This is a genomic window from Streptomyces sp. NPDC008137, assembly GCF_042957035.1.
In the GTDB taxonomy this organism is placed as follows: domain Bacteria; phylum Actinomycetota; class Actinomycetes; order Streptomycetales; family Streptomycetaceae; genus Streptomyces.
The window spans coordinates 115,344-171,389 of the sequence record NZ_JBIBHN010000007.1 but is presented as its reverse complement, the minus strand read 5'-3'; the positions used below and the strand labels follow the sequence as shown (position 1 = coordinate 171,389).

Below are 56,046 nucleotides of genomic sequence, written 5' to 3'. Positions count from 1 at the left end.
CCAGGAGGTACGGGCGCGGCGGGCGGAGGCCGGGCACATGCTCCAGGCCGTGGCGGAGCGGGGGTGAGTCCCGGGCCTGCGCCACGCAGAGCCTGGCCCACCGCACGCCGGTCCTGTCCTACTCCACGCCGATGAGGAGCAGGGCTCCTTGCCGTCCGCCCCGGTAGACGACCGTGTCGACGGCGAGGTACCCCTCGCGGACCCTGCTCTCCAGGTGCTCGGCGATCGCCTCGGGGGCGTCGTCGCCGAGCACCAGGGTGACCATCTCGCCCCCGGCCGCGAGCATCCGGTCCAGGACGGTCCCGGCGATGGTCGCGATGTCCCTGCCGATCACGGCCACGTCGCCGTCGATCAGGCCGAGGACGTCGCCGGCCTGGCAGATGCCGGCCATCGTCCAGGACTGGCGCTCGGCGACGGTGACCTCGGCGTAGCGGGTCGCGCCGGCCGCCGAGGTCATCGACACCACGTCCTCGTCGAAGCGGCGCTCCGGCTCGTGCACGGCCAGCGCGGCGATGCCCTGGACCGCGGAGCGGGTCGGGATGAGGGCCACGCGGATGCCCTCCGTACGGGCCTGCTCGGCCGCCGCCGCGGCGGTGTGACGCAGCTCGGCGTCGTTGGGCAGCAGCACGACCTCGCGCGCGTGGGCCCGCCTTACGGCCTGTACGAGCTCGCCGCTCGCGGGCGGCTCCCCGGGGCGTGCGAGCACGGTGGTCGCGCCGGCTTCGGCGTACAGCCCGGCCAGGCCCTCGCCGGGCACGACGGCCACGACGGCGCGCTGGGCGGGCTCCCGGGGCGGTCGCTCGGCGCCGGTGGTGTGCACGTCGCCCGCGCCGAAGTGCGTGATGCGGATCCGGTAGGGCCGGCCCGCCTCGATGCCGGCCTCGACGGCGGCGCCCGCGTCGTCGACATGGACATGGACGTTCCACAGCCCTTCGCCGCCGACCACGACGAGGGAGTCCCCGAGGGCGTCGAGCCGCTCCCGCAACCGCGCCACGGCAGCGTCCTCGGCCTCCAGGAGGTAGATCACCTCGAAGGCGGGGCCGTCCTGGTGCGCCGCGGCGGTGCTGTCGGCGCACTCGCCCTGCGCGGGCCCCGGGCCGAGGGGCAGGCCCACCGGCTCCTCAGCGACCACTCCCCCGGACGCCCTGGCCCCCGGCACGCTCACCGCGCCCGCGGCCACCGCCCGGGGCGTCTCCCCCGTGAACGTCTCCACCAGCGCCCCGAGCACCGCCACCAGCCCTCGCCCCCCGGCGTCGACCACCCCGGCGCGTCGCAGGACGGGCAGCTGGCCCGGGGTCGCGGCGAGGGCCGTGCGCGCTCCCTCGTAGGCCGCCCGGGCCACCTTCCCGCAGTCGCCCTCGGCACCGTCGGCGGCGTCGGCGGCGGCCGAGGCGACCGTGAGGACGGTGCCCTCGACGGGGTGGGCCACGGCCCGGCGGGCGGAGTCGGCCGCGTGCCGCAGGGCGAGCCGCAGCCCCTGGCCGTCGGCGTGGGCGGCCTCGTCGTCGGCCAGCACCTGGGCCATGCCGCGCAGCAGCTGGGCGAGGATCGTCCCGGAGTTCCCGCGGGCCCCGATGAGCGCCCCGTGTGCCATCGCCCGGGCGGCATCGGCGAAGGTCGGCCCCCCGGGACCCGAGCCCGCCGCATGGCCCGCGAACACCGCCTCGACCGCCGCGACCGCGGACTCGACGGTCAGGTACAGGTTCGTGCCGGTGTCCCCGTCCGCCACGGGGTAGACATTGATCGCGTCGATCTCCTCACGCGCCCGCCCCAGGGTCTCGAGAGCGAGACCGCACCAGGTGCGCACCGCGAGAGCATCGAACAATGTCTGCGGCACCTGCGCCACCGCGCCTCCCTCAGCTGCTGGACGTGGCACGCAGCGTAGTCTCCGGGACGGTCCGAACCGGAAGCGGGCCAGGTGAGACCAATGCCCGACCATGGTAGTTTCGTCGTCCTGGGGCAGTCGTTGTATGCTGCTCCGGTTGCCCGATCCGCATCGGGCCATTCCCCTGGCAAGCCACTCAGATCCTTGATCCTGATCCCGGCATGCCGGGATCAACCGTAAGTGCATCTGAAGTCTTTGGAGTGACCCGTGGCTGCCAACTGCGACGTCTGCGGCAAGGGGCCGGGCTTCGGCAACAACATCTCGCACTCCCACCGCCGTACGCCCCGTCGCTGGAACCCGAACATCCAGCGTGTGCGTACCGTGGTGGGCGGGACGCCGAAGCGCGTGAACGCTTGCACCTCGTGCATCAAGGCCGGCAAGGTCTCGCGCTGACGCTCAGCTAGCGCGCGGCCACTGCTGGTTCGCTTACAGAGCCGGTCCACCTCAGGTGGACCGGCTCTTTGCCGTGTCCGGGTGTCCGAGAACGGCCGGATACTCAGGAGCCGGCCCGGAACCGCCAGCCGTGGTCCACCGGCCCGATGCCCCCGCCGAGCGCGAAGCCGGCCGCCACGGCCCCGGTGACGTACTCCTTGGCCGCCGTCACCGCCTCCGGCACGGAGCGCCCCTTCGCGAGCTCAGAGGCGATCGCGGAGGCCAGCGTGCAGCCCGTACCGTGTGTGTGCCGGTTGTCATGGCGCGGCGCCCGCAGCCAGTGCTCCTCGGAGCCGTCGGTGAGCAGATCGACGGCGTCCCCGGGCAGATGCCCGCCCTTGATCAGGACCCAGCGCGGCCCGTACGCGAGCACGGCCGCCGCTGCCCGCCGCAGTTCCTCCTCCGACTCGACGCGCACCCCGGTCAGCTGAGCCACCTCGTCGAGGTTCGGGGTGGCGACCGTCGCCACCGGCAGCAGCTTCGTACGGACGGAGTCCAGCGCCGAGGCGGCGAGCAGGGGGTCGCCGTGCTTGGAGACGCCCACCGGGTCGACGACCGCGGGGGCGTCCGTCCCCGCGAGCAAGTCCGCGACCGCCTCCACGAGTTCCGCGGAGGCCAGCATGCCGGTCTTGACCGCGTGGACGCCGATGTCGTCGACGACACTGCGGTACTGGGCCCGCACGGCCTCCACGGGCAGTTCCCAAGCCCCCTGCACGCCGAGGGAGTTCTGCGCGGTCACCGCCGTGACGACGCTCATGCCGTGCACACCGAGCGCGAGCATCGTCTTCAGGTCGGCCTGGATGCCCGCGCCTCCGCCGGAGTCGGAGCCCGCCACCGTGAGGACGTTGGGAATGGCGTCGGGGATCATGACTCTATGTCTCCGAAGTGGTCCCAGCCGCCCTTGCTGGTCCACGGCGCCCCGTCGACCGTGACCTGGGGCAGCGCCGAGGGGTTGAGGACCTCGCCGATGACCTTCCAGCGGGCGGGCAGCTTCGTGTCCGAGGGGAACGTCGCCACGATCGCGTGGTCCTCTCCCCCGGTCAGCACCCACTGCATGGGGTCGACGCCGACGGCCTGACCGATGTCGTTCATCTGGGTCGGGATGTCGATCGCCCCGGAGCGGATGTCGATCCGCACCTTGCTGGCCTCGGCGATGTGGCCGAGGTCGGCGATCAGCCCGTCGCTCACATCGCACATCGCGGTCGCCCCGAGCCCGGCGGCGGCCGGACCCGCGTGATACGGCGGCTCGGGACGCCGATGGGCCTCCACGAACGCGCGTGGCGAGCGGAACCCCCGCGCCAGCACCGCGTACCCGGCCGCCGACCAGCCCAGCCAGCCGGTCACCGCGACGAGGTCGCCGGGCTGCGCGCCCGCCCGCGTCACCGGCTCCTGGTTGCGCAGATCGCCCAGCGCCGTGATCGACACCATGATCGAGTCCCCGCGTACGACGTCACCGCCGACCACGGCGGCGCCCGCCACCTGGCACTCGTCGCGCAGGCCGTCCATCAGCTCGCTCGGCCAGGTCACCGGCAGCTCGGCCGGGACGACCAGACCGAGCAGCAGCGCGGTCGGTACGGCGCCCATGGCGGCGATGTCGGCGAGGTTCTGCGCGGCGGCCTTGCGGCCCACGTCGTAGGCCGTCGACCAGTCCCGGCGGAAGTGCCGGCCCTCCACCAGGATGTCCGTACTGGCCACGACCCTGCGGTCGGGCGCGGCCACCACGGCGGCGTCGTCGCCGGGGCCGACCCGGACCGCCGGGGTGGTGGTCAGACGGGAGGTGAGCTCCCTGATGAGCCCGAACTCACCGAGCTCACCAACAGTGCCCTTCATTGCCCTTCTCCCCTTCTGTCCCTGTCCATGCGCGGTCGCGAGGCGACTCGGGCCTCGCTACGGTCGAGGTGACCGTCATGTTCTGCCGGACCCGCGCCCCGGCGCGCAAGACCCGGGCCCCGCGGGTCTCCCCGTGGTGAGCGGCGACGCGATACCGTGGCGTTCCTTTTCCCCACATGATCCTCGTGGCCGCCCTGGAGGTTCCGTGGTACAGGCGTACATCCTGATCCAGACGGAGGTCGGCAAGGCGTCGACCGTCGCCGAGACGATCAGCAAGATCCCTGGGGTCGTCCAGGCCGAGGACGTGACAGGACCGTACGACGTCATCGTGCGGGCCCAGGCCGACACCGTCGACGATCTCGGTCGCCTGGTGGTCGCCAGAGTCCAGCAGGTGGACGGCATCACCCGCACCCTGACCTGCCCGGTCGTCCATATCTAGCCCCCGTCTACCCTGTGCCGGTGAACTCTTTCCGTCACCGGCACCGTTCTGTCTTCCGCGTGTTCCGCCTGCCCGCTCTCGCGCTGTTGATCACTGTCGCGGGCTGCTCCTCAGCAGACGACAGCGCGTCGGCGGCGGTTCCCAGTCCGGGCGCCAAGACCACGGAACTGTGCCGGAACCTGGACAAGGTACTGCCCGCGAAGGTGGACGGTGAGCGCCGCGAGGATCCCGAGCCCGCGTCGGCGCTGACGGCGGGCTGGGGCAGCCCGGCGATCATACTGCGCTGCGGTGTTCCGCAGCCGCCGAAGATGGTCGATCCGAAGGTGGCGGACGGACGTGATCCGGACGCGGTCGCCGGAGGTGTGAACGGGGTGGACTGGCTGATGGAGGAGCGGGGCGACGGGGAGCACGTCTTCACCACCGCCAACCGGGAGGCGTACGTGGAAGTGCGCGTGCCCGAGGGGCCGGACACCTCCGGGGTGCTGATCGATCTGGCCTCCGCCGTGAAGGAGGCGATCCCCGAGGGGATCGCCTCCTGACACCTCCCGGCGCTTCCCGCGGCCCGCGGTCGATTCAGCGCAGGCCGGTCGAACGGCGCAGTGCCGCCTGCACCAGGCGGTCCACCAGCTCCGGGTAGGACACCCCGCTCGCCTGCCACATCTGCGGGTACATCGAGATGGGCGTGAAGCCGGGCATCGTGTTGATCTCGTTGATCACGAACTCGCCGTCCTCGGTGAGGAAGAAGTCCGCGCGGACCAGGCCCTCGCAGGACGCCGCATCGAAGGCGCCGACTGCCAGGCGCTGGACCTCGGCCGTCTCCTCGGGCGTCAGGGGCGCGGGCACGATCCCCGGCGTCGAGTCGATGTACTTGGCCTCGAAGTCGTAGTACGCGTGCGCCTCGGGAGTGGGGATCTCGGCGGGGGCGGAGGCCCGGGGGCCGTCCTCGAACTCCAGGACGCCGCACTCGATCTCGCGGCCCCGCAGCGCGGCCTCGACCAGGATCTTCGGGTCGTGCCGCTGGGCCTCGGCGATCGCCTCGTCGAGTCCGGAGAGGTCGTCGACCTTGGTGATGCCGATCGACGAACCAGCGCGCGCGGGCTTCACGAACAGCGGCCAGCCGTGCTCGCCGGCGAAGTCGACGATCTTCTTGCGGGCGGCGGTCTCGTCCCGCTCCCACTCACGCGGGCGGACCACCACGTACGGGCCGACCTTGAGCCCGAAGGAGGTGAACACCCGCTTCATGTACTCCTTGTCCTGGCCCACGGCCGAGGCGAGCACACCCGAACCCACGTACGGGACGCCGGAGAGCTCCAAGAGGCCCTGGAGGGTGCCGTCCTCGCCGTAGGGGCCGTGCAGCACCGGGAAGACCACGTCGACCTCGCCGAGCGCCTTGGGAACCGATCCCGGCTCGCTGTAGACGACTTCGCGGTTGGCGGGGTCGACCGGGAGGATCACTCCGCCCTCGTCGGACTCGGCGAGCGCGTCGACGCTCGGCGGGCGCCGGTCGACGATCGCCATCCGCTCCGGTTCGTCCGCCGTGAGCGCCCAACGGCCGTCCTGGGTGATGCCGATCGGCAGGACGTCGTACTTGGTCCGGTCGATGGCCTTGAGGACGGCGCCGGCGGTGACCACGGAGATCCCGTGTTCGGAGCTGCGCCCGCCGAACACGACGGCCACACGCGGCTTGCGAGGCGGCTGCTCGGGGCTCTGGGGGAGGTTCTCGGTGCTCATATCGGCTTGAGAGTACCCGTTGGTAGGACAGGGATACAGCGCCCCCGGCGTCGCGTCGCTCAGCGTCGTTCGGGCTTCGCGCTGCGCGACATCAGCTCCTTGAGGGCCACGACCGGAGGCTTGCCCTCGTGCACGATTTCCACGACCGTCTCGGCGATCGGCATGTCGACTCCGTGCCGCCGGGCCAGATCCAGCACCGACTGGCAGGACTTGACGCCCTCGGCGGTCTGCTTGGTGACCGCGATGGTCTCCTGGAGGGTCATGCCCTTGCCGAGGTTGGTGCCGAACGTGTGGTTGCGGGACAGCGGCGAGGAGCAGGTGGCCACCAGGTCGCCCAGGCCCGCGAGTCCGGAGAAGGTCAGCGGGTCGGCGCCCAGGGCCATGCCGAGCCGGGTCGTCTCGGCGAGACCGCGGGTGATGAGCGAGCCCTTGGCGTTGTCGCCCAGACCCATGCCGTCCGCGATGCCGACGGCCAGGCCGATGACGTTCTTCACCGCGCCGCCGAGTTCACAGCCGACGACGTCGGTGTTGGTGTACGGGCGGAAGTACGGCGTGTGGCAGGCGGCCTGGAGCCGCTGGGCGACGGCCTCGTCGGTACAGGCCACCACGGCGGCGGCCGGCATCCGCGCGGCGATCTCCCGGGCCAGGTTGGGCCCGGTGACCACGGCGATGCGCTCCGGACCGACCTTGGCGACGTCGTCGATGACCTCGCTCATCCGCATCGCGGAGCCGAGTTCGACGCCCTTCATCAGCGACACGAGAACCGTGTTCGGGGCGAGCAGCGGGCTCCACTCTGCGAGGTTGCCGCGCAGGGTCTGCGAGGGGACCGAGAGGACCGTGAAGTCGGCGTCCGCGGCGGCTTCCGCGGGGTCCGTGGTGGCCCGTACGTTCTCCGGCAGCTCGACGCCCGGGAAGTAGTCGGGATTGGTCCGGGTGGAGTTGATCGCTTCCACGAGCTCCGGGCGGCGCCCCCACAGGGTGACCTCGCACCCCGCGTCGGCGAGCACCATGCCGAACGCCGTACCCCACGAACCGGCGCTCAGGACCGCCGCCTTGACCGGCTTGCTCACTTGCCCAGCCCCTCTTCCTGCGCCGGCTGCACCGACTGCACCGATTCCTGCCCGCCCCGCTGCGTCTGCGCCTGGGTGCGGCGCCGCTGCTCGATCCGCTCCCGGCGCGGATCGTAGGGCATGTCGGGCGCCTTCTCCCCGCGGATCTCCTCCAGCTGACAGGTGACGGCGGCCATGATGACCTCGGTGGCTTCCTTCAGGAGATCCGCTGTCATCTCACGGTCGTAGAACCGCGTGAGGTCCACGGGCGGCCCGGCGAGCACCCGGTGCGTCTTGCGCGGCAGGAGGTGCGGCTTCTTCGCGTACGGCGGCAGCAGCTCGTTGCAGCCCCACTGGGCGACGGGGATCACCGGGCACTTGGTCTCCAGGGCGACGCGCGCCGCCCCGGTCTTGCCGGTCATGGGCCAGCCCTCCGGGTCGCGGGTGAGTGTGCCCTCGGGATAGAAGGCGACGCATTCACCGCGGTTCACGGCGTCGATCGCGGCCCGGAAAGCGCTGAGCGCGTCCGTGCTCTCGCGGTAGACGGGGATCTGCCCGGTACCTCGCATCGCGGCCCCGACGAATCCGCTCTTGAAAAGCCCGCTCTTCGCGAGGAATCGCGGGACGCGCCCGGTGTTGTACTGAAAGTGCGCGTAAGCGAAGGGATCGACGTGCGAATTGTGGTTCACCGCGGTGATAAATCCACCATCAGCCGGAATGTGCTCGATTCCGCGCCAGTCCCGCCTGAGCAGAACCACCAGCGGCGGTTTGCAGATCACCGCAGCGAAGCGGTACCAGAAGCCGATTCTGCGGCGGGGCACGCGGACACCTTCCTCTAGGGCCTGAAGCGGGGGCCACCGGGGGGCCGCACAAGTGTCGCCCCAGGCCGCCGGTCTGTCGAGAACACCGTACGCCCCGACCCGCCCGCCGCCCGATGCCCCGGGTGACAATGACCGCGACAAGAGAGGGACGGAACACCTGTGCAGTGGACGTTGGTCGTACCCCTGAAACCCCTGGCCCAGGCCAAGAGCAGGCTTGCGGACACCGCGGACGACGGGCTGCGGCCGGGCCTGGCGCTCGCCTTCGCCCAGGACACCGTGGCGGCGGCGCTGGCCTGTCCCGCGGTACGGGATGTGGCAGTCGTCACGGACGACGCCCGGGCGGGCCGTGAGCTGGCCGTACTCGGCGCGGCGATCATCCCCGACGAGCCGGGAAGCGGCCTCAACGCCGCTCTCGCACACGGGGCGGGGATCATACGGTCCACTCGCCCCGGAAGTCCGGTGGCCGCGCTCAACGCCGATCTGCCCGCACTGCGCCCACCGGAATTGACCCGGGTACTCGACGCGGCCGCTGAATTCCCGCGTGCATTTCTCCCGGACGCCGCCGCAATCGGAACGACCCTGCTGGCCGCCGCCCCGGGCCATGAATTGCTCCCGGCCTTCGGCACCGATTCCCGGGCCCGGCACCGCACGTCCGGGGCCATGGAACTGAGCCTCGCCGGGGTGGATTCCGTACGCCAGGACGTGGACACCGGCGACGACCTGCGCAACGCGCTGGCCCTGGGGGTCGGTCCTCATACGGCCGCGGCCGCCGCGCGGTTGCTGATCCCCGGGCAGTAGGCTGCGGCCATGCAGGCGACCGCGTACACGTACGACCCCGAAAGCCGCAGCGGGCAGGTGCTCCTGGACGACGGCACCCCGGTGCCCTTCGACGCGCCGGCGTTCGACGCGGGGGGTCTCAGGCTGCTGCGTCCGGGGCAGCGCGTGCGTATCGAGGTGGAAGGCGCGCAGGGCGACCTCAGGATCACTCTCGTGACACTGCAGACCCTCTGACCACTGCTTGAACGACTGACCTCTGCTTGAACGATCTCTGCCTGAACACGCCGCGGGCCGGACTCCATGCGGGAGTCCGGCCCGTCGCGTGTGTGACCCGGCGCCCTTACTTCTTGCGGGCGGTGGTCTTCTTGGCGGTGGTCTTGCGCGCCGTCGACTTCTTGGCGGGCGCCTTCTTGGCCGTGGCCTTCTTCGCCGGGGCCTTCTTGGCGGTGGTCTTCTTCGCGGCGGTGCTCTTGGCGGTCGCCGTGGTCTTCTTGGCGGGCGCCTTCTTCGCCGTCGTCTTCTTCGCGGCCGCCGTCTTCGTGGTCGCCTTCTTCGCCGTCGTCTTCTTGGCGGTGGTCTTCTTGGCGGCGGCCTTCTTCGCGGTCGCCTTCTTCGCGGCGGCCTTCTTGACCGTCGCGCCGGCACCGCCGGTCAGGCTGCCCTTCGGGGCCTTCTTGACCGAGACCTCGCCACCGCGCGGCAGCTTCTTCGAGCCGCTGACCAGGTCCTTGAAGCCCTGACCCGCGCGGAAGCGCGGAACGGAGGTCTTCTTGACCCGAACCCGCTCGCCCGTCTGGGGGTTACGGGCGTACCGGGCCGGACGGTCGACCTTCTCGAACGAACCGAAGCCGGTGACGGAAACCCGCTCACCCGAGACGACCGCGCGGACGATGGCGTCCAGTACGTGGTCGACAGCGTCGGCGGCCTGCTGGCGGCCGCCCATCTTGTCGGCAATCGCTTCTACGAGCTGCGCCTTGTTCACGTCTTCCCCTTCGGAGACATCGCCAGAACGAAAGTGTTCAAGCTTTTTCGCACGTTAGGCAGATATATACCGCAAATCAAACACGAAACGGGCTTCTCACCCTTGTGCCGCAACGAACTCGGCGGTGTCGTCCGGTTCAGCGTTCCTCGTCGGGGAGATGTCCCTCGTCGAGGTCCGCGGTGAACCGTTCCAGCCGCCTTGCCGCGTCGGCGAGATCGTGCTTGGCCGCGGCCGTAATGACCAGCAGCTTCCGGGTCAGCGCCATCCGTACGCCCTCCGGGACTTGCAGTGCGCGCACTCTTGCGTGCGCTTCCTTGAGTTGGCCCGCGACTGCCGCATAGAGCTCGAGTTGGCCGTCGTGTTCCATGCACAGATTGTGCCATCTGGGGCGAGTTGTCGCCTGCGCAGGGGACAACTGCCGCCGCAAACGGCCTTCCGGGCACGCGCGGAAGTCGCGGCTGTACACCTCGCGTACCCCGGCAACCACCGGCATAACGCGGGAAGTTGAGCGTCACCTTCCGGGCGGACAGGGCCGTTCGGGTGCAGACACGGCTGTACCCCCGATCGGGCTGATCGGGGGTACAGAGGGGGTGTTGCGGTGGCCGAAAGTCGCCTTGTTCAGAGGCTCCGGATCGTGCTTCGGATCAGAGCTGGATCGTCTGCGGCTTGAAGGCGGGACGCTTCGCCTCGTACGCGGCGATGTCCTCCTCGTTCCGGAGGGTGATCGAGATGTCGTCGAGGCCGTTCAGCAGCCGCCAGCGGGAGTTCTCGTCCAGCTCGAAGTCGGCGGTGATGCCCTCGGCGCGCACCTCGCGGCTCTCCAGGTCGACGGTGATCTCGGCCTGCGGGTCCTTCTCGGCGAGCTCCCACAGCGCGTCCACGATCTTCTGCTCCAGAACGACCGTGAGCAGGCCGTTCTTGAGCGAGTTGCCGCGGAAGATATCGGCGAAGCGGGAGGAGATCACGGCCTTGAAGCCGTAGTTCTGCAGTGCCCAGACGGCGTGCTCACGGGAGGAGCCGGTGCCGAAGTCGGGGCCGGCGACCAGGACGGTCGCGCCCTGCCGCTCGGGCTGGTTGAGCACGAACGTCTCGTCCTTGCGCCAGGCCTCGAACAGCCCGTCCTCGAACCCGTCGCGCGTGACCTTCTTGAGCCAGTGGGCGGGGATGATCTGGTCGGTGTCGACGTTGCTGCGGCGCAGCGGGACGGCCCGGCCGGTGTGGGTGGTGAAGGCTTCCATGGTTCTCAGACTCCAGCGGGCGTACGGTCGTCGGCGGCGGACAGGTCGGCCGGGGAGGCCAGGTGGCCCAGGACGGCGGTCGCGGCCGCGACCTGGGGCGACACCAGGTGCGTACGGCCGCCCTTGCCCTGCCGGCCCTCGAAGTTGCGGTTGGAGGTGGACGCGGAGCGCTCCCCCGGGGCCAGCTGGTCGGGGTTCATGCCCAGACACATCGAGCAGCCCGCGTGCCGCCATTCGGCGCCGGCGTCCTTGAAGACGACGTCCAGACCCTCGGAAACGGCCTGCAGACCGACCCGCGCGGAGCCCGGGACGACCAGCATCCGTACGCCGTCGGCGACTTTGCGGTCCTTGACGATCTCGGCCGCGGCCCGCAGGTCCTCGATACGGCCGTTGGTGCAGGAGCCTACGAAGACGGTGTCCACCTTGATGGAGCGCAGCGGCTGCCCGGCCTCCAACCCCATGTACTCCAGGGCCTTTTCGGCGGCGAAGCGCTCCGATGCGTCTTCGTACGAAGCAGGGTCGGGGACGGACGCCGAAAGGGGTGCGCCCTGGCCGGGGTTGGTGCCCCAGGTGACGAACGGCGCCAGCTGGGTGGCGTCGATGACGACCTCGGCGTCGAACTCGGCGTCCTCGTCCGTCCTGAGCGTCTTCCAGTACGCGACGGCCGCGTCCCAGTCGGCGCCCTCGGGGGCGTGCGGGCGGCCCTGGAGGTACGCGAAGGTGGTCTCGTCCGGGGCGATCATGCCCGCGCGGGCACCGGCCTCGATCGACATGTTGCAGATGGTCATGCGGGCTTCCATCGACAGCTTCTCGATGGCCTCGCCGCGGTACTCCAGGACGTAGCCCTGGCCGCCGCCGGTGCCGATCTTCGCGATGATCGCCAGGATCAGGTCCTTGGCGGTGACGCCGTCGGGCAGTTCGCCGTTGACCGTGATCGCCATGGTCTTGGGGCGGGACATCGGCAGCGTCTGGGTGGCCAGCACGTGCTCCACCTGGGAGGTGCCGATGCCGAACGCCAGCGCGCCGAAGGCGCCGTGCGTGGAGGTGTGCGAGTCGCCGCAGACGACCGTGGTGCCGGGCTGGGTCAGGCCCAGCTGCGGGCCGACGACGTGCACGACGCCCTGCTCGACGTCGCCCAGCGGGTGCAGCCGCACGCCGAAGTCGGCGGCGTTCTTGCGCAGCGTCTCCAGCTGGACCCGGGAGACCGGGTCGGCGATGGGCTTGTCGATGTCGAGGGTGGGGGTGTTGTGGTCCTCGGTGGCGATGGTGAGGTCGAGGCGCCGGACCTTGCGGCCGCTCTTGCGGAGGCCGTCGAAGGCCTGCGGGCTGGTCACCTCGTGCAGCAGGTGCAGATCGATGAAGAGAAGGTCGGGCTCGCCCTCCGCGCGCCGGACGACATGGTCGTCCCAGACTTTCTCCGCGAGTGTCCTACCCATCGCTGTTCCCTCCGGCCGACGACGATCCGCCGGCCCAACTAGAGATCTTGAGGAGGCGGGCCCCTGCCCCGATTCCGGGCATCCGCCGCCAGGCCCGTACGTCACGGGCCGTTGTGACTTCGTGTCTTCAAGAGTGGCGGGTTCCACGGAAAATTGAACTTGCGTTTCACAGAGTGAGACGCGAGTATCGTTTCATGGACAACAGTAGCGGCGTCGGCGTTCTGGACAAGGCGGCCCTCGTCCTGAGCGCTCTGGAGTCCGGTCCGGCCACCCTCGCGGGCCTGGTCGGTGCCACCGGACTGGCACGACCCACGGCCCACCGCCTGGCCGTGGCCCTGGAACACCACCGCATGGTGGCGCGTGACATGCAGGGCCGTTTCATTCTCGGCCCTCGCCTGGCAGAACTCGCCGCGGCCGCGGGTGAGGACCGTCTCCTCGCCACCGCAGGCCCGGTGCTCACCCACGTCCGTGACATCACGGGCGAGAGCGCGCAGCTCTACCGCCGCCAAGGCGACATGCGGATCTGCGTCGCCGCGGCGGAGCGTCTGTCCGGCCTTCGGGACACGGTCCCGGTCGGCTCGACGCTCACGATGAAGGCCGGCTCCTCGGCACAGATCCTGCTGGCCTGGGAGGAGCCGGAGCGGCTGCACCGCGGACTGCAGGGCGCCCGCTTCACGGCGACGGCCCTGTCGGGCGTACGGCGCCGGGGCTGGGCCCAGTCGATCGGTGAGCGCGAGCCGGGTGTGGCGTCGGTCTCCGCTCCGGTGCGGGGGCCGTCGAACCGGGTGGTGGCGGCCGTGTCGGTGTCGGGGCCGATCGAGCGGTTGACGCGTCACCCGGGGCGGATGCATGCGCAGGCTGTGATCGATGCGGCGGGGCGCCTCTCCGAGGCGCTGCGACGGACCGGCTGAACCGACGAGGCGTTCCTCGGGGAAGGCCGGCCTCAACGCCGCGGCAGGCTTTCCCCCCGACCAGGCGCCGTAGCAGGTGCGGATTGGCTGTCGAGTGCCGGTCCGCCGTGGCTGATCGCGCAGTTCCCCGCGCCCCCAAGAAGGTTCGTACGAAGAAGGCCCCCCACCGAAGTGGAGGGCCTTTCTCTGATGTACCCCCGACCGGATTCGAACCGGCGCTACCGCCTTGAGAGGGCGGCGTGCTAGGCCGCTACACAACGGGGGCGTGGAGCCTGCGTTTCCGCAGGTCCGAGCTGGTCTACCTGGACTCGAACCAAGACTAACTGAACCAGAATCAGTCGTGCTGCCAATTACACCATAGACCAATGTGGTTTAGACCAGTCAGTACCCCCGACCGGATTCGAACCGGCGCTACCGCCTTGAGAGGGCGGCGTGCTAGGCCGCTACACAACGGGGGCCCTAGCGGTTCCCGAGATGATCGTCGATCTTCCGGAACCTTGTACCCCCGACCGGATTCGAACCGGCGCTACCGCCTTGAGAGGGCGGCGTGCTAGGCCGCTACACAACGGGGGCCTTGCAGATGAGCTCTGCGAGCTGGCCTACCTGGACTCGAACCAAGACTAACTGAACCAGAATCAGTCGTGCTGCCAATTACACCATAGGCCACTGGAACGCAAGCCCCTGAGGGGGTTCTTGTTCTAGTTGTGCGCCTGGGGTTCCTGCCTTCCGGCCCGGCCCCGCGGCGCAGGAAGAACATTACCTGAAGGTGGACGGGGCTCCAAAACGACTATCCGTGCCGAGCAGGGAAGGCAGTTCGGCGAGGGAGGCGATGCGGTGCGGACCGACGGGCGGCTCGATCGTGGCGTACCTGCTGCCGCGGTCGATCCACACCGACAACAGCCCGGCCTGCGCCGCACCGCGGCCGTCGATCTCCGGGTGGTCGCCGACGTACGCGACTTGGTGCGGGGCGAGGTCGAGGGCGTCGCAGGCGGCATGGAAGGCGCGGGCCTCCGGCTTGGACATGCCGAGCTCGGCGGCGCACAGGATGGCCTCGAACCGGTCGTGCACCCCGAGCACGCGCAGCTTGCGATCCTGGACGTGAAGGCTGGAGTTGGAGAGCACCGCGTGCCGGTGGCTGACCGCGAGCGCGTCCAGGACCGGCAGGACGTCCGGGAAGAGGGCCCAGGCGGTCTCGTAGTGCGAGATGTACCGCTGGAACCAGGCGTCGGCGTCGGCGTCGCTCAATTCCTCGCCCACGAAGACGCGCACCCGGTCCCGGCGCTGCTCTTCGAAGGAGACCTCGCCGACGGCGAACCTCGCCCACTGGACGTCGGTGATCTCTCGCCAGCGCGCGAGGGCCTGCTGGACGCTGTCGTACGCGTCCAGCAGGCCCTCGGTCATCAGGTGCAGCCGCATTCCGGCCCGGTCGGCGCCCGTGTAGTCGAAAAGAGTGTCGTCGACGTCCCAGATCACGGCACGAATGCTCATGACCCGACGGTAGCCTGCGGCACGTGGTTCCGTCCGTCGGGCGCACAGCAGACTAGTTGCCGGCGCAGGCCATGACCCAGGGGCCGTAGGAGCCGCTGACGTAGGCGCCGTTGTCCACGTGACCGACGCGGTAGTAGAAGCAGGCGTTCTCGTTCATGTCGGTGTCGTAGACGTACGCGTTGTTCAGGTCGTAGCCGGTGTAGCCGCCGGTGTAGTCCACGTGGATCTTGGTGTGGCTGGTGGACGGAGTGCCGGTCGTGGGGCTCGTGTACTGCAGACGCACACCCTTGCCGTCGGAGCAGACGTCGAGGAACTTGAAGGTGTCGCCGTTGCCGTAGAAGTACACGGCCCCGCAGCTGTTGCTGGACGAGGCCGTGTGCGTGGCGGCGTGGGACGCGGTGGCCGTCCCCAGGGTGAGGGCCGAGGCCGCGAGGGCTGCGATCGCGAAACGGCGGGCGTGGGGCATGTGACTCCTTGCGGTGGGCGTAGGACTCCGCGTCACCTGACGGAAGGCGCGCGTGGATACGTCGAGTTGGAACTATGCACGACCGATGATCTTCGTACAAGAGTTCGGTAGAAGTTCGCGATCATGCGGCCGACGCCCTCCACCGGCCCCGAGGCACACAGCGGTGAGGGGCGGCAGCCGTCGCTGCCGCCCCTCACCGACGTCAAGGACTAGGCCGCCAGCTTCGCCAGCGCCGCGTCGATCCGGGCCAGGGTCTGCTCCTTGCCCAGGACCTCCAGGGACTCGAAGAGCGGCAGGCCGACCGTGCGGCCGGTGACGGCGACACGGACGGGGGCCTGGGCCTTGCCGAGCTTGAGGCCGTGGGCCTCACCGGCGGCCAGGACGGCCTCCTTCAGCGACTCGGCGGAGGTCCAGTCGGCGGCCCCCAGCTTCTCGCGGGCGGTGCGCAGGAGGGCGTCCGAGCCCTCCTTCATGGCCTTGGCCCAGCTCGCCTCGTCCTCGGCCGGCTCCGGCAGGAACAGGAAGTCGACGTTGTCGGTGATCTCGGAGAGCACCTTGAGGCGGGTCTGCGCGTGCGGCGCGATGGCCTGCCACTTCGCCTCGTCGAAGGCCTCCGGGGCCCAGGGGGCGAACGGGGCCTGGAGCCAGGGGCGGCAGCGCTCGGTGAAGTCCTTCACGTCCAGCAGGCGGATGTGGTCGCTGTTGATGGCCTCGCACTTCTTCAGGTCGAAGCGGGCCGGGTTGGGGTTCACGTCGGAGATCTCGAACGCCGCGATCATCTCGTCGATCGAGAAGACGTCCTGGTCGGCCGAGAGGGACCAGCCGAGCAGGGAGAGGTAGTTGAGCAGGCCCTCCGGGAGGAAGCCGCGCTCCCGGTAGAGGTTGAGGGACGACTGCGGGTCGCGCTTGGAGAGCTTCTTGTTGCCCTCGCCCATGACGTAGGGCAGGTGGCCGAAGGAGGGGATCTCCTTGGCGATGCCCAGCTCGGTCAGCGCCTTGTACAGGGCGATCTGGCGCGGGGTGGAGGAGAGCAGGTCCTCGCCGCGCAGGACGTGGGTGATCTCCATCAGGGCGTCGTCGACCGGGTTGACCAGCGTGTAGAGCGGGGCGCCGTTGGCGCGGACGATGCCGTAGTCCGGGACGTTCTCCGGGGTGAAGGTCAGCTCGCCGCGGACCAGGTCCGTGAAGGTGATCGTCTCGTCGGGCATCCGGAAGCGGACGATGGGCTCCCGACCCTGGGCCTTGTACTCCGCGACCTGGACGTCGGTCAGCTCGCGGCAGTGGCCGTCGTAGCCGGAGGGCTTGCCGGCGGCGCGGGCGGCCTCGCGGCGGGTGTCCAGCTCGTCCTGGGAGCAGTAGCAGCGGTAGGCGTGGCCGGCGTCGAGCAGCTTGGCCGCGACGTCCTTGTACAGGTCCATGCGCTGCGACTGGCGGTACGGCGCGTGCGGGCCGCCGATCTCGGGGCCCTCGTCCCAGTCGAAGCCCAGCCAGCGCATCGAGTCGAGCAGCTGGGTGTACGACTCCTCGGAGTCGCGGGCCGCGTCGGTGTCCTCGATGCGGAAGACCAGAGTGCCCTGATGGTGCTTGGCGAACGCCCAGTTGAACAGGGCGGTGCGCACTAGGCCCACGTGGGGGTTACCGGTGGGCGACGGACAGAAACGGACGCGTACGGGAGTGCCGGGTGCGCTAGCCACGCTTGACAACCTTGTTGGTGAGAGTGCCGATGCCTTCGATGGTGACGGCGACCTCGTCGCCGACGTTCAGGGGGCCGACCCCAGCCGGGGTGCCGGTGAGGATCACGTCGCCGGGGAGCAGCGTCATGGCCTCGGAGATGTTGACGATCAGATCCTCGATGGAGTGGATCATCTCGCTCGTACGGCCCAGCTGGCGCTGCTGGCCGTTGACCGTGAGCTGGATGGTGACGTCCGCCGGGTCCAGGTCCGTCTCCACCCAGGGGCCGAGCGGGCAGGAGGAGTCGAAGCCCTTGGCCCGGGCCCACTGCTTCTCGCGCTTCTGGACGTCGCGGGCGGTGATGTCGTTGGCACAGGTGTACCCGAAGATCACGTCCCGGACGCGCTCGCGCGGGACCTCGCGGCACATCCGGCCGATGACGACGGCCAGCTCGGCCTCGTGGTGCACCTCCTCGGAGAAGGAGGGGTACTGGATGTCGTCGCCGGGGCCGATCACCGAGGTGGAGGGCTTGAAGAAGGCGAAGGGGGCGTCGGGGACCTCGTTGCCCAGTTCCCTGGCGTGCTCGGCGTAGTTGCGGCCGAAGGCCACGACCTTGTTGGGGAGCACCGGGGGCAGCAGCCTGACCTTGCCCACCGGCACCTTCGTACCGGAGAGTTCGAAGTCCGCGAACGGGATGCCCTTGATGATGTCCAGGACGAGCTCGTCCTGCTTTTCGCCCTCGATGGCGCCGAAGGCGACGTTCCCGTCGATGGAGAATCTGGCGATGCGCACGGGATGCTTGGCCCCTTGACTGAAGCGGCTGGAGTCTGACGCTCCAGGCTAACGCGGGCGGGTGTCCGCGCCGTGCTCATGATGATGCTCATGATGAAGGGCGCCCCCCGCTGTCGGAGGGCGCCCTCGATGTTCGTGTCCTGCCGCCTTGAGCAGTCGGCGGCCGGTGCGCGTACTACCTGGTGTCACACCGCGGCCGCGGCGGCCGCGACGGGGACCTCGACGAGGATGGTGCGCTTGGGGTTGGCGGTCTGTGCGGGGAGTTCGACGCTGTGCTCCGGCTGCTCCGGCGTCCGCAGTTCGCCGGCGTCGTCCAGGTGCGCCAGCGTCGTGCGTCGCGGGTTGGCGATCTTGTGGAACATCGTCGTCGTCTTCACTGTTTACTTGACCCTGTCCTGTGACGGCGCCGGGCGGGTCCTTGGACCTCGCGCCGGGCGCGGGTTGTCGGTTTTGCCATCTCTGTAAAGCGTCAGGCTAAACACGGGATTCCCGGCTCAATCGCGGAGGGGCCATGATCGGCATGTGAGTTTCCTCACGAAACAGAGGTCGAATCGGTCAATCCGGACTCACACCCCACCCCCACAAAGCGGACATCAACCCCTTGAAGCCACCATTCCGCTCCTGATCATGGCGACTGGGACACCCGTCAGACCCTGACGACTCGCGGGGGTTACGCCCGAAATGGACGAACTCACTTTCTACGTCCGGTGATCCGGCCCTCACGTGGTGTCACCTATGTCACGGCCTGGCCTACGGGCCTTGTTGGAGATCCTGTGCTGTGCTGGAATCTCACGGACCGCCGCAGGATCGAGCCGGCGCACAGGGGGCGCACCGACGCGCCGAGTGGCGGCGAGAAGGGGGAGCCAGCGCCGGTCACTCACGACCACCACGGGGGCGTACTCAGGGCGTCCCCAGAACGCCGACACCGTGCCCCGCCGCTCACGCGACGGGGTGCCTGGTCCAGAGGTTGCGACGCTAGTGCAGGGACGTTTCAAGAGGGATGGCAGCGCTTCGGCGGAGCCGGAGCCGCACGGCGGGACTGGCGCCATGAAGGGCGGCCCCGCGCCCCAGCACGCCCAGAACCCGGGCTCGGCCGGCGACGGCGGTGAGCGCTCCGGGCGATCCGGTCCGTCGGCCCCCGCGGGGGCCGGGAATCCGTCCCCGGCGCTGAAGCCGCCGACGGGACCCACCGGCCCCGGCTCGCGAATAGCCCTGCGCAACTGGCGCATCTCCACCCGACTGGTCTCGCTGCTCGCGCTCCCGGTGGTCGCGGCCACCTCGCTGGGCGCGCTGCGTATCAACCAGTCCATGGACGACATCCAGCAGCTCGACAACATGAAGCTGCTGACGGACATGACCAAGCGCGCCACCGACCTCGCCGCAGCACTCCAGGAGGAGCGCGACCAGTCGGCCGGGCCGCTGGCGCACGGCGGCAAGGCGACCGACTACACGGTCAAGGGGCTTCGCGACAAGACGGACCGGGCCGCGGAGGGCTTCCGGGAGGCCTCCGAGGAGGTCGACAACAACAGCAAGGACGGCAACCTCAGGGGCGTCCGCGACAACCTCGTTCAGCTCGTCGGTGAACTGAACAACATCGAAAAGATCCGCAGCACCGCCTACGAGGCCACGGACAACTCCACCCAGACGATCGAGGCGTACCACCGTCTGATCGAGAACCTGATCGGCCTCTCCCAGGACATGGCCGAGGCGACCAGCAATCCGGACATGATCCAGCGCACGCGTGCGCTCGCGGCGTTCTCCTCCGCCAAGGAGTACTCCTCGATCCAGCGCGCGGCCCTCGCGGCGGCACTGCCCGCGAGCAACACCACGACCGGCAAGCTTTCGCCGAACGACCGGCTCTACGCCGAATCGGCCCTGGAGAGCCAGAAGTCCGAGCTCCGCAGCCTCAAGAGCATCTACGGCGAGGAAGCGGCAGCCGAGTTGCTGAAGCCCATCGAGGACGGCGGCAACTCCACGATCAAGGCCACCGACACCTACGCCGGCCGTGCCCTGGTCACCGCGAGCGGTCTCGCCCAGCAGGACAAGCGGTCCTACCGCGACTGGCTGGACGACAGCTCCACCAAGATCCAGCAGATGAAGAACATCGAGCACACGCTGCTCGAGGAGATGGAACAGAAGGCCCGCGAACTGCGCAGCGCCACCGAGCGCGACGCGATCATCTCCGGTGCGCTGATCCTGATCGTGCTCGGTGTGTCGCTGGTCGGCGCGTTCGTCGTGGCCCGCTCCATGATCCGCTCCCTGCGCCGCCTGGAGGAGACCGCGACCAAGGTCGCCTCCGACCGGCTGCCCGAGCTGGTCAAGCAGCTCTCCGAGTCCGACCCGCAGGACGTCGACACGTCCGTGGAGTCGGTCGGTGTGCACTCCCGGGACGAGATCGGCCGGGTGGCCGCGGCCTTCGACGACGTGCACCGCGAGGCGGTCCGCCTCGCCGCTGAGCAGGCCCTGCTGCGGGGCAACGTCAACGCGATGTTCACCAACCTCTCGCGCCGCTCCCAGGGCCTCATCCAGCGTCAGCTGTCGCTCATCTCCGAACTGGAGTCCCGCGAGGCCGACCCGGACCAGCTGTCCTCGCTGTTCAAGCTCGACCACCTCGCCACCCGCATGCGCCGTAACGGTGAGAACCTCCTCGTCCTCGCGGGTGAGGAGCCCGGCCGCCGCTGGACCCGCCCGGTCCCGCTGGTCGACGTGCTCCGCGCCGCCGCGTCCGAGGTGGAGCAGTACGAGCGCATCGAGCTGGCCGCCGTGCCGACCACCGAAGTGGCCGGCCGGGTCGTCAACGACCTCGTCCACCTGCTCGCCGAGCTGCTGGAGAACGCGACCTCGTTCTCCTCGCCGCAGACCAAGGTCAAGGTCACCGGTCACGCGCTGCCCGACGGCCGTGTGCTGATCGAGATCCACGACACCGGTATCGGTCTGTCGCCGGAGGACCTGGCCGCGATCAACGAGCGGCTCGCCTCTCCCCCGACGGTGGACGTCTCCGTCTCCCGCCGCATGGGTCTGTTCGTGGTCGGCCGTCTGTCGCAGCGGCACGGCATCCGCATCCAGCTGCGCCCGTCCGACTCCGGTGGTACGACCGCGCTGGTCATGCTGCCCGTCGATGTCGCCCAGGGCGGCAGGAAGCCCCAGCCCAAGCAGCCCGGCCAGCCGCCGCTCGGCGGTGGCGGTCCGGCCGCCGCGCAGGCCGCCGCCGGTGCGGCCGCGGCCCGGCGTGGTGCCGGTGCCGGCCAGGGCGGTGGCGCCCTCGGGGCGGGTTCGTCCGGTGGCGGTGCCTTCGGTGCCGGTGCGTCCGGCGCGGGCCGGCTGGCTCCGGGCCAGAGCCCGCGGGCCGCGCTGCCCGGGCGGGACGCGGACGGTGGCCGTCCGGGAACGCCAAGCGGAGCACACGGGCCCCAGGGTCCCGAGAAGTCCCCGTCGTTGTTCGACCAGGGCGTTCCCTCCGGACCCCCGCAGGGCCGTCCGGCTCCGGCCGGTGCCGGGTTCGGGCAGCAGGCCCCGGGTGCCCCGCAGGGTCTGCAGGCCGCGGGCACGAACGGGCCGCAGGGCCAGGACGCCTTCGGCGGCGGCCGTGGCCAGCAGCGCCCGGGCGGCAACAACGAGCAGGGCCAGGGCCGTAGGCCGCAGCTGCCGCCGCGCGGCGGTCCGCGAGCCGAGCTGCCCGGTGGCGACCAGCAGCCGCGCGTGCCGAGCTGGAGCGACGAGAACGCCCAGCCGCCGGTGCCGCGGGCCTCGCTGGACGCCCCGCGTGGTCATGAGGAGCCGGACGTCTCCCGTACGTCCCAGATGCCGCGGATCGACGACCGCCAGGGTCCGGGCGCCACGGCAGAGATCCCGGCTGTGCCGCAGTCGGACCAGTTCGCCACCGGCACGAACGGATCGCAGGACCCGGGTCAGTTCGTCCGCCCGGACGTCTTCGGCTCCCCGGCCGGCCGCCCCGACCCGTCCTCCACGACGGGCCAGTACCCGGCACCGCAGGCCCCGCAGTCCTACGACAACGGCTCCACGGGCCAGTACCCGGCCCAACGCCAGGACAGCAACGGCAGCCAGTACCCCGCGCCGCGCCAGGACAACGGCTCGACGGGCCAGTACCAGGCCCAGCGCCAGGACAACGGCTCGGGCCGGCCCACTCTCCCGGGCCCGGCCACCCCGGCCGACCCCGGGGGCAGGGGCCAGTTCGACCGGCCGCAGGTCAACGGCGGCCGGGGTCCGGCCGACTTCGGCGCCCCGATGCCGCCCGCCCCGCAGGCCCGGCCCGCCCGGCAGGAGCCCGAGGCCCTGCCGCCGGCATCCGGTCCGGGCGACGGTCGTACGCCGCTGTACGACACACTGGAGACCAACTGGTTCCACGGCCAACACGGCCAGCAGGAGCAGGAGCGGCAGCCGCAGAACAACGGCTCGGCTCCGGCCCCGCAGCAACCGCAGGGACCCACCGGTCCGCAGCGGTCCTCCGCCCCCGCCGGCTGGCGCAGTTCACCGAACGACGACCTCGGCCGCCAGGCCGAGCGCGTGCGCCAGCCCGCCGCGGGCGGTGTCACCACCTCCGGCCTGCCGCGCCGTGTGCCCCGGGCGAACCTCGTCGCGGGCACGGCTCAGCAGCAACCGGCGCAGCAGAGCGGTCCGCAGATCTCCCGGGCGCCCGATGACGTCCGGGGCCGTCTGACCAATCTCCGCCGCGGTATCGCACAGGGTCGTCAGGCCGGGTCCACGCAGACCGGCAGCTTCCCTCGACCCTCTCACCAGCAGGAGCGTTAGTTGAGTCCGATGAGCCAGGCGGCACAGAACCTCAACTGGTTGATCACCAACTTCGTGGACAACACCCCCGGGGTGTCCCACACCGTCGTCGTGTCCGCCGACGGTCTCCTTCTGGCAATGTCGGAGGGCTTCCCGCGTGACCGCGCGGACCAGCTCGCTGCCGTCGCCTCCGGCCTGACGTCGCTGACGGCGGGCGCCTCCCGGATCTTCGAGGGGGGCGACGTCGCGCAGACGGTCGTGGAGATGGAGCGGGGGTTCCTGTTCCTGATGTCCGTCTCGGACGGCTCGTCGCTGGCCGTCCTGGCACACCCTGAATGCGACATCGGCCTCGTCGGCTACGAGATGGCGCTCCTGGTCGACCGCGCGGGCGCGGTCCTCACCCCCGACCTGCGAGCTGAGCTCCAAGGCAGTCTGCTCCACTGAACGGCCCGGCACCACCCGTCTCACCACACCACCGTCCGGCCGCCACACACCCCACACAGGCCCCGTCAGACGGCTCGACTGACCGACTTGCTGTCCCGCCCGGAGGACCCATGACCCCGCCCCCCGCCTCTCATGATCCGTACGCGGAGCCGTACGAGGATGAGGGCGACCAGCCGCTGGTACGGCCTTACGCCATGACCGGCGGCCGGACGCGGCCGCGCTACCAGCTGGCCATCGAGGCTCTGATCAGCACGACCGCGGACCCCGCGGCGCTCATGGGGCTGCTGCCGGAGCACCAGCGCATCTGCCACCTGTGCCGTGAGGTGAAGTCGGTCGCCGAGGTCTCGGCGCTGCTCAACATGCCGCTGGGTGTGGCCAGGATCCTCGTCGCGGACCTCGCGGAGGCCGGTCTCGTCGCGATCCACCAGCCGGGCGGCGACGACGCCACCGGCGCACCGGACGTGACACTGCTCGAAAGGGTGCTCAGTGGACTTCGCAAGCTCTGACGCGGGTCGTTCCACCACGTCCGCGAAGATCGTGGTGGCGGGCGGCTTCGGCGTGGGCAAGACCACGTTCGTCGGCGCCGTCTCGGAGATCAACCCGCTGCGCACGGAGGCCGTCATGACCTCCGCCAGCGCGGGGATCGACGACCTGACCCACACCGGGGACAAGACCACCACCACGGTGGCCATGGACTTCGGCCGTATCACCCTGGACCAGGACCTGATCCTGTACCTGTTCGGTACGCCGGGCCAGGACCGCTTCTGGTTCATGTGGGACGACCTGGTGCGCGGCGCCATCGGCGCGGTGGTCCTGGTGGACACCCGCCGGCTGGCCGACTGCTTCCCGGCCGTCGACTACTTCGAGAACAGCGGCCTGCCCTTCGTGGTCGCGCTGAACGGCTTCGACGGGCAGCAGCCCTACCAGCCCGAGGAGGTGCGTGAGGCGTTGCAGATCGGGCCGGACACCCCGATCATCACGACGGACGCCCGTCACCGGGCCGATGCCAAGAGTGCCCTGATCACGCTGGTCGAGCACGCCTTGATGGCACGGCTGAGGTAGCACCCAATCAGAGCGCGCCATACGGCAGTTGTCGTAGATGCACCGGAGCCGGCTGTGTCCTTTGACACGGTCGGCCAAGGTGTTCATAACGTTTCGGCAGAGGAATCTGGTGGTACGGCCACGCGTCGCGCACATCCGGTCTCGCTGCGCGCACAATCGCCCCGCCTTTTGGCGGGGCTCGCTCTTTATGACCGTTTTATCTGGGGCTTACATCGCTCGGAATCCCTGCCTCGGACTGTTTGGAAGAGCGCAGGTCGTCGTGCTGGAATGCCTGAACTGCCCAATAGTCAATGACGCACTCGTCCGTCGATGGCGTGTTGGGCTCTGAGACACTGCGGCACAACGTTGGTGCCGACCGCCGAGAGGTTGTTGGTCGAGTGAGGCGAAGCAAGAACAGTCCCGAGCCGTCGGCCCGGGGCAACTTCACCCCGCCGCCGCGCACAGCGGCGCCCGCCCCCGTGCCCGGTTCGGAGCCGACGGCCACGCCTGCCGAGAGCAGCGGCCGTCTCTCCCCGCGCAACTGGCGCGTGGCGACCAGGCTCAACGCGATCCTGCTCATACCCGTGCTGGTCGGCCTCGTCATGGGCGGCTTCCAGGTGAAGAGCTCGATCGACACCTGGCAGGAGGCCGAGGACGCGGAGAACACCGCGCGTCTGGTGCGGGCCGCGCTGGCCTACGGCAACGAACTGCTGGTCGAGCGCGACACGACCGCGGCTCCCCTGCTCCAGGGCAAGGGTGCGAAGGACCCGACGGTCGTGAAGGCCCGCGCGAACACCGACAAGGCGGCCGACGCCTTCGACGAGGCCGTCAAGAACATGCCCGACCGGCCCAACCTGGTGCGGCGCCTGGAGCGCTTCCGCGACGCGGAACCGAAGCTGACGCAGCTGCGCGCCGCCGCCTACACCCCTCAGCTCAAGGGCGTGCAGACCGAAGAGGGTTACGTCGAGGTCGAGCACAGGCTGCTGGAGTTCGCGAACGAGCTCGGCCTGGGCACCGGCAACATCACGAGCTACGGTCGTACCGTCTACGCCATCTCGCTGACCAAGGGCGCGCTCTCTCTCCAGCGTTCCATCGGCATGCACATGCTGGTCAAGCCCGGCCCGGACGGCGGCAACCTGGCCAGTCAGCGCATCGCCCTGTCCTCGTACGCCTACCTCGAGCGCATCGCCATCCAGGAGTACGAGAGCGGCGGCACCGAGGCGGACATCGCCAAGCTGACGGCGGCCGAGAAGCAGATCAGGGCCGAGGGCGCCAAGATGGCCGCGGCGGCGAAGACCGACGACCCGGACTACGTGGCGCCGCCCGCCAACCCCACCACGATGATCGCCAGGCTCGCCGCGCTGCCGTCCACGGACCCGAGCGAGCGCGCCGAGCTCGCCCAGGCGGGCATCACCGCGCAGAACTGGTGGGCGGTCAACACGCTGAAGTTCAACGCTTACGACAAGATCGAGAGGGATCTTGCCGGCACTGCGGTGAACGAGGCTTCCGACATCGCCGACGACGCCCAGCGCGACGCCTACATCACCGGTGCCGCCGTCGTGGTCGCCCTGCTCCTGGCCTTCATCCTGGCCGGCGCGGTGGCCCGCCAGATGAGCCGCTCCATGCGCCAGCTGCGCAACGCCGCCTTCGGTATCGCCGAGCAGCGTCTGCCGATGCTGGTCGACCAGCTCTCGCGCACCGACCCCGGCCGCGTCGACACCCGGGTCCAGGCCATCCCGATCACCACCACGGACGAGATCGGCGAGGTCGCCCGCGCCTTCGACCAGGTCCACCGCGAGGCCGTCCGGCTCGCCGCCGAGCAGGCCCTGCTGCGGGGCAACATCAACGCGATCTTCACCAACCTGTCGCGCCGCAACCAGTCGCTGATCGAGGGCCAGCTGACCCTGATCACCGACCTGGAGAACAACGAGGCCGACCCGGACCAGCTGGAGAACCTCTTCCGCCTGGACCACCTCGCGACCCGTATGCGCCGCAACGGCGAGAACCTCCTGGTCCTCGCCGGCGAGGAGCCGGGCCGCCGCTGGGACCAGCCGGTGCCGCTGGTCGACGTGCTGCGCGCCGCCTCCTCCGAGGTGGAGCAGTACGAGCGCATCGAGCTCTCCGGCGTCCCGGAGGCCGAGATCCACGGCCGCGCCGTGACCGACCTCGTGCACCTGCTCGCCGAGCTGCTGGAGAACGCCACGACGTTCTCCTCCCCGCAGACCAAGGTTCGTGTGACCGCCACCCGTCTCCCCGACGGTCGGGTCATGATCGAGATCCACGACAAGGGCATCGGCCTCACCGCCGAGGACTTCGCGGACATCAACCACAAGCTGGCCAACCCGCCGACGGTGGACGCCGCGATCTCGCAGCGCATGGGCCTCTTCGTGGTCGGCCGGCTGTCCGACCGGCACGGCATCCGCGTCCAGCTGCGCCCCTCGGGCGAGCAGGCCGGCACCACCTCGCTGGTCATGCTGCCGGACGCGATCACCCACGGTGGTGGCGGCGAGCAGCACGTGGACCGCGACGAGTTCACCGTCTCGCAGATCATCCCCGAGCAGAGCTTCGGCGGCGAGAACTTCAACCAGCAGCCCATGCGCACGGCCGCGGAGCTCGGCTTCGACGACAGCCGCTACTCCGAGGTCCCCGACGACATACGTGAGCTGGACCCCGTAGGCCGTTCCCTGATGCGCGAGGAGCGCAGGGCGGCCCTGGAGGCCCAGTCCCACGAGGAGCAGCCCGCCCTTCCCGGGCGGAACCCGCAGGACCCCGACGGGGGCCACGCGTACCCCGAGGAGTTCAACGGGCAGCAGGGCTACGACACCGGCCAGGCCTACGACACGGGCCAGACCGGCTACCCTCAGCAGCAGCCCTCCGCGTACGACCGTCAGGCGACCTACGGGGACCAGCAGGCGCAGTACGAGGAGCAGCGGCACACGGCGTACGAGGAGCCGCAGCGCCCCGCGTACGACGAGCAGTACTACGCGCCGAACGGCGGCATGCCGCAGAACGACACCTTCTCGCCGAACGGCGGCTACCCGGACCCCTCCTATGCGGAGCCGGCCCAGCAGGAGCCCCCGGCGCAGGGTGCGGGCGTGCCCGAGAGCTTCCCCGCCTTCGAGCAGCGTCGTCACCAGGACGACTGGCCGCAGCAGGACGGTTACCGGAACGGCTACCCGAGCCAGTACCCTTCTCAGGCCCAGGAAACGGAATCCGCGCAGGCCGCTGACGCAAGTGAGCAGGACCGCGTAGGCTTCGACCGTCCGGGACCGGCCCACTCCGCCGCCCACTCGACGACCGACGCGGGGCTTCCCCGCCGCGGATCGAACGCGAGCGGTGCGAACGGCACGGGCGGCGCGCGGCACGTGAGCCAGGAGCCTCCGGCCTCCACCCCGGAGAGCAACGGCGACAGCGACTGGCGCTCGGCGAACGACGCTCGGTGGCAGCAGGCTTCGCAGCTCAAGAAGCCCAGGGCGGGCGGGGTCACCTCCTCCGGCCTGCCGAGGCGGGTACCCAAGGCCAACCTGATCGAGGGTGCCGCCGAGAGCACCCCCCAGGGAGGCCCCCAGGTCTCCCGCGCCCCGGAGGACGTCCGGGGCAGGCTGAGCAACCTGCGCCGCGGCGTGGAACGCGGACGCAACGCAGGCAGTGAAACGAACGGCCAGGGCTTCGGTCCTGACAGCACCTACAACCAGGAGCGTTAGTGTGAGCCCGATGAGCCAGGCGGCACAGAACCTGAACTGGTTGATCACCAACTTCGTGGACAACACCCCGGGGGTGTCCCACACGGTGGTGGTCTCCGCCGACGGACTCCTTCTGGCGATGTCCGAAGGCTTCCCCCGCGACCGCGCGGACCAGCTCGCGGCCGTCGCTTCCGGTCTGACGTCCCTGACGGCAGGCGCCTCCCGGATCTTCGAGGGAGGCGCCGTGAACCAGACGGTTGTGGAGATGGAGCGGGGATTCCTCTTCATCATGTCCGTATCCGACGGTTCGTCGCTCGCGGTTCTCGCACATCCCGAGGCGGACATCGGTCTCATCGGGTACGAGATGGCACTGCTGGTCGACCGAGCCGGTACGGTCCTGACACCGGACCTTCGTGCGGAGCTCCAGGGGAGCCTGCTCAACTAACGGACGGACGGTGCGTTTTGGCGCCCCGTGGCCGTAAAGTTTCGGGACGCGGCTCCACAGCGATGGGTGCCAGGCACAGTCGGAGGAGGAGAAAGTGGCAACACCCCCAGGCGGTTCGTCTTCGGGCAACTGGTCGTACGGCCCTGCCCAGGGCCAGAACGACGGTGCCCAGAACCCGAACCGTTACAACTTCCCCTCCGCGCCGAGCCACCGGCAGCCGTACGCGCCGCAGGGCCCCGGCCCGTCGCCGTACGACCAGCCGTCGGCCCCGCGTATCCAGCCTGTGCAGCCGCAGCGCCGCACCCCCGAGCCGGCGCCCGCCGGGGCGTCGAACAACCCGCTGGTGCGTCCGTACGCCATGACCGGTGGCCGGACCCGCCCGCGCTACCAGCTCGCCATCGAGGCGCTGGTGCACACCACTGCGCAGCCGCACCAGATGCAGGGGCAGTTGCCCGAGCATCAGCGGATCTGCAACCTCTGCCGGGAGATCAAGTCGGTCGCCGAGATCTCGGCGCTCCTCACGATCCCTCTCGGCGTGGCCAGGATCCTCGTCGCCGACTTGGCGGAGGCGGGACTGGTCGCCATCCATCAGCCCGGCGGCGACGAGAACGCCGGCGGCCAGCCAGACGTGACACTGCTCGAAAGGGTGCTCAGTGGACTTCGCAAGCTCTAGCGGCGGTCCTTCCCGCTCCACCACCTCAGCGAAGATCGTGGTGGCGGGTGGCTTCGGCGTGGGCAAGACCACGTTCGTCGGGGCCGTCTCGGAGATCAACCCGCTGCGTACCGAGGCCGTCATGACGTCAGCTTCGGCCGGCATCGACGACCTCACCCACACCGGGGACAAGACGACCACCACGGTCGCCATGGACTTCGGCCGTATCACCCTGGACCAGGACCTGATCCTGTACCTCTTCGGTACGCCCGGTCAGGACCGCTTCTGGTTCATGTGGGACGACCTGGTGCGGGGCGCCATCGGCGCGATCGTGCTGGTGGACACGCGGCGTCTCGCCGACTGCTTCCCGGCCGTCGACTACTTCGAGAACTCGGGTCTGCCGTTCGTGATCGCGCTGAACGGGTTCGACGGGCAGCAGCCGTACAACCCGGACGAGGTGCGGGAGGCTCTGCAGATCGGGCCTGATACGCCGATCATCACGACGGATGCGCGGCATCGGGCCGATGCGAAGTCTGCGTTGATCACGCTGGTCGAGCATGCGCTGATGGCGCGGCTTCGGTAGTCACTTGCTGTGGGACAGCCCCTGGCGGCCTCTGGGCTGCCGGGGGCTGTTGCGTTGCCGGGTGCGGGTTGTGGGTGGCTGTTCGCGCAGTTCCCCGCGCCCCTGAAAGACGGGCAGTTCCCCACGCCCCGGAAGACGGGCAACCCCCCGAAGAACAAGACAAGAGGCCCCTCCGTGCGGAGGGGCCTCTTGTCTGTGCCGGGGTCAGCGCCAGCTGTGGGGGGCTCGGAAGCCCGGTTCGCGTTCCAGGCGGCGCCAGCCTGCCTTGACGCGGCCTCGGTGCGTCGGGGTGGGGTCGGTGGGGCGGGCGGCGGCGCGGGCCAGGAGGATGGCCGTGATGGCGGCCACTTCCTCGGGCTCGGCGTGGCCCTTCTCGACGCGGATGTCAGGCAAGTCCATGGGTGTCAGTCTCCGTGAGGAAGATGTCCGCAGGGTTACTGCGGCGGGTTGCCGTGCTTGCGGGACGGCAGGTCCGCGTGCTTGGTCTGGAGCATGGCGAGGGACTTGATGAGGACCTCGCGGGTCTCGGCGGGGTCGATGACGTCGTCGACCAGGCCGCGCTCCGCCGCGTAGTACGGGTGCATCAGCTCGGACTTGTACTCCTTGACCATGCGGGCCCGCATGGCCTCGGGGTCCTCGGCCTCCGCGATCTGGCGGCGGAAGATGACGTTGGCCGCACCCTCCGCGCCCATGACGGCGATCTCGTTCGTCGGCCAGGCGTAGGTGAGGTCGGCACCGATGGACTGGCTGTCCATGACGATGTACGCACCTCCGTAGGCCTTGCGCAGGATCAGCGAGATCCTCGGCACGGTCGCGTTGCAGTAGGCGTAGAGCAGCTTCGCGCCGTGGCGGATGATCCCACCGTGCTCCTGGTCGACGCCGGGCAGGAAGCCGGGTACGTCCAGAAGGGTGATGATCGGGATGTTGAAGGCGTCGCACATCTGGACGAAGCGGGCCGCCTTCTCGGAGGCCTCGATGTCCAGGACGCCGGCGAGGGCCTGCGGCTGGTTGGCGACGATGCCGACGACCTGGCCGTCCATCCGGCCCAGCGCGCAGATGATGTTCCGCGCCCAGCGCTCGTGGACCTCCAGGTAGTCGCCGTCGTCGACGATCTCCTCGATGACCTTGGCCATGTCGTACGGCCGGTTGCCGTCCGCCGGGACCAGGTCCAGGAGGACGTCCGAGCGGCGGTCCACCGCGTCCGTGGCCTCCGCGCGGGGCGGGTTCTCACGGTTGTTCTGCGGGAGGAGGGAGAGGAGGTAGCGGACCTCGGCGATGCAGGTCTCTTCGTCGTCGTAGGCGAAGTGGCAGACGCCGCTGGTCTCGGCGTGGACGTCGGCGCCGCCCAGGCCGTTCTGGGTGATCTCCTCGCCGGTGACCGCCTTGACGACGTCCGGGCCGGTGATGAACATCTGCGAGGTCTCGCGGACCATGAACACGAAGTCCGTGAGGGCCGGGCTGTAGGCCGCGCCGCCCGCGCACGGGCCCAGCATGACGCTGATCTGCGGGATCACGCCCGAGGCCTTGGTGTTGCGCTGGAAGATGCCGCCGTAGCCGGCGAGGGCGGAGACGCCCTCCTGAATACGGGCGCCGGCGCCGTCGTTCAGGGAGACCAGAGGAGCCCCGGCCGCGATGGCCATGTCCATGATCTTGTGGATCTTCGTGGCGTGGGCCTCGCCCAGCGCGCCGCCGAAGACGCGGAAGTCATGGGCGTAGACGAAGACCGTCCGGCCCTCCACCGTCCCCCAGCCGGTGATCACACCGTCGGTGTACGGCTTCTTGGCCTCCAGGCCGAAGCCCGTGGCCCGGTGCCGGCGGAGCTGCTCGACCTCGCGGAAGGAATCCGGGTCGAGGAGCAGCTCGATGCGCTCCCGTGCGGTCAGCTTGCCCTTGGCGTGCTGCGCCTTGGTCGCCTTCTCGCTCGGTCCGGCCACCGCCTGCGCACGGATCTCGTGCAGTTCGGCCACGCGTCCGCGCGCGTCGGTCGGCTCACCCGGCGCCTCATCCAAAACGGTCATGTAGCGACCTTACGAAGCCAACCCGGGAAAGCGGGCCGTCGACTCCTCACAGTCTCCGGCGTGTTTTCCTGGTACCCCTGAACAGAACCATGGTGGAGTGCAGCCAATCCGACTGCTCAGAGGGTGTGCGGCTTGTAGGGCTCGCACAAACACCTCAACCGAGAGTCACCTCACATCGGTGTGTCGCGCACTCCTCCCCGGGGGTGACACGCAGCCTCAGTCGAGGGCCGGTCGAGAGCACCTCGACGGTCTCGTCCGCGCGGACGACCCGGCGGACCGGGCGGTCCCAGGTGATCTCCAGCGGCTTGCCCGTTCTGGGCGGCTCGCTCGCACAGAGGGTAGCGGTACGGCCCCGGCGGACGGTCAGCACGCTCGCGCCGGCGGAAGCGGTGAGTGGTCCCGCCGTGCCGGGCTGCCAGAAGTTCGCGGCCTGGCAGCCGAGGGAGGGCACGGTGACCGCCTGGCAGGTCGCGTCGTTGGCGAGGACCGACAGCCAGTGGCGGTCGGCCGCGCGGCGTGCGACGGCGCGGCGGGACGCCCCGGGCATGAGGACGTAGGCGTACGTGGCGGCCTCGGGGTCGGTGCCGTGGTCGAGCCAGAGGGTCTGCCAGCGGCGGGTGCGGCGCTCCGGGGTGCTGCCGGTGTTGATGTCGGCCCAGGCACCGGTGCGGTCCTCGCGTACCGTCTTCGGCTCGCCGTCGAGCAGGACCCAGCCGCCGTGGTCCTCCAGGTGGGCCCAGTTCGGGCCTTCGACGAAGCGCTGGGCGCCCGACTCGCCGAGGTTGCGGTTGTCGACGATGGTCTCCACCGGGACGCCGTCGGCGCAGCTGATCCCGGCGCCCAGGCAGATCACCGCGTCCGCGACGCAGAACCAGGACTTGCGGGCCTGGAGGGTGGAGCCGAGGCCCTTGAGGTGCTGGCCGAGGGCGGCGTACTCGCCGTCGGTGGTGCCGCCGACCCAGTGTGCGTCCGGGCGGGCGGTGCCCCACTCGCCACCTTCACGGTCGGCCAGGCGCTTGGTGGAGACGGTGGTGCCGGGCAGGCGGTACCAGTCCACCGTCGGCCAGAACCAGTCCGTGTACTGGTCGCTCGTACCGGACCACCAGCTGACCATCCCCGCGCCGGTGTGCCAGCCGCGTGGATTCTCGCCGTTGCCGCACTCGTAGTGGGCGATGCGGTCGCTGGCCATGGCGACGTTCACGGTGAAGCCGGGGCGGCGGTGGACGGCACGGTCCATGGCGGCGAAGAGGTGGTGTCCGGTGGGTTCGGGTGCGGCCGGGGCGGGTGAGGCGGCGATGGCGTGCAGCCGGGCCAGGGTGGCGACGCCGAACTGGGGTGCCGTCAGGATCGGGGTGACCGTGTCCCGTTCGATCCAGCCCTTGACGCGGGCGTGCCAGCGGTCGCGTTCGGCGGGGCTCGCGGCGGCGGCGAGGAGTGCGATGGCCGCGATGAGCTGCTGGCCGTGGAAGTGGTCGCTCCGCATGACCTTGCGGTCGTCGGTGGTGAGGTGACCACGGCTGATGGCCCGGCCGTTGACGCTGTCCATGACCAGTCCGTCGTGGATGAGCGGGGCGTAGGCGTGCTCGACGCTGTCGAGGATGATCTGCCGGTTCGGATCGGTGACCGCCCAGTCGGATCCGGCGAGCAGGGCGAAGAGCCGGCCGAGGCCGTCGAGCATGACCTGTCCGTAGGTGCCCGAGTAGGCGACCCAGGTGTGCTGGACGAAGGAGCCGTCGGCGTAGAGGCCGTCGCCCCGGGTGACGTACGGGAAGACCGGGGAGAGCGCGTCCCGGGCGAGGGCGATCTTGCCCGGGTCTCGGCCGAGGATGCCGCGCAGGGCGACGGAGCGGCACAGGTCGACTCGGTTGGCGCCGGTGGAGGTGCCGGTGTAGTCGCCGAGGGCCGAGTCGGGGACGAAGTGGTCGACGGCTGCGCAGGTGGCCCGGACGCGGGACTCGCCCAGCGGCTCGTACAGGGCCGCGGTGATGTCGGTGAGCAGGCGAGGGCTGCCGATCTGCCATTCCCACCAGTTGCCGTAGCGGGTGGTGGAGGGGTTGTAGACGGTCGCGGAGAGATGGTCGAGGCCGCGCAGGACGTCGGCGAGGAGGTCCGGGTCGGCGGTCGAGCCGGTGCCCTGCTGGACGTAGGCCTGGGTCATGGTCCACAGGCGCCCGTAGCTGAGGGTGATGCCGGCCGGCGGGTCGAAGGGGTGCCCGGGCCAGAGGGAGTTCGCCGCCGGGGCCATGGAGGCGCGCAGGCCGCGGGCGAGTTCACCGGTCTCGGCGAGCCGGGAGGCGTACGGTTCCGCGGCCGGGTCGTAGCCGTCGCCGAGGGCGATACCGAGCCAGCGCCGGCGCAGGGTTTCGTACGGGTCCTCGACCGCGGGGGCATCCGTGCCGCCAGGCGTGGGCGGCGCCCCGCCGGTCGCCGCCAGTGCCGCTGCCGCGAGCAGCAGGGCGCGGCGGGTGGGGCGCAGCGGGGTCGGGCGCGGCAGGGTGGCGGCGGCCTTTGCCGTGCGGCGGGGGAAGACACGACGCTGGGGGGTCATGCCCATGCCTTACCACGGGGTGAGGCGCACCTGAACGCGAGGATTCAGCCGGAGTGACCGGGATGGGGGAACCCGGTGGGTGGGGCGTGCGGAGGGGGAAGCGTGAGCGGTCCCCGGGGGGGGCGTCCTGCGGGGCGGTTGCGCGCCGCCGGGGCGTGGGGGCCGGGCCGGGGCTGGGGCCGCCCGGTGTCATGCCGGGCGAGTGGGGGCGGGCGTCCTGCGGGTTCGGTTGCGCGCCGCCGGGCGTGGCGGCCAGGGCTGGGGTTTGGGCTGCGGCTGCGGCTGCGGCTGCGGCTGCGGCTGCGGCTGCGGCTGCGGCTGCGGCTGCGGCTGCGGCTGCGGCTGCGGCTGCGGCTGCGGCTGCCTGACGGTACGCCGGGTGAGTGGTTCGGCGGAGTGCGGGCCGGGAGGCGGGGGTGGGAGGGGCAGTGAGGAGGGCTGCGACGGGGGCGGGGCGGAGGGCCGGGGACGGAGTGGGGAGCCGGGCGCGGGCCGGAGAGCGCGCACGAGCCGGGGAATGCGCACAGGCCGGGGACGGAGTGGGGAGCCGGGCGCGGGCCGGGGAACGCGCACGAACCGGGGAACGCGCACAGGCCGGGGACGGAGTGGGGAGCCGGGCGCGGGCCGGAGAGCGCGCACGAGCCGGGGAACGCGCACAAGCCGGGGAACGCGGAAGGCGCATGGGCCGGGTGGTCAGGCAGGAGCCGGGGCCATCCAGGAGCCAGGCGGTCAGGCAGCGGCCAGGGGGCACCCAGGAGCCAGGCGGTGAGGCAGGAGCCGGGAACTATGCCCGGGCAGGGCTCGGGCACACGGGCGAAGGGCTCGGCACGGGCCCGGGGCTTGGCAGGCTCCGGGGGCTTGGCCGGGCCGCCGCCGTTTCGAGCCGAGGCTCCGCGTGGACACGACCGGGCAGGTGCAGGGCAGGCACGCCCGTGAGGGCTCGGCACGGACTGGGGCCGAGGCCGCGGACGGAGGCCCAGGCGCGGTTCGAGGAATCAGGCATGAGGCTGCCGCAAGCCCCGGGCGGGAGGAGACCACGTGGCGCACGGGCAGGGCCCGGACGCGGGCGCCTGCGCGCACACCTGTCAGCCGAAGCGGTTCAGCAGGCGGCGGTGCAGGCCCGGGGCCAGGGTCCGGATGCGTCGCCAGGCAGAGACATACGTCTCGTCGCGGTCCTGGCGTACGGAGTCGAAGATCTCGCGTGCGACGCCACCGGGCGAGACGGGTCGGGGGGTGGCGTGGCCGTAGGGGCCGCCCCCGCGGGTGGGGCCGGTGCGGCCGGGTACGACGAAGGTCACACCCACGCCCGTGCCGCGCAGTTCCTGGCGCAGGGCCTCGGCGAAGGCGGCGAGGCCGGCCTTGGCCGCGGAGTGCACCGCTTCCTCGCGTACGCCCACACGGCCCGCGGCCGAACCGAGCAGCACCACCCGGCCCCGGCCGGCCGCGATCATGGACGGCAGCACTTCGCGCACGAGGTGGAGCGTGGCGTTGAGGTCCAGGCCCAGGACCCGGTCGATGTCGGTGTGCGGCATGGCGGCGAAGGGGCCCGTCCAGCCGATGCCCGCCCCGGCGACCAGGACGTCGATCCGGCCGGTCGTGTGCAGCGCGGACTGGGCCAGCAGGCGCGGGCCGCCCGGGGCGGCGAGGTCGGCGGGCAGTACAAGGGCGGAGGTGCCGGACGCCGTCCGCTCCAGGCACCGCCGGTCGCGTCCGTTGAGGAGGAGCTGCCAGCCGTCCATGGCGAATCGGCGTGCCGTCGCCGCCCCGATGCTGGAGGAGGCGCCGGTGACGAGGGCCACGCGCCGGTCCAGACGCCGCGCCGGTCCGTGCTCGCGCACGTGCGAGGGGGCGGCGGGGCCGCGTGGGGCGAGGTTCGGTGGGTCGTAGGCCGAGCCGGAGCCGGTGAGTGTCACGAGTCGGTCTCCCCTGCGCTGTACGTCCGCCGCGGACTCGTCTGTCTCCATACGGTCCCTCAAACGGAACCCCGACTTCGTGGCCACCGCCACCCCACGCCGTTCCGGCAGGCCCGGCCTGCCGCCCGGAAGGGCTTGCCCGCAGGGCGAACCGCTCCCCTGCCCACCGCACACCCGAACGGGCGAAGGCGGCCTCACGGGAGCGCCCCGACACACGGCGCGCAATACTGTTGAACGTTGAACGGAATAGGTCTAGGGTGGGCCGCGTTGAAGTAGTTCAACGTTCAACATTAGATCTCGACATCGATCCGCCGCAGGAGGCGTACATCATGAGCATCTTCAGCCGCAGGGACACCGAGACCGCCACCGCCACGTCCGGCGCCGTGCGGCCGGAGCTGGCCGCCCTGACCGGCGACTACACGATCGATCCCGCACACTCGACGATCGGCTTCGTGGCCCGCCACGCCATGGTCACCAACGTCAAGGGCGGTTTCCAGGACTTCACGGGCACGCTTCACCTCGACGGCACCGACCCCTCGCGGTCCTCGGCCTCCCTCGACGTGGTGATGGACAGCATCGACACGGGCAACGCCGACCGGGACGGCCACCTCAAGAGCGCGGACTTCTTCAAGGCGGACGAGTTCCCGGCCATGACGTTCCGCTCCACCAAGGCGGAGTCCCTGGGCGGCGACGACTACCGCATCACCGGCGACCTGACGATCCTCGGCACCACCCGCCTCCTCGCCATCGACCTGGAGTTCAACGGCGCCGCGAAGGACCCCTTCGGCAACGAGCGCGTCGGCTTCGAGGGCAAGGCGGAGATCCTGCGGTCCGAGTGGGGCCTGACCTGGAACGCCGCGCTGGAGACCGGAGGCGTGCTCGTCTCCGACAAGATCAAGCTCAACTTCGACATCTCGGCGATCCGGAACGCCTGAACCTCCAGAACCGCCCGCACCTCCGGCCACGCCGTACGGGATGACTCCGCGCGGCGTGGCCGAATCGGGCCTCTTGTGCGAGGACTCTCGGCGTTCTCATAATCCAGCAGCAGAATTTTGACCGGTCCATGCCAGCACATGGCCGTTCTTTTTGCCCTTACTGCTGACATGCACTCGTCAAAACGGATGCTTCGGTTGCACATCTCCCCAGGTCAACCCCCCACGGAAGGCATCACGTTGAAGAGACTTCTCACGGCCCTCAAGAGATGCGCGGTTCTCGGCGCCGCCGCGCTCGCGATCGCCAGCCTTCAGCCCGTCACCGCCGCGCAGGCCGCGCCGTCGCCCGTCGTCGGCGGAACGCGGGCCGCGCAGGGCGAGTTCCCGTTCATGGTCAGGTTGTCCATGGGCTGCGGCGGCGCGCTCTACACCCAGCAGATCGTGCTCACGGCCGCGCACTGCGTGGGCAGTTCCGGCAACAACACGAGCATCACCGCCACCGCGGGGGTGGTCGACCTGCAGTCCACGAGCGGACGGGTCCAGGTCCGCTCCACCAAGGTGCTCCGTGCGCCCGGCTACAACGGCACCGGCAAGGACTGGGCGCTCATCAAGCTCGCCCAGCCGATCAATCTTCCGACCCTGAAGATCGCCACGACCGCGCAGTACAACACCGGTGACTTCACCGTCGCCGGCTGGGGCGCGAACCGTGAGGGCGGCTCCCAGCAGCGCTACCTCCTGAAGGCGACCGTGCCCTTCGTCAGCGACGCCGCGTGCAAGGCCTACGGCGGTCTGTACAGCGGCCTCGTCGCGAGCGAGGAGATCTGCGCCGGCTTCGACGCGGGCGGCGTCGACACCTGCCAGGGCGACTCCGGCGGCCCCATGTTCCGCAAGGACAACGCCGGCGCCTGGATCCAGGTCGGCATCGTCAGCTGGGGCGAGGGCTGCGCCCGGCCCGAGGCCCCCGGCGTCTACACGGAGGTCTCCACGTTCGCCTCGGCCATAGCCTCGGCGGCGTCCACACTCTGACTCGCCCTCGGCAGTGACGGAACAGCTCGCGGGTCCGGTGCGGTTGGGCGCCGGGCCCGCGGCCGTCCCGTCGACCCGGCCCGCCCAGCCGGGCTCATCACCCGCGCCCGCCTGCCTCCAGTCTCGCGACCGCCGCCGCCACCTGTGCGGCCCGGCTCCGCGGTGTCCGGGCGCGAAGGATGCCGAGCATGGTGAGGTAACGGTCCGTTCGGCCGAGTGCCTCGAAGGCCGCCGCGGCTCGGGGGCTTCGTGCCAGCGCTGCCGTGAGGTCCTCCGGGACCTCGGCCTCCTGTTGGGACGCGTACGCCGCGTTCCAGCGGCCGTCCGCCTTCGCGGAGGTCACCTCGTCGAGCCCGGCGGGGCGCATGCGGCCTGCGGCCGTCAGTTCCTCGACACGTCGGACGTTGACCATGGACCAGAGGCTGCCGGGGCGGCGTGGGGTGATCCTCTGGAGGTAGTGGGAGCCGTCGAGGCCCTTGCGCTGCCCGGTGATCCACCCGTGGCAGAGCGCCACGTCGTTGACGTCGGCGGCGCTGACGGAGGGAATGCCCGAACCCTTCTTGGCGACCTTGACCCAGAGGCCGGGATGCGGGGCGGGGTGCGCGGTCAGCCAGGAGTCCAGGTCGGCCACGGTGGCGAAGGTGAGCGGGGCCGTGCCGTCTGAGGTGGTCATGGCACCACCGTAGGGACCGAGCAGGACAGGTGCCGTCCGCTAGGGGAGCAGTGCGCGTGCCTGTTCGCGGGCGTGCTCGATGGCGTCCGGGAAGATGCCGAGGCCGTGGGCGACGAGCGCGCCCTCGTGCAGCAGCATCAACGCCCGGGCCCGACCTGCCGGTTCGTCCGGAACGATATCGGCCGCGAGGCCGGTGAACAGGGCTAGCATCCACCGCTTCTGACCGGTGATGATCGGGTGGGCCGGGTGGGCGGGGTCGCTGATCTCCGCGTGGGCGTTGACCATGCTGCATCCCTTGGGACTGCTGTCCCGCGCCCATGCGTGTGAGGCGTCGAAGACAGCCAGGACACGCTCCCTCGGGTCCGGTCCGGCCGCGTCCAGGTGCTCGCCGAGGAAGGCGCGCCAGCGCTCGTCGCGGTCGGCGAGGTACTCCACGACGATCTGCTCCTTGGAGCCGAAGCGGTCGTAGAGGGTCTTCTTCGTGACCCCGGCCTCCGCGGCGATGAGGTCGACCCCGACGGCGTGGATACCGCGCTCGTAGAACAGCCGCGCGGCGGCCTCCAGGGCGCGGCGGGCAGCCGGCGTCATCGCGATCCGGCGGGGGTTCTCGGCGGTGGTACCCATGACACCCGAGTATACCGTTCTGTATAGTCGGCGGGGAACGGGTAAACCGATCTGTCTAGTGGTTGTGATGTCGTGAACATCCTGCTCTCCCTCGCCTTCGTCCTGTGCTGGAGCTCCGGGTTCATCGGAGCCAAGCTCGGTGCGGGCAGCGCGTCCGCGCTCACGGTCCTGATGTGGCGGTTCCTGCCGCTGGCCGTCGTCCTGATCGCCGTCGCCGTCCTCACGCGGTCGGCGTGGCGGGGACTCACCGCCCGGGACGTGACCCGGCAGGCCGTGATCGGCGTGCTGTCGCAGAGCGGCTATCTGCTGAGCGTCTACTACGCCATCCAGCTCGGCGTCTCCAGCGGCACGACGGCCCTGATCGACGGCGTCCAGCCTCTCGTCGCCGGGGCCCTCGCGGGACCGCTGCTCGGGAGCCACGTCTCGGGCCGGCAGTGGACCGGTCTGGGCCTCGGACTGAGCGGCGTCGCCGTGGTCACCCTGGCCGACGCCGCCGCCGGGAGGGACGTGGCCTGGTGGGCGTACGCCATCCCGCTGCTCGGCATGCTGTCCCTGGTGGCGGCGACGTTCCTGGAGAGCCGGTCCCGCTCGCGGGTCGCCCCCTCGGTGTCGCTGACCGTCCACTGCGCCACCAGCGCCGTGCTCTTCACCGTCCTGGCCCTGGGGGCCGGAGCGGCCGCACCGCCGGCCGAGGGCGCGTTCTGGGTGGCGGTCGTCTGGCTCGTGGGCCTGTCCACGTTCGGCGGGTACGGGCTCTACTGGCTCATTCTGAAGCGCTCCGGCGTCACCGAGGTCAACACCCTGATGTTCCTCATGGCCCCGGTCACGGCCGTCTGGGGCGCGCTCATGTTCGGTGAGCCCTTCGGCGTGCAGACCGCCCTCGGGCTGGCCGTCTGTCTCGCGGCCGTCGTGATCGTCCACCGCGGTGGGGGCCGGGGGAACGCGGCCTCGACCACCGCCGCCGCCCGGGGAGCGTGCGGGGAAAACCAGTGGACCCGGTCCTCCGAAGCCGCCTAACGTGCCTGTCGTGTCCAGCCCCGAGGCGTCCAGAGTGCGGCCACCGGCTCTCCGGTGGCTGCTTGTGATGCCGGGCCGCTGAGGCCTCTTCTTCGCTCCGCCACCGGATCGCCGACCGACGTGTCGTGTTCGTCGTCGACTTCCGGGTGCGGGGTTTCCTCATGCCGTTCGCTCTTCTTCTGCTGGGCCTTGCCGTGTTCGCGCAAGGGACGTCCGAGTTCATGCTGTCCGGGCTGGTGCCGGACATCGCGCGGGATCTGGGGGTGTCCGTTCCCGCGGCGGGCGCGCTGACCTCCGCATTCGCCGCGGGAATGGTCGTGGGGGCGCCGCTCGTCGCGGGTCTCGCGCGGCGCTGGTCGCGGCGGGGCGCGCTGCTGGCGTTCCTCGTCGTCTTTCTCGCCGTCCATGTCGTCGGTGCTCTCACCGGCAGTTTCGAGGTGCTGCTCGCCACGCGGGTCGTGGGGGCGCTCGCCAACGCCGGGTTCCTCGCGGTCGCCCTCGTGACCGCCGTGGGGATGGTCCCGGCGGACGCGAAGGGCCGGGCGACATCCACGCTGCTGGGCGGGGTGACGCTGGCGTGCGTGGCCGGGGTGCCCGCCGGGGCCCTGCTGGGCGGGCTGTGGGGCTGGCGTACGGCGTTCTGGGCCGTGGCGCTGCTGTCGCTGCCGGCCCTGGTGGCGGTGGCGTGGTCCGTGCCGGGCGGGACGGCCGAGGCCGCGCCGCCCGCCCTGCGCGGCGAACTGCGGTCGCTGCGCAGCCCTCGGCTGGTCGTCACCCTGCTGCTGGGCGCCCTGGTGAACGGCGCGACGTTCTGCACCTTCACCTATCTCGCGCCGCTGGTCACCGAGGTGACGAGGCTGGGCAGCGCATGGGTGCCCGGGGTGCTCGCGCTGTTCGGGGCCGGGTCGTTCGTGGGGGTGACCGCCGCGGGGCGGCTCGCCGACCGGAGTCCGGTGCCGGTCCTCGCCGGCGGGGGCGTCGCGGTCGGAGTGGGCTGGTGCCTGCTCGCCCTCGGGGCCGGGCACCCGGTCCTGGCCCTCGGGCTCGTCTTCGCCCAGGGGGCACTGTCCTTCGGCGTCGGCTCCACGCTGATCGCCCAGGCGCTGTACGCGGCACCGGGCGCGCCCACGCTGGCCGGGGGTTTCGCCACGGCCGCGTTCAACGTCGGGGCAGCACTGGGCCCTTGGGCCGGTGGCGCGGCGATCGGCGCCGGGTTCGGGTACCGGTCGCCGGTGTGGGTGAGCGCGGGGCTGGTCGCGCTCGCGGGCGTCGTGGCCGGGGTGGTGTGGCGGCAGCGAGGGCGGCTCGCGGACCGGGAGGCGCTACGGCGCTGAGCCGATGGGCGGGGCGCCCGGGGCGGCCCGAACCCCCGCGGTCAGAACCGGCTGGGTTCAGAGACCGCCACGGTCGCAGCCGCCTGCGCTCAGAGACCGCCACAGCCACAACCGGACGGGGTCAGCGACCGCGACAGCCACAACCGGACGGGGTCAGCGACCGCCACGGCCGGAACCGCCTGCGGGCGCCCGGGGGCGGCGGGTCAGAATCCGCCCCCGAAGTCCCCTCCACCGCCGAAGCCGCCACCGCCGAAGTCCCCTCCGCCGAAGCCGCCACCGAAGTCGCCGGAGTCGAAGTCGGCGCCGGAGACGTCACCGCCCTCGTACCCGCCGAAGTCGCCGTAGCCGGAGCCGTAGTCGGCCGCGTAGGCGGGGGCGGCCATCATGCTGCCGAGCATGGTGCCGACGAGCAGGCCGGGCAGGATGCCGCCGGCGAAGTAGCCGCCGGCCCAGGGGCCGTACGCCGGGCCGGCCTCCCAGTACGGGCGGCGGCCGTAGTCGGTGTCGACCTCACGGATCACCGGGTCGCGGCCCTCGGCGAGCCGGGCCTGGTCGGCCACGCAGACGGGAACGTCGCGTGTGGTGCCGCCGGAGGGCGTCCAGCTCGTATCGGCGACCGAGGGGCCGTGGCGCGGGTCGAAGAAGCAGGGCGGGCGACGCTCCGGCAGCCGGCTGCCCTCCCGCCGGGCCGCGAGTCGCGCCAGGGAGAAACGGCCGTCCTCCACGGCCTGGGTGACGGGCCGGACGTCCTCCGGCTTCGCAGCGGCCGCCATCAGGGACTTCGCCTGCTCATAGGCGTCCAGGGCACGCTCGTAGTCGGCGCGCATCGCGTCGTCGGCGCCGGGTTCCCCGGGGTGGAAGTCGAGGCGGTCGAGCTCCTCGCCGAAGGCGGTGATGTCCTCGTCGACCACCACCCGCAGCTTCTCCAGGGCGGCCCGCTGCTCCTCCTCGTGGCGGCGCCGGTTGCGCCGGACCACGGCGTAGGTGCCCACGCCGCCGGCCGCGACCAGGGCACCGAAGGTGATCAGGCCGCCGACCGGGACGTCGGTGCCCGAGCCGTCGCTCCAACTGCTCGGCGCCGAGCCGCCCACGCTGCGCAGGGCGCCGTCGACGAAGTCGTTCAGCTGGGCCTTGGTGTCGCCCGCGTCCTGCACGGCCGTGACCAGGTTGGACACCGCCTGCCGGCTCATCACCGCGCTGTCGGCACGGGCGTCGAACTTCTCGCCGACGCGGACCCCGTACAGACCGGTGACGCCGGTCTCGGTGCGGAGGTTCCGGAAGAGGTCCTGCGTGGGGACGTCGGCCGGCAGGACCGCCACGAAGACGGGCTTGTCCGCGTCCTTGATCTTGTCGGCGAGCGCCTCGGCGTCCGACGCCGCCAGCTGGTCGGAGGCGGCCGGGTCGACGTAGACGGGGTTCTCGCGCAGTTCCTCGGCGACTTTCGTGAGGTCGGTGGCCGCGTGCGCACCCGGCGCACCGGCCGTCATCACCACCAGCACCGCCACCAGGGCGGCGACCGGCGCGATCAGCAGTCGTACGACGGTACGCACCAGCGCGGCCTTCATATGTTCGAAGCTACCTGAATCGGGACAGAAAGGGATATCGGTGGGAGCGGGGATTTCGAGACGCCGCTGCGCCTACGATGCCTTCTGGCTCACTGCCGTGGGCCGCGGGCCGGGCCCGGCCGGTCCACCGGTCGCAGCGGAAAGGGCGGATCAGGGGCATGTTCGGAAGACGCAGGGCCGCGGACATGACGGTGTCCGCACTCGCCGAGCTGGACCGTTCGCGTGCGCGGGCGGACCTGTTGTGGGAGCTGTTCCGGCATGCCGAGGCGGAGGTGACGACGGCGATCGACTGGTACCTGGCGCGGCGCCGGGGGCCGTCGCTGTGGTCGCGGTCGCTGCGGGCGCTGGCCGCGCTGCTGGGCATCGTCGGCACGCTCACTCCGCTGGTGCACGCGGCCGCCCCCACGGCCCTGCAGCCCGAGTGGGGGTTCGTGTTCCTCGCCGGCGGGGCGGGCTGTGTCCTCTTCGACCGGATCTTCGGGTTCTCTGCGTCCTGGACGCGCTACATCCGTTCGCAGCAGGCGCTGCAGCAGATCCTCAAGAGGGCTCAGTCCGAGTGGGCGCAGACGTATCTGCGGGCCACGGACTCCCCCAGTGACAAGGAGCAGGCCGCGCTGCTCGGGGTGATCGAGCGGTTGCGGACGGACGCGCAGCGGGTCATCGAGGACGAGGGGTCCGCCTGGGTCGGGTATCTGGCCGACGGTGTGGAGGAGCTGACCCGGTCCACGGGCCATACGCCCGGGCAGCGGCCTCATTCGGCGGGTCTCTTCCGTCTCGACCGCGCGCCGGGGCGGGAGCGGGTGGGCGATGCCCAGGTGCCACGCGCCCGCGACTCGGCCATGTGACTGCCACGTGCTCGGCGTGGGTGCCGGTGCCGGGGCGTTGCGCAGCCCGGCGGAGCGGCGTACCTCCCCCACTCTCGGCTTCGCTCGAGCGGGGGACCCCCACCGCCCACCCGTGCCGCCCCCAGCGGCACGCATGCCCGCAGCGGCGGGCGCCGGACCACGCAAGGGGACGTGTCGGGGGGTGTCCGCCCGCAGTGGTTGGCGCGTCAACGGACAGTGAGCCGGTTCGCAAGTCCATCGCGCCAATCCGAGGACGGACACCCCCCGGCGCGGCCCCGACCCACGACGAACCCGCAGGCGACTACTCCGCCGGAGCAACCCCCGCCCGCAGCAAGCCGTACGTGTACGCGTCCTCAAGGGACTGCCAGCTGGCCGCGATGACGTTCTCGGCGACGCCCACCGTGGACCACTCGCCGGCCCCGTCGGACGTGGAGATCAGGACGCGGGTCGTCGAGTTGGTGCCGTGCTTGCCTTCGAGGATGCGGACCTTGTAGTCGACGAGCTCGAGCTTGGCGAGCTGGGGGTAGATCTTCTCCAGCCCCACCCGCAGCGCCCGGTCCAGGGCGTTCACCGGCCCGTTGCCCTCCGCCGTGGCGACGATGCGCTCGCCCTTGGCCCACAGCTTGACCGTGGCCTCGTTGGCATGGGACCCGTCGGGCCGGTCCTCGACGATGGCGCGCCAGGACTCGACCTCGAAGTAGCGCAGCGGCTTGCCCTGGACCTCGGTGCGCAGCAGCAGTTCGAAGCTCGCGTCGGCCGCCTCGTACGTGTAGCCCTGGAGTTCGCGTTCCTTCACCCGCTCCACGACCCGGCCGACCAGCTCCCGGTCGCCGCCGAGGTCGATGCCGAGTTCCTTGCCCTTGAGCTCGATGGACGCCCGGCCCGCCATGTCGGAGACCAGCATCCGCATCGTGTTGCCGACCAGCTCGGGGTCGATGTGCTGGTACAGGTCCGGGTCGACCTTGATGGCCGAGGCGTGCAGCCCGGCCTTGTGGGCGAAGGCGGAGAGGCCGACGTAGGGCTGGTGCGTGGAGGGGGTGAGGTTGACGACCTCGGCGATCGCGTGCGAGATGCGGGTCATCTCGCGCAGCCGGCCGTCGGGCAGGACCTTCTTGCCGTACTTCAGTTCCAGCGCCGCGACGACCGGGAAGAGGTTCGCGTTGCCCACCCGCTCGCCGTAGCCGTTGGCGGTGCACTGCACATGGGTAGCGCCCGCGTCCACGGCGGCCAGCGTGTTCGCCACCGCGCAGCCCGTGTCGTCTTGGGCGTGGATGCCGAGCCGGGCACCCGTGTCGGCCAGGACCGTGGAGACGACCGCCTGGATCTGCGCCGGGAGCATGCCGCCGTTGGTGTCGCAGAGGATCACCACGTCCGCGCCGGCCTCCGAGGCCGTACGGACGACCGCCTTGGCGTACTCCGGGTTCGCCCGGTAGCCGTCGAAGAAGTGCTCGCAGTCGACGAAGACCCGGCGGCCCTGCTCCTTCAGGAACGACACCGTGTCGCGGATCATCTCCAGGTTCTCGTCCAAGGTGGTGCGCAGGGCGAGCTCGACATGGCGGTCGTGGGACTTCGCGACCAGCGTGATCACCTCGGCGCCCGACTCCAACAGCGCCTTGACCTGCGGATCCTCCGCCGCCTTCGCTCCGGCGCGCCGGGTCGCGCCGAACGCCACCAGCTGGGCGTGCCGGAAGTCGATCTCCTGTCGGGCGCGGGCGAAGAACTCGGTGTCCCGGGGGTTCGCGCCCGGCCAGCCGCCCTCGATGAAGCCCACGCCGAAGTCGTCCAGGTGCCGTGCGATGGCCAGCTTGTCGGCGACGGTGAGGTTGATGCCCTCACGCTGGGCGCCGTCGCGCAGGGTGGTGTCGAAGACGTGGAAGGAATCGTCGAGCTCGCTGGTTGCGGTCATGGTCTCAAGGCTCCTGAGGATTGGATCTCGGTCGTACCGGAATGACCGGCTCCACCGCCCCCACATACTCCCTCGCGCTCTCGCTCCTGGCTGCGGGTGGGCCAGAAAAGCGAAAAACCTCTCGCGGGTGCGAGAGGTCTGCGCGCGGGTCGAGGACGACGGTGTCCGCCCGTACCTGGTCGTACGTGGCGGTCACTGCGGACCGGCGCGCCTGCTGCCAATAATCATGGCGAACGAGAGCACGGAGGCAGTCTGGCACAGCCCCCGCGTATCACTCACGGTTGTCTCAGAATGCGGTCGGTCACCCGAGATGGCGGACGTAGACGTGCGACATGTCGCCGGGCACGAGGTCGGGTGAGGAGCTGGCGAAGGCGACCCAGCGGCCGTGCCGGTCGGGCACCGGGGCGGACACGCTCTGGTCGTTCGGCCCGCCCTCGGTGTCCGCGCCGGCCAGGACGGTGCGCCCGGTGCGCAGGTCGCGGAGGTAGGCGCGATGGGTGCGGCGGCGCCGTCGGTGTCACCGGCGACGAGGTTGCCGGCGCTGGAGACGAAGGCCAGCTGCCGCCCGTCGGCGCTCAGGCTCGGCCCGCCCGAGGCGGCGTCGCCCTCGATTCCGTCCGGAGCGACCAGAGCCACGCCGAGCGCGCCGGACGTGGCCCTCCTGGTGCTGGTCATGTGCTGCTCCGTCGTACGAGGGGCAGCTGCTGACACTGACCGGCGGGGTGGACGGCAGTTTCCCGCTGTCGGGGCTGGTGGGCGGGGCGGCGTACGCGCTGACGGCCCCGGGCTCGCTCCAGAGGGAGCCCGGGACCGACGCCACGGCCCCGGCTTCTTGTCCGGCCGAGTCGGGCGGTGGGTGGGCGGAGTCCCCGGGGAGGATCCTGAGGCGGAGTCCCCGGAGAGGGTCGAGGGCGGAGTCCCCGGGGAGGGTCGGGCTCAGCCCAGCTGGTGCATCCAGCCGTGCGTGTCAGCAGCCGTACCACGCTGGATGTCCAGCAGCGCCTGACGCAGCTTCAGCGTGACCTCCCCCGGCTCGCCCCCGCTCTGCTTCCACTCCACCCCGGCCCTCTTCACCGTACCGACCGGCGTGATCACAGCGGCCGTACCGCACGCGAACACCTCGGTCAGCGACCCGTTCTCCGAGTCCCGCTGCCACTGGTCGACCGAGACCCGGCCCTCCTCGGCCTCGTACCCGAGGTCACGGGCGACGGCGAGCAGCGAGTCACGGGTGACGCCCTCCAGGATCGACCCGGTCAGCGACGGCGTGACGATCCTGTCCCCGTACACGAAGTACAGGTTCATGCCGCCCAGCTCCTCGACCCACGTGTGCTCGACGGCGTCGAGGTAGCAGACCTGGTCGCACCCCTTCGTCGCGGCCTCGGCCTGCGCGAGCAGGGACGCCGCGTAGTTGCCGCCCGTCTTCGCGTCGCCCATGCCGCCGGGGACGGCACGCACCCGGTCCTCGGAGACCCAGATGGAGACCGGCTTCACGCCGCCCGGGAAGTACGCCCCGGCCGGGGAGGCGATGACCAGGAACAGGTACTCGTTGGCCGGCTTCACGCCCAGCCCGACCTCGGTCGCGATCATGAAGGGACGGAGGTACAGGGACTCCTCGCCACCGTGCGCCGGAACCCACGCCTTGTCCTGCTTCACCAGCGCGTCGCAGGCCTCGATGAACGTCTCGACCGGCAGCTCGGGCATCGCCAGCCGGCGCGCGGACCGCTGGAAGCGCTCGGCGTTCTTCTCCGGCCGGAACGTGGCGACCGACCCGTCGGGGCGGCGGTAGGCCTTCAGCCCCTCGAAGATCTCCTGCGCGTAGTGCAGGACCGTGGTGGCGGGGTCGAGGGAGATCGGCGCGTACGGCACGAGCTGTCCGTCGTGCCAGCCGCGGCCTTCCGTCCACTTGATCGTCACCATGTGGTCGGTGAAGTGGCGGCCGAACCCGGGGTTGGCCAGGATCGCCTCGCGTTCTGCGGCGGAGAGCGGGTTGGCGGAGGGCTTGAGCTCGATCGTGGGCGTCGTCATGGGTTGATGTCCTTCACCGGTTGTAGTGACGGGCCGCGCTCGGTACTGCTCTGAATGTGACCAGTGCTAGGACGTCCGAGCATTCCCTCATTCCGCGGCCTCGCGTTCGATTATCGCCCGTGGGCGGCGGCGGAAGGAACGGGGTGAATGCGACCCGGTGGTCGATGGTGGCACCCGGCGGGGAACATGCGAAAGCCGCCGGGTGCGGATGCGACCCGGCGGCTCTGCGAAAAGCAGCGGCGGGTCAGCCGGCTACTCGTACGGCGAGCGCGTCGCCGATCTCCGTGGTGGAGCGGGCGGGCTTGCCCTTCCGCTCCGACAGGTCGGCGGCGACCGCCTCGTCGATACGGTCGGCCTCGGCCTCGTGGCCGAGGTGGCGCAGGAGCAGGGCGACGGACAGCACCGTGGCGGTCGGGTCGGCCTTGCCCTGGCCGGCGATGTCCGGGGCCGAGCCGTGCACGGGCTCGAACATGGACGGGAAGTCTCCGGACGGGTTGATGTTGCCGGAGGCGGCCACGCCGATGCCGCCGGAGACGGCAGCGGCGAGGTCGGTGACGATGTCGCCGAAGAGGTTGTCCGTGACGATGACGTCGAAGCGCTCGGGCTGCGTGACGAGGTAGATCGTCGCCGCGTCCACGTGCATGTACTCGGTGGTGACCTCGGGGAACTCCTCGGCCACCTTGTTGAAGATGTTCGTCCACAGGTGCCCCGCGAAGGTCAGCACGTTGTTCTTGTGGATCAGCGCCAGCTTCTTGCGCGGACGGGCCTGGGCACGGGCGAACGCGTCCCGCACGACACGCTCCACACCGAAGGCCGTGTTCACGGAGACCTCGGTGGCGACCTCGTGCTCGGTGCCCTTGCGGATCGTGCCGCCGTTGCCGGTGTACGGGCCCTCGGTGCCCTCGCGGACCACGACGAAGTCGATCTCCGGCTCGCCGGCCAGCGGGGTGGCGACACCCGGGAGCAGCTTCGACGGGCGCAGGTTGACGTGGTGGTCGAAGGCGAAGCGGAGCTTGAGCAGGAAGCCGCGCTCCAGGACGCCGGACGGCACGCTCGGGTCGCCGATCGCGCCGAGCAGGATGGCGTCGTGCTTCTTGAGGGCGTCGAGGTCGGCGTCGGTGAGGGTCTCACCGGTGGCGTGGTAGCGCCGGGCGCCGAAGTCGTACTCCTTCGTCTCCAGCTTCACATCCTGCGGAAGGACGGCGGAGAGGACCTTCAGCCCTTCGGTCACGACCTCCTGGCCGATTCCGTCACCGGGGATCACTGCGAGATTGATGCTGCGAGACATGCGGGCACCCTACTCCTCGTCCCATGGAATGACACGCCGTGTCCGCGATACGGACACGGCGATCATCGTTCACCCGTATGTCAGACCAGTGTTGGGCCTCGATGGGAAATTGACTCGCATGGAGACTCCCGACTTCGGCATTCCCCTGCGGCTCGCGGACCGGATGAGCATGGCGGAACAGCACGAGTATCTGCGGACGCGTCTGTCGCGGCGGCGCACGCTGGTGACGGCCGGCGCGGTGGCGAGCGGGCTGCTGACCGGCTGCTCCGGGTCCGGATCCGGCTCCGGCTCCGGGGGCACCACGGCGACCAGGGACCCGTCGCCGACCACATCGAAGACCCCCGGCTCGTTCATCACCCCCTTCGGCCGCCATCTCGCCTTCGGCACCGACCCGAAGACGCAGATGCGGATCTCCTGGCAGGTGCCGCTCGCGGTGCGGAAGCCGTACATCCGGGTCGGCACGCGCCCCGACGACCTGGGCCGCAAGGTGGAGGCCGAGCTGCGCGATCTGCACACCCCGGAGCTGAAGGGCGTACGGGCGGCGGTCGACCAGTTCTACCTGCACGCGGCGCTGGACGGCCTGCGCCCGGGCACGACGTACTACTACGGCGTCGGCCACGAGGGCTTCGACCCCGCCTCCCCCGACCACCGGTCCACCATCACCTCCTTCCGCACGGCACCCGCGGGCCCGCCCGGGCGGTTCGTGTTCACCGCGTTCGGCGACCAGGGCGTCGGCGAGGAGGCGGCCCTCAACGACCGTCTGCTGCTGCGCCAGAACCCCGCCTTCCACCTGCACGCCGGTGACATCTGCTACGCCGACCCGACCGGCAAGGGCAAGGAGTCGGACGTCTTCGACGCCGGGCAGTGGGACCGGTTCCTCAAGCAGACCGAGCCGGTCGCCAGGTCGGTGCCGTGGATGGTAACGACCGGCAACCACGACATGGAGGCCTGGTACTCGCCGGACGGCTACGGCGGCCAGCTCGCCCGCTTCTCCCTGCCGGACAGCGGTTTCGACGCGCGTACGGCACCGGGCGTGTACGCCTTCACGTACGGCAACGTCGGAGTGGTCGCGCTGGACGCGAACGACGTGTCGTACGAGATCCCGGCCAACTTCGGCTACACGGAGGGGCGGCAGACGAAGTGGCTGGACAAGAAGCTCGGCGAGCTGCGGGCCGCGAAGGCCGTGGACTTCATCGTCGCCTGCTTCCACCACTGCGCGTACTCGACGTCCACGCACGCCTCCGACGGCGGGGTGCGCGCCGAGTGGCTGCCGCTGTTCGCCCGGCACGAGGTGGACCTGGTGATCAACGGGCACAACCACGTGTACGAGCGGACCGACGCGGTCAAGAACGGCGAGGTGGGCAGGCCGGTACCGGTCGGCGGGACGACGGACCCCAGGCGGGACGGGATCGTCTACGTCACCGCGGGCGGCGGCGGCAAGGAGCTGTACGGCTTCCCCGACGGCGTGAAGGAGAGCTACGAGGGGAACACCGCCGACCACGAGTCGGTCGCCACGTTCCGGTGGACCAAGTCCCAGGACACGAAGGCCGAGTCGGTGGAATGGTCGCGGGTGCGCTACCGCGGGTTCTCGTTCCTCTCCGTGGAGGCGGAGAGCGGCGCCGCGCCGAAGCTGAAGGTGTCGGCGCTGGCGTCGAGCGGTGAGCGGATCGACCATTTCGAGGTGCGGCGCGGGGCGTGAGGCCCCGCACCGCGCCTCGTCGGGCGGCTCCCGGTCCAGGGGCGGCTCAGTGGCCGGTGGATCCGCCGTTGTCCCTGCGGTCGAGGGCGCGCTGGAGGGCGGCGGCGGCGTTCTTGCGGTCGGACTCGGTCGTCCGGGAGACGTGACGGACTCGGCGGCGGACGGTCGTCTCGGCCATGGGAAATCGACTCCTTCGACAGCATGGAGCGCTCAGAGAGATGGGAGACGCCGGAGGGGGCGGGGAGCGGTGCCGCAGGGGTTGCCTGCACGGGGCCCGGCTCACGACCGCCCTTCGCTTGGTCGAGCGAGACGTTCGGCTCCTACAAAACTAAGGGAGGCCGGAGCGTCTGTCTCCACAATTACTCGGACTTCCTACTATCTGAGACGGTGGACTACGTCACACCGCGCTGAGCTGCGGTGATTCCTAGAGCACATCACCGTCGCGCCAGTCGAAGACGAGTTCGCGCGCGGGGTCGAGTTCACCGGCGAGGGCCGACCGGACGTACGTGCTGCCCTCCTCGTCCGGCATGCGGACGAGGCCCGCCGCCGGGCTGAGGGCGTGCACCTCACCACGCCACAGCCGCCAGCCGCGGGAGGTGTAGAGCCGGGCGCCGTCGTCGCTGGCGGACAGCGCGCCGAAGTCGTAGGCACGCTCGACCACGCGTTCCAGCTCGCCCATGACCTGCCCGCCGAGGCCGCCCCGGCGGGCGTCGGCGCGGACGGCGACGTTCTCGACGTACCCGGCACGCAGCCAGCGCCCGCGGTACCGCACCCGGCGCATCACGACCGCCCCGTGCGCGGCGAGGCCAAAGTCGTCGCGCACGAGCGCGTGCATGCCGCCGAGGCCGTGGTCCCAGTCGTCGTCGCCGAAGTCGCCCTCGAAGGCGGCGTCCAGGAGGGCCCGTACGGCGTCGAGTTCGGCGGGCGTCAGATCGGCGGTGTGGGCGGTGCGCACTCGGGTGGTCATCGGACCAGTCTTTCCCCCGGACATGCCGACGGGCCAGGTCATTTCGACCTGGCCCGTCGGTGCGCCGCGGGATCTCAGCCCATGTGCGGGTACGTGTAGTCGGTCGGCGGGACCAGCGTCTCCTTGATGGCGCGGGTCAGGGTCCAGCGCATCAGGTTCTGCGGGGCGCCGGCCTTGTCGTTGGTGCCGGAGGCACGGCCGCCGCCGAAGGGCTGCTGGCCGACGACGGCGCCGGTCGACTTGTCGTTGATGTAGAAGTTGCCGGCCGCGTAGCGGAGCTTGTCCGCCGTGTAGGCCGCCGCCGCCCGGTCGTTCGCGATGACCGAACCGGTCAGGGCGTAGTCGGAGACGGACTCCATCTGGGTCAGCATCTCGTCGTACTTGTCGTCCTCATAGACGTGCACGGCGATGATCGGGCCGAAGTACTCGGTGCGGAAGACCTCGTTCTCCGGGTCGGTGCACTCGATGACCGTCGGGCGGACGAAATAGCCCTCCGAGTCGTCGTAGGTGCCGCCCGCGACGATCGTGCAGGAGGCGTCCTCCTTGGCGCGGTCGATGGCGGCCTTGTTCTTGGCGAAGGCACGCTCGTCGATGACGGCGCCGATGAAGTTCGACAGGTCGGTGACATCGCCCATCTTGATGCCGTCGACCTCGGCGGCCAGCTCCTCCTTGAAACCGGAGTTCCAGATGGAGGCGGGGATGTACGCCCGGGAGGTGGCGCTGCACTTCTGGCCCTGGAACTCGAAGGCACCCCGGGTGAAGGCCGTCTTCAGGATCGCCGGGTCGGCCGACGGGTGGGCGACGAGGAAGTCCTTGCCGCCGGTCTCGCCGACGAGGCGCGGGTAGGTGCGGTACTTCTCGATGTTCGCGCCGACCGTCTTCCACAGGTACTGGAAGGTGGGGGTCGAGCCGGTGAAGTGGATACCGGCGAGGTCGCGGTGGACCAGGGCGACCTTGGAGACCTCGATGCCGTCACCGGTGACGAGGTTGATGACGCCCTTGGGCAGACCGGCCTCCTCCAGCAGCTGCATCAGCAGCACGGCGGCGTGGGTCTGCGTCGGGGACGGCTTCCAGACGACGACGTTGCCCATCAGGGCAGGGGCCGTCGGGAGGTTGCCCGCGATGGCGGTGAAGTTGAAGGGCGTGACCGCGTAGACGAAGCCCTCCAGCGGGCGGTGGTCCAGACGGTTCCATACGCCCGGGGAGTTCGCCGGGGGCTGCTCGGCCAGGAGGTTGCGGGCGTAGGAGACGTTGAACCGCCAGAAGTCGATCAGCTCACAGGGCGTGTCGATCTCGGCCTGCTGGGCGGTCTTGGACTGGCCGAGCATGGTGGAGGCGGCGAGCGTCTCGCGCCAGGGGCCGGACAGCAGCTCTGCGGCGCGCAGGATGATCGCCGCGCGGTCGTCGAAGGACATCGCGCGCCAGGCGGGCGCGGCGGCCAGGGCCGCGTCGATGGCGTCCTGCGCGTCCTGCTGCGTGGCGTTGCGGTACGTGCCCAGCACTGCCTTGTGGTTGTGCGGCTGGACGACCTTGAAGGCCTCGCCGCCGCCCATCCGCTTCTCGCCGCCGATGGTGCAGGGCAGGTCGACGGGGTTGTCGGCCAGCTCCTTCAGCTTGGCCTCCAGCCGGGCCCGCTCGGGCGAGCCGGGGGCGTAGCCGTGCACCGGCTCGTTGACGGGGGTGGGGACCTGGGTCACAGCGTCCATGTTTTCCGTAACTCCTTACTGAGCGGTGGTTCGGTCTCAGCCCTTGAAGGGCTGTCAGCCCTTGGTGAGCATCGATCGTGCGAAGAACCGCAGGTTGGCCGGTTTCTCGGCGAGCCGGCGCATGAAGTAGCCGTACCAGTCGGTGCCGTAGGCGGTGTAGACGCGCATGCGGTGGCCCTCGGCGGCGAGGCGCGACTGCTCGTCGCCGCGGATGCCGTAGAGCATCTGGAACTCGTACTCGTCCAGTTTGCGCCCGGCGCGGTGGGCGAGCTCCTGGCCGATCGCGATCAGGCGCGGGTCGTGGGACCCGATCATCGGGTACCCCGTCCCCTCCATCAACGTACCGAGAATCCGTACGTACGCCCGGTCGATCTCGTGCTTGTCCTGGTACGCGACCGAGGCGGGCTCCTTGTAGGCGCCCTTGACCAGGCGCACCCGGCTGCCGTTCGCGGCGAGGCGGCGGGCGTCGGCCTCGGTGCGGAAGAGGTAGGCCTGGATGACGCAGCCGGTCTGCGGGAAGTCCTTCCGCAGCTCCTCGTGGATGGCGAACATCGAGTCGAGGGTGGTGTGGTCCTCGGCGTCCAGAGTGACCGTGGTGCCGATCTCGGCGGCGGCCTCGACGACCGGGCGGACGTTCTTCAGGGCCAGCTCGTGGCCGTCTTCCAGCGCCTGCCCGAACATCGACAGCTTCACCGACATCTCGGCGCGGGTGCCGAGCTCCAGCGGCTTCAGCCGGTCGATCAGCTCCAGGTAGGCGTCCCGGGCGGCGGCGGCCTGCGCGGGGTTGGTGATGTCCTCGCCGACGACGTCCATCGTCAGCTCCAGACCCCGGCCGGCGAGGCCCTGGACCACCGGGACGATGTCGTCGACGCCTTCGCCCGGGATGAAGCGGTCGACGACCTGCTTGGTCACCGGGGCCGCCGAGATCAGGCGTCGCATCCGGTCGCTGCGGGACGCGGCGAGAATCACGGGACCCAGCACGGGGCACCTCCAGAGCACAACCAAACGGATGGCCGGACCTCGTGCGGATGACGCTTCGGGTACGGCGCGGAGAACCACCGTGAAACCTAGGGATCCCTTCGATCGTCGGCCATCGACAGCTGTCACGCATCCGTGCCGCAGATCTCAGACAGATGTATGAAGGGTTGTGGCCGGTGGGGGACAATGCCCGCATGACGTCGGAACACCGGGGCGACTACGAGGAGCTGGTCGACGAGATCTCGGAGCTGCTCGGCGCGCCCGCGACGCTGGAGAACCGGGACTTCGAGCTGATCACCTTCGGGGCGTACGACAGCGAGGGCGACCTCGATCCGTCGGCCCTGGATCCGGTGCGTACCCGCTCGATCCTGACCCGCCGTTCGACCGCGGCCGTCCGGGCGTGGTTCGAGGGCTTCGGCATCACGCGCGCGACCGGCCCGGTGCGTATCCCGCCGACGCCGGAGGCGGGGGTCAACCGGGGGCGGATCTGCCTCCCCGTCCGCCACCGGGGCGTGGTCCACGGCTATGTCTGGCTCCTGGACGACGATCCCGGCCCGAGCGAAGACCGGCTCTCCGCCGCCATGGAGGTCACGACCCGGATCGGGGCGCTGCTCGCGGACGAGGCCCAGCACGGTGCCGACCTCAGCCGCGAACTGCGTGCCGTCCTCACCGCGGACCGCGACTGGCAGCGCGACATGGCCATCGCGGAACTCCGCACCGCCCTCGGCCCCCGGGCCGACGCTCTGCACACGGTGGTGTGCGTGGCCCCCTGGCCGTCGGCCGACCCCGACGACGCCCCCTCGGTCCGCACGATGCCGGGCGCGACAGCCCTGTGCACACTGCCGTGGGGGGCGTCGGCCCAGTGCGTGGCCCTGCTGATCCGCCTGCGGTCGACGGACGTACTGGCTCCGGCGACGACAGCGGCGGCACGGCTGCTGGAGCGGGCGGGCGGCGGCGCTCCGGGCGGTGCGGCGGGCGGCGGCAGGACTCCAGGAAGCTCGTCGGGCGGTACGGCTTCCCGCGGCACGCGCGGCGCGTTCGCCGGGCCCGGTTCCCGATCCGCGTCCGGGCAGACCGGTACCTCCACCCACGGACCGGCCGGCCCCGCCGCCGGACTCGCCACCCCCCGCTCCGGCCTGGCGGAGCTCGGCACCGCCTGGTGGGAGGCGTCCGCCGCGGCCCGGGCCGCGCTGGCCGAGGCCCGGCTGGGACCCGTCGCGCGGTGGGCGGAGATCGGGCCGTTCCGGCTGCTCACCGCGCTGCCGCCGGACCTCGCCCACGACCCCGCCGTACACGCCCTGCTCTTCCCGGTGCACAGGGAGCTCGCCCGAACCGCCGAGATCTACCTCGACTGCGCCGGCCAGGCCGCCCGGGCCGCCTCCGAGCTGGGCATCCACCGCCAGACCCTGTACTACCGCCTGTCCCGCATCGAGAAGC

52 protein-coding genes and 5 tRNA genes (2 of these 57 running past the window's edge) are annotated in these 56,046 nt (G+C 70.8%); 23 read left to right on the top strand and 34 right to left on the bottom strand.

What is annotated here, in order from left to right:
• Positions 1–67: the 3' portion of a tetratricopeptide repeat protein gene (locus tag ACFZBT_RS14295; protein WP_391102649.1), read on the top strand. 2,882 nt of this gene lie to the left of the window's left edge; 67 of the gene's 2,949 nt are visible here — the last part of the coding sequence; its start codon lies beyond the left edge, outside the window; the stop codon is at positions 65–67.
• A gap of 51 nt (positions 68–118) precedes the next feature.
• Here the strand turns inward: ACFZBT_RS14295 and ACFZBT_RS14290 are convergent, their stop codons facing one another.
• Positions 119–1,846: a DAK2 domain-containing protein gene (locus ACFZBT_RS14290; RefSeq protein WP_391102647.1), complete on the bottom strand. Its 1,728-nt coding sequence runs from the start codon at positions 1,844–1,846 to the stop codon at positions 119–121.
• Positions 1,847–2,092: 246 nt separating this feature from the next.
• Between ACFZBT_RS14290 and rpmB the strand changes: the two genes are divergently transcribed.
• On the top strand, positions 2,093–2,278 hold the full coding sequence (gene rpmB, locus ACFZBT_RS14285) for a 50S ribosomal protein L28 (RefSeq protein WP_004924906.1): 186 nt from the start codon (positions 2,093–2,095) through the stop codon (positions 2,276–2,278).
• A gap of 103 nt (positions 2,279–2,381) precedes the next feature.
• Here the strand turns inward: rpmB and thiD are convergent, their stop codons facing one another.
• A complete protein-coding gene (thiD, locus tag ACFZBT_RS14280) occupies positions 2,382–3,185 on the bottom strand; it encodes a bifunctional hydroxymethylpyrimidine kinase/phosphomethylpyrimidine kinase (RefSeq protein WP_391102645.1) in 804 nt (267 codons plus the stop codon).
• Positions 3,182–4,147 carry a thiamine-phosphate kinase gene (locus ACFZBT_RS14275; protein ID WP_391102643.1) on the bottom strand — a complete coding sequence of 322 codons (966 nt, stop codon included), beginning with the start codon at positions 4,145–4,147 and terminating at the stop codon, positions 3,182–3,184. The genes thiD and ACFZBT_RS14275 overlap by 4 nt, the downstream gene beginning before the upstream one ends.
• A gap of 205 nt (positions 4,148–4,352) precedes the next feature.
• Between ACFZBT_RS14275 and ACFZBT_RS14270 the strand changes: the two genes are divergently transcribed.
• On the top strand, positions 4,353–4,586 hold the full coding sequence (locus ACFZBT_RS14270) for an Lrp/AsnC family transcriptional regulator (RefSeq protein ID WP_193481916.1): 234 nt from the start codon (positions 4,353–4,355) through the stop codon (positions 4,584–4,586).
• Positions 4,587–4,606: 20 nt separating this feature from the next.
• Positions 4,607–5,125: a DUF3515 family protein gene (locus ACFZBT_RS14265; protein WP_391102640.1), complete on the top strand. Its 519-nt coding sequence runs from the start codon at positions 4,607–4,609 to the stop codon at positions 5,123–5,125.
• Positions 5,126–5,159: 34 nt separating this feature from the next.
• On the opposite strand, the gene ACFZBT_RS14260 is transcribed toward ACFZBT_RS14265, so the two are convergent.
• The 3 genes from ACFZBT_RS14260 to ACFZBT_RS14250 are packed head-to-tail and all read right to left on the bottom strand — an operon-like array spanning position 5,160 to position 8,187.
• A complete protein-coding gene (locus ACFZBT_RS14260; protein WP_391102638.1) occupies positions 5,160–6,317 on the bottom strand; it encodes a D-alanine--D-alanine ligase in 1,158 nt (385 codons plus the stop codon).
• Positions 6,318–6,376: 59 nt separating this feature from the next.
• The gene (locus ACFZBT_RS14255; protein ID WP_391102636.1) at positions 6,377–7,387 is read right to left on the bottom strand and encodes an NAD(P)H-dependent glycerol-3-phosphate dehydrogenase; all 1,011 of its coding nucleotides are present in this window, start codon (positions 7,385–7,387) and stop codon (positions 6,377–6,379) included.
• Positions 7,384–8,187: a 1-acyl-sn-glycerol-3-phosphate acyltransferase gene (locus ACFZBT_RS14250; protein WP_391102634.1), complete on the bottom strand. Its 804-nt coding sequence runs from the start codon at positions 8,185–8,187 to the stop codon at positions 7,384–7,386. The genes ACFZBT_RS14255 and ACFZBT_RS14250 overlap by 4 nt, the downstream gene beginning before the upstream one ends.
• 159 nt (positions 8,188–8,346) lie before the next feature.
• Here ACFZBT_RS14250 and cofC point away from each other — a divergent pair, with 159 nt between their 5' ends.
• Both cofC and ACFZBT_RS14240 read left to right on the top strand, forming a co-directional pair.
• Positions 8,347–8,985, top strand: a complete 639-nt coding sequence (gene cofC, locus ACFZBT_RS14245; protein WP_391102631.1) for a 2-phospho-L-lactate guanylyltransferase — start codon at positions 8,347–8,349, stop codon at positions 8,983–8,985.
• Positions 8,986–8,994: 9 nt separating this feature from the next.
• Complete coding sequence (locus ACFZBT_RS14240) at positions 8,995–9,198, top strand: hypothetical protein (protein ID WP_391102629.1); 204 nt, start codon at positions 8,995–8,997, stop codon at positions 9,196–9,198.
• 106 nt (positions 9,199–9,304) lie between these two features.
• On the opposite strand, the gene ACFZBT_RS14235 is transcribed toward ACFZBT_RS14240, so the two are convergent.
• The 4 genes from ACFZBT_RS14235 to leuC all read right to left on the bottom strand — a co-directional run bounded on the left by ACFZBT_RS14235 (position 9,305) and on the right by leuC (position 12,620).
• Positions 9,305–9,946, bottom strand: a complete 642-nt coding sequence (locus ACFZBT_RS14235; RefSeq protein ID WP_215118325.1) for an HU family DNA-binding protein — start codon at positions 9,944–9,946, stop codon at positions 9,305–9,307.
• Positions 9,947–10,082: 136 nt separating this feature from the next.
• A complete protein-coding gene (locus ACFZBT_RS14230; protein WP_391102627.1) occupies positions 10,083–10,313 on the bottom strand; it encodes a hypothetical protein in 231 nt (76 codons plus the stop codon).
• 277 nt (positions 10,314–10,590) lie between these two features.
• Positions 10,591–11,184, bottom strand: a complete 594-nt coding sequence (gene leuD / locus ACFZBT_RS14225; protein ID WP_391102625.1) for a 3-isopropylmalate dehydratase small subunit — start codon at positions 11,182–11,184, stop codon at positions 10,591–10,593.
• Positions 11,185–11,189: 5 nt separating this feature from the next.
• Positions 11,190–12,620 carry a 3-isopropylmalate dehydratase large subunit gene (gene leuC / locus ACFZBT_RS14220; protein WP_391102623.1) on the bottom strand — a complete coding sequence of 477 codons (1,431 nt, stop codon included), beginning with the start codon at positions 12,618–12,620 and terminating at the stop codon, positions 11,190–11,192.
• A gap of 194 nt (positions 12,621–12,814) precedes the next feature.
• On the opposite strand from leuC, the gene ndgR reads away from it, so the two are divergent.
• Complete coding sequence (gene ndgR / locus ACFZBT_RS14215; protein ID WP_184598579.1) at positions 12,815–13,531, top strand: IclR family transcriptional regulator NdgR; 717 nt, start codon at positions 12,815–12,817, stop codon at positions 13,529–13,531.
• A gap of 192 nt (positions 13,532–13,723) precedes the next feature.
• On the opposite strand, the gene ACFZBT_RS14210 is transcribed toward ndgR, so the two are convergent.
• The 10 genes from ACFZBT_RS14210 to ACFZBT_RS14165 form a co-directional block, all read right to left on the bottom strand.
• Positions 13,724–13,796 (bottom strand) — tRNA-Glu (locus tag ACFZBT_RS14210).
• Between the two features lie 28 nt (positions 13,797–13,824).
• Positions 13,825–13,896 (bottom strand) — tRNA-Gln (locus ACFZBT_RS14205).
• A gap of 20 nt (positions 13,897–13,916) precedes the next feature.
• Positions 13,917–13,989 (bottom strand) — tRNA-Glu (locus ACFZBT_RS14200).
• Between the two features lie 42 nt (positions 13,990–14,031).
• Positions 14,032–14,104 (bottom strand) — tRNA-Glu (locus ACFZBT_RS14195).
• A gap of 21 nt (positions 14,105–14,125) precedes the next feature.
• Positions 14,126–14,197 (bottom strand) — tRNA-Gln (locus tag ACFZBT_RS14190).
• 90 nt (positions 14,198–14,287) lie between these two features.
• Positions 14,288–15,019, bottom strand: coding sequence for an HAD-IA family hydrolase (locus tag ACFZBT_RS14185; RefSeq protein WP_391102620.1), 732 nt, complete (start codon positions 15,017–15,019; stop codon positions 14,288–14,290).
• Between the two features lie 52 nt (positions 15,020–15,071).
• On the bottom strand, positions 15,072–15,485 hold the full coding sequence (locus tag ACFZBT_RS14180) for a hypothetical protein (protein WP_391102618.1): 414 nt from the start codon (positions 15,483–15,485) through the stop codon (positions 15,072–15,074).
• 209 nt (positions 15,486–15,694) lie between these two features.
• The gene (gltX, locus tag ACFZBT_RS14175) at positions 15,695–17,179 is read right to left on the bottom strand and encodes a glutamate--tRNA ligase (RefSeq protein WP_391102616.1); all 1,485 of its coding nucleotides are present in this window, start codon (positions 17,177–17,179) and stop codon (positions 15,695–15,697) included.
• Entirely contained in the window at positions 17,172–17,948 is a 777-nt protein-coding gene (locus ACFZBT_RS14170) for a fumarylacetoacetate hydrolase family protein (RefSeq protein ID WP_391102614.1), read from the bottom strand. The genes gltX and ACFZBT_RS14170 overlap by 8 nt, the downstream gene beginning before the upstream one ends.
• A gap of 185 nt (positions 17,949–18,133) precedes the next feature.
• Positions 18,134–18,325, bottom strand: coding sequence for a hypothetical protein (locus ACFZBT_RS14165; protein WP_391102972.1), 192 nt, complete (start codon positions 18,323–18,325; stop codon positions 18,134–18,136).
• Between the two features lie 601 nt (positions 18,326–18,926).
• Here ACFZBT_RS14165 and ACFZBT_RS14160 point away from each other — a divergent pair.
• The 8 genes from ACFZBT_RS14160 to ACFZBT_RS14125 all read left to right on the top strand — a co-directional run bounded on the left by ACFZBT_RS14160 (position 18,927) and on the right by ACFZBT_RS14125 (position 29,545).
• The gene (locus tag ACFZBT_RS14160) at positions 18,927–22,718 is read left to right on the top strand and encodes a nitrate- and nitrite sensing domain-containing protein (protein ID WP_391102612.1); all 3,792 of its coding nucleotides are present in this window, start codon (positions 18,927–18,929) and stop codon (positions 22,716–22,718) included.
• A 9-nt stretch (positions 22,719–22,727) separates the two neighbouring features.
• Positions 22,728–23,141 (top strand): roadblock/LC7 domain-containing protein, encoded by a 414-nt coding sequence (locus tag ACFZBT_RS14155; protein ID WP_005479910.1) that lies wholly within the window; start codon positions 22,728–22,730, stop codon positions 23,139–23,141.
• 110 nt (positions 23,142–23,251) lie between these two features.
• The gene (locus tag ACFZBT_RS14150; RefSeq protein WP_053668780.1) at positions 23,252–23,647 is read left to right on the top strand and encodes a DUF742 domain-containing protein; all 396 of its coding nucleotides are present in this window, start codon (positions 23,252–23,254) and stop codon (positions 23,645–23,647) included.
• Positions 23,628–24,203 carry an ATP/GTP-binding protein gene (locus ACFZBT_RS14145; RefSeq protein WP_104781463.1) on the top strand — a complete coding sequence of 192 codons (576 nt, stop codon included), beginning with the start codon at positions 23,628–23,630 and terminating at the stop codon, positions 24,201–24,203. The genes ACFZBT_RS14150 and ACFZBT_RS14145 overlap by 20 nt, the downstream gene beginning before the upstream one ends.
• Positions 24,204–24,580: 377 nt before the next feature.
• Positions 24,581–27,886 carry a nitrate- and nitrite sensing domain-containing protein gene (locus ACFZBT_RS14140; protein WP_391102608.1) on the top strand — a complete coding sequence of 1,102 codons (3,306 nt, stop codon included), beginning with the start codon at positions 24,581–24,583 and terminating at the stop codon, positions 27,884–27,886.
• Positions 27,887–27,896: 10 nt separating this feature from the next.
• Entirely contained in the window at positions 27,897–28,310 is a 414-nt protein-coding gene (locus ACFZBT_RS14135; protein ID WP_003993185.1) for a roadblock/LC7 domain-containing protein, read from the top strand.
• A gap of 94 nt (positions 28,311–28,404) precedes the next feature.
• Positions 28,405–28,983, top strand: a complete 579-nt coding sequence (locus ACFZBT_RS14130) for a DUF742 domain-containing protein (protein WP_391102605.1) — start codon at positions 28,405–28,407, stop codon at positions 28,981–28,983.
• Positions 28,964–29,545: an ATP/GTP-binding protein gene (locus ACFZBT_RS14125; protein WP_009314218.1), complete on the top strand. Its 582-nt coding sequence runs from the start codon at positions 28,964–28,966 to the stop codon at positions 29,543–29,545. Before ACFZBT_RS14130 ends, ACFZBT_RS14125 begins: the two co-directional genes overlap by 20 nt.
• A 204-nt stretch (positions 29,546–29,749) precedes the next feature.
• On the opposite strand, the gene ACFZBT_RS14120 is transcribed toward ACFZBT_RS14125, so the two are convergent.
• The 3 genes from ACFZBT_RS14120 to ACFZBT_RS14110 form a co-directional block, all read right to left on the bottom strand.
• Entirely contained in the window at positions 29,750–29,944 is a 195-nt protein-coding gene (locus tag ACFZBT_RS14120) for an acyl-CoA carboxylase epsilon subunit (RefSeq protein ID WP_391102602.1), read from the bottom strand.
• Positions 29,945–29,979: 35 nt separating this feature from the next.
• Positions 29,980–31,563 (bottom strand): acyl-CoA carboxylase subunit beta, encoded by a 1,584-nt coding sequence (locus ACFZBT_RS14115; protein WP_382496998.1) that lies wholly within the window; start codon positions 31,561–31,563, stop codon positions 29,980–29,982.
• A 154-nt stretch (positions 31,564–31,717) separates the two neighbouring features.
• Positions 31,718–34,117, bottom strand: a complete 2,400-nt coding sequence (locus ACFZBT_RS14110) for a polysaccharide lyase family 8 super-sandwich domain-containing protein (protein ID WP_391102599.1) — start codon at positions 34,115–34,117, stop codon at positions 31,718–31,720.
• Positions 34,118–34,213: 96 nt separating this feature from the next.
• On the opposite strand from ACFZBT_RS14110, the gene ACFZBT_RS14105 reads away from it, so the two are divergent.
• The gene (locus ACFZBT_RS14105) at positions 34,214–34,543 is read left to right on the top strand and encodes a hypothetical protein (protein ID WP_391102597.1); all 330 of its coding nucleotides are present in this window, start codon (positions 34,214–34,216) and stop codon (positions 34,541–34,543) included.
• Between the two features lie 653 nt (positions 34,544–35,196).
• Here ACFZBT_RS14105 and ACFZBT_RS14100 read toward each other — a convergent pair.
• Positions 35,197–36,024, bottom strand: a complete 828-nt coding sequence (locus ACFZBT_RS14100; RefSeq protein WP_391102951.1) for an SDR family NAD(P)-dependent oxidoreductase — start codon at positions 36,022–36,024, stop codon at positions 35,197–35,199.
• Positions 36,025–36,353: 329 nt separating this feature from the next.
• On the opposite strand from ACFZBT_RS14100, the gene ACFZBT_RS14095 reads away from it, so the two are divergent.
• Together ACFZBT_RS14095 and ACFZBT_RS14090 are read left to right on the top strand one after the other, a co-directional pair.
• Complete coding sequence (locus tag ACFZBT_RS14095; protein ID WP_391102595.1) at positions 36,354–36,959, top strand: YceI family protein; 606 nt, start codon at positions 36,354–36,356, stop codon at positions 36,957–36,959.
• Between the two features lie 237 nt (positions 36,960–37,196).
• Complete coding sequence (locus ACFZBT_RS14090; RefSeq protein WP_391102593.1) at positions 37,197–37,982, top strand: trypsin-like serine protease; 786 nt, start codon at positions 37,197–37,199, stop codon at positions 37,980–37,982.
• A 97-nt stretch (positions 37,983–38,079) separates the two neighbouring features.
• Here the strand turns inward: ACFZBT_RS14090 and ACFZBT_RS14085 are convergent, their stop codons facing one another.
• Both ACFZBT_RS14085 and ACFZBT_RS14080 read right to left on the bottom strand, forming a co-directional pair.
• Positions 38,080–38,655: a YdeI/OmpD-associated family protein gene (locus ACFZBT_RS14085; protein WP_391102591.1), complete on the bottom strand. Its 576-nt coding sequence runs from the start codon at positions 38,653–38,655 to the stop codon at positions 38,080–38,082.
• Between the two features lie 39 nt (positions 38,656–38,694).
• Complete coding sequence (locus ACFZBT_RS14080; protein ID WP_391102588.1) at positions 38,695–39,279, bottom strand: TetR family transcriptional regulator; 585 nt, start codon at positions 39,277–39,279, stop codon at positions 38,695–38,697.
• Between the two features lie 72 nt (positions 39,280–39,351).
• Between ACFZBT_RS14080 and ACFZBT_RS14075 the strand changes: the two genes are divergently transcribed.
• Positions 39,352–40,296: an EamA family transporter gene (locus ACFZBT_RS14075; RefSeq protein ID WP_391102585.1), complete on the top strand. Its 945-nt coding sequence runs from the start codon at positions 39,352–39,354 to the stop codon at positions 40,294–40,296.
• Positions 40,297–40,457: 161 nt separating this feature from the next.
• The gene (locus ACFZBT_RS14070; RefSeq protein WP_391102948.1) at positions 40,458–41,630 is read left to right on the top strand and encodes a Cmx/CmrA family chloramphenicol efflux MFS transporter; all 1,173 of its coding nucleotides are present in this window, start codon (positions 40,458–40,460) and stop codon (positions 41,628–41,630) included.
• A 203-nt stretch (positions 41,631–41,833) separates the two neighbouring features.
• Here ACFZBT_RS14070 and ACFZBT_RS14065 read toward each other — a convergent pair whose 3' ends face one another.
• A complete protein-coding gene (locus tag ACFZBT_RS14065) occupies positions 41,834–43,195 on the bottom strand; it encodes a hypothetical protein (RefSeq protein WP_391102583.1) in 1,362 nt (453 codons plus the stop codon).
• Between the two features lie 158 nt (positions 43,196–43,353).
• On the opposite strand from ACFZBT_RS14065, the gene ACFZBT_RS14060 reads away from it, so the two are divergent.
• A complete protein-coding gene (locus tag ACFZBT_RS14060; protein ID WP_391102580.1) occupies positions 43,354–44,040 on the top strand; it encodes an SLATT domain-containing protein in 687 nt (228 codons plus the stop codon).
• 301 nt (positions 44,041–44,341) lie between these two features.
• On the opposite strand, the gene cimA is transcribed toward ACFZBT_RS14060, so the two are convergent.
• The 3 genes from cimA to ACFZBT_RS14045 form a co-directional block, all read right to left on the bottom strand.
• Complete coding sequence (gene cimA, locus ACFZBT_RS14055; RefSeq protein ID WP_391102578.1) at positions 44,342–45,946, bottom strand: citramalate synthase; 1,605 nt, start codon at positions 45,944–45,946, stop codon at positions 44,342–44,344.
• A 936-nt stretch (positions 45,947–46,882) separates the two neighbouring features.
• Positions 46,883–47,971, bottom strand: a complete 1,089-nt coding sequence (locus ACFZBT_RS14050) for a branched-chain amino acid aminotransferase (protein WP_391102576.1) — start codon at positions 47,969–47,971, stop codon at positions 46,883–46,885.
• A gap of 244 nt (positions 47,972–48,215) precedes the next feature.
• Positions 48,216–49,259, bottom strand: coding sequence for a 3-isopropylmalate dehydrogenase (locus ACFZBT_RS14045; RefSeq protein ID WP_382497033.1), 1,044 nt, complete (start codon positions 49,257–49,259; stop codon positions 48,216–48,218).
• Between the two features lie 118 nt (positions 49,260–49,377).
• On the opposite strand from ACFZBT_RS14045, the gene ACFZBT_RS14040 reads away from it, so the two are divergent.
• The gene (locus ACFZBT_RS14040) at positions 49,378–50,958 is read left to right on the top strand and encodes a fibronectin type III domain-containing protein (protein WP_391102573.1); all 1,581 of its coding nucleotides are present in this window, start codon (positions 49,378–49,380) and stop codon (positions 50,956–50,958) included.
• 46 nt (positions 50,959–51,004) lie between these two features.
• On the opposite strand, the gene ACFZBT_RS14035 is transcribed toward ACFZBT_RS14040, so the two are convergent.
• From ACFZBT_RS14035 to ACFZBT_RS14020, 4 genes are all read right to left on the bottom strand, one after another.
• Positions 51,005–51,136 carry a hypothetical protein gene (locus ACFZBT_RS14035; RefSeq protein WP_005479955.1) on the bottom strand — a complete coding sequence of 44 codons (132 nt, stop codon included), beginning with the start codon at positions 51,134–51,136 and terminating at the stop codon, positions 51,005–51,007.
• A gap of 246 nt (positions 51,137–51,382) precedes the next feature.
• Positions 51,383–51,925, bottom strand: a complete 543-nt coding sequence (locus ACFZBT_RS14030) for a GNAT family N-acetyltransferase (RefSeq protein WP_391102571.1) — start codon at positions 51,923–51,925, stop codon at positions 51,383–51,385.
• 74 nt (positions 51,926–51,999) lie between these two features.
• Entirely contained in the window at positions 52,000–53,631 is a 1,632-nt protein-coding gene (gene pruA / locus ACFZBT_RS14025; RefSeq protein WP_391102569.1) for an L-glutamate gamma-semialdehyde dehydrogenase, read from the bottom strand.
• 54 nt (positions 53,632–53,685) lie between these two features.
• Entirely contained in the window at positions 53,686–54,612 is a 927-nt protein-coding gene (locus tag ACFZBT_RS14020; RefSeq protein WP_391102566.1) for a proline dehydrogenase family protein, read from the bottom strand.
• Between the two features lie 191 nt (positions 54,613–54,803).
• On the opposite strand from ACFZBT_RS14020, the gene ACFZBT_RS14015 reads away from it, so the two are divergent.
• Positions 54,804–56,046, top strand: the 5' portion of a protein-coding gene (locus tag ACFZBT_RS14015) for a helix-turn-helix domain-containing protein (RefSeq protein ID WP_391102564.1). Its footprint extends 104 nt past the window's final position; the window shows 1,243 of its 1,347 coding nt (coding positions 1–1,243); it begins with the start codon at positions 54,804–54,806; its stop codon lies off the right edge, out of view.

What these genes read in the sequence shown, in the direction of transcription:
- ACFZBT_RS14135 (WP_003993185.1), top strand. Translation starts at nt 27,897, where the DNA reads ATGAGCCAGGCGGCACAGAACCTGAACTGGTTGATCACCAACTTCGTG.
- ACFZBT_RS14085 (WP_391102591.1), bottom strand. Translation starts at nt 38,655, where the DNA reads ATGACCACCTCAGACGGCACGGCCCCGCTCACCTTCGCCACCGTGGCC.
- ACFZBT_RS14150 (WP_053668780.1), top strand. Translation starts at nt 23,252, where the DNA reads ATGACCCCGCCCCCCGCCTCTCATGATCCGTACGCGGAGCCGTACGAG.
- ACFZBT_RS14185 (WP_391102620.1), bottom strand. Translation starts at nt 15,019, where the DNA reads ATGAGCATTCGTGCCGTGATCTGGGACGTCGACGACACTCTTTTCGAC.
- ACFZBT_RS14275 (WP_391102643.1), bottom strand. Translation starts at nt 4,147, where the DNA reads ATGAAGGGCACTGTTGGTGAGCTCGGTGAGTTCGGGCTCATCAGGGAG.
- ACFZBT_RS14045 (WP_382497033.1), bottom strand. Translation starts at nt 49,259, where the DNA reads ATGTCTCGCAGCATCAATCTCGCAGTGATCCCCGGTGACGGAATCGGC.
- thiD (WP_391102645.1), bottom strand. Translation starts at nt 3,185, where the DNA reads ATGATCCCCGACGCCATTCCCAACGTCCTCACGGTGGCGGGCTCCGAC.
- pruA (WP_391102569.1), bottom strand. Translation starts at nt 53,631, where the DNA reads ATGGACGCTGTGACCCAGGTCCCCACCCCCGTCAACGAGCCGGTGCAC.
- ACFZBT_RS14120 (WP_391102602.1), bottom strand. Translation starts at nt 29,944, where the DNA reads ATGGACTTGCCTGACATCCGCGTCGAGAAGGGCCACGCCGAGCCCGAG.
- ACFZBT_RS14060 (WP_391102580.1), top strand. Translation starts at nt 43,354, where the DNA reads ATGTTCGGAAGACGCAGGGCCGCGGACATGACGGTGTCCGCACTCGCC.
- ACFZBT_RS14095 (WP_391102595.1), top strand. Translation starts at nt 36,354, where the DNA reads ATGAGCATCTTCAGCCGCAGGGACACCGAGACCGCCACCGCCACGTCC.
- cimA (WP_391102578.1), bottom strand. Translation starts at nt 45,946, where the DNA reads ATGACCGCAACCAGCGAGCTCGACGATTCCTTCCACGTCTTCGACACC.
- ACFZBT_RS14260 (WP_391102638.1), bottom strand. Translation starts at nt 6,317, where the DNA reads ATGAGCACCGAGAACCTCCCCCAGAGCCCCGAGCAGCCGCCTCGCAAG.
- ndgR (WP_184598579.1), top strand. Translation starts at nt 12,815, where the DNA reads ATGGACAACAGTAGCGGCGTCGGCGTTCTGGACAAGGCGGCCCTCGTC.
- leuD (WP_391102625.1), bottom strand. Translation starts at nt 11,184, where the DNA reads ATGGAAGCCTTCACCACCCACACCGGCCGGGCCGTCCCGCTGCGCCGC.
- ACFZBT_RS14040 (WP_391102573.1), top strand. Translation starts at nt 49,378, where the DNA reads ATGGAGACTCCCGACTTCGGCATTCCCCTGCGGCTCGCGGACCGGATG.
- ACFZBT_RS14070 (WP_391102948.1), top strand. Translation starts at nt 40,458, where the DNA reads ATGCCGTTCGCTCTTCTTCTGCTGGGCCTTGCCGTGTTCGCGCAAGGG.
- ACFZBT_RS14115 (WP_382496998.1), bottom strand. Translation starts at nt 31,563, where the DNA reads ATGACCGTTTTGGATGAGGCGCCGGGTGAGCCGACCGACGCGCGCGGA.
- ACFZBT_RS14080 (WP_391102588.1), bottom strand. Translation starts at nt 39,279, where the DNA reads ATGGGTACCACCGCCGAGAACCCCCGCCGGATCGCGATGACGCCGGCT.
- ACFZBT_RS14230 (WP_391102627.1), bottom strand. Translation starts at nt 10,313, where the DNA reads ATGGAACACGACGGCCAACTCGAGCTCTATGCGGCAGTCGCGGGCCAA.
- ACFZBT_RS14180 (WP_391102618.1), bottom strand. Translation starts at nt 15,485, where the DNA reads ATGCCCCACGCCCGCCGTTTCGCGATCGCAGCCCTCGCGGCCTCGGCC.
- ACFZBT_RS14110 (WP_391102599.1), bottom strand. Translation starts at nt 34,117, where the DNA reads ATGGGCATGACCCCCCAGCGTCGTGTCTTCCCCCGCCGCACGGCAAAG.
- ACFZBT_RS14035 (WP_005479955.1), bottom strand. Translation starts at nt 51,136, where the DNA reads ATGGCCGAGACGACCGTCCGCCGCCGAGTCCGTCACGTCTCCCGGACG.
- ACFZBT_RS14030 (WP_391102571.1), bottom strand. Translation starts at nt 51,925, where the DNA reads ATGACCACCCGAGTGCGCACCGCCCACACCGCCGATCTGACGCCCGCC.
- ACFZBT_RS14050 (WP_391102576.1), bottom strand. Translation starts at nt 47,971, where the DNA reads ATGACGACGCCCACGATCGAGCTCAAGCCCTCCGCCAACCCGCTCTCC.
- leuC (WP_391102623.1), bottom strand. Translation starts at nt 12,620, where the DNA reads ATGGGTAGGACACTCGCGGAGAAAGTCTGGGACGACCATGTCGTCCGG.
- ACFZBT_RS14155 (WP_005479910.1), top strand. Translation starts at nt 22,728, where the DNA reads ATGAGCCAGGCGGCACAGAACCTCAACTGGTTGATCACCAACTTCGTG.
- ACFZBT_RS14065 (WP_391102583.1), bottom strand. Translation starts at nt 43,195, where the DNA reads ATGAAGGCCGCGCTGGTGCGTACCGTCGTACGACTGCTGATCGCGCCG.
- ACFZBT_RS14240 (WP_391102629.1), top strand. Translation starts at nt 8,995, where the DNA reads ATGCAGGCGACCGCGTACACGTACGACCCCGAAAGCCGCAGCGGGCAG.